The 57,671-nt window shown below is 36.0% G+C and carries 48 protein-coding genes and 2 tRNA genes (2 of these 50 cut by a window edge); 30 read left to right on the top strand and 20 right to left on the bottom strand.

Annotated features, from left to right (window positions below; genetic code table 11):
• Both F6K27_RS02670 and F6K27_RS02665 read left to right on the top strand, forming a co-directional pair.
• Window positions 1-1,350: the 3' portion of a CRTAC1 family protein gene (locus F6K27_RS02670; RefSeq protein WP_287273257.1), read on the top strand. Its footprint begins 600 nt before the window's first position; only the last 1,350 of its 1,950 coding nucleotides appear in the window; the start codon falls outside the window, past its left edge; the stop codon is at window positions 1,348-1,350.
• Between the two features lie 419 nt (window positions 1,351-1,769).
• Window positions 1,770-3,377: a hypothetical protein gene (locus F6K27_RS02665; protein WP_287283976.1), complete on the top strand. Its 1,608-nt coding sequence runs from the start codon at window positions 1,770-1,772 to the stop codon at window positions 3,375-3,377.
• Between the two features lie 139 nt (window positions 3,378-3,516).
• Here F6K27_RS02665 and F6K27_RS02660 read toward each other — a convergent pair whose 3' ends face one another.
• Together F6K27_RS02660 and F6K27_RS02655 are read right to left on the bottom strand one after the other, a co-directional pair.
• Window positions 3,517-4,431, bottom strand: a complete 915-nt coding sequence (locus tag F6K27_RS02660; protein WP_287273255.1) for a sulfotransferase — start codon at window positions 4,429-4,431, stop codon at window positions 3,517-3,519.
• A gap of 294 nt (window positions 4,432-4,725) precedes the next feature.
• Window positions 4,726-5,514 (bottom strand): sulfotransferase, encoded by a 789-nt coding sequence (locus F6K27_RS02655; RefSeq protein WP_287273254.1) that lies wholly within the window; start codon window positions 5,512-5,514, stop codon window positions 4,726-4,728.
• 284 nt (window positions 5,515-5,798) lie between these two features.
• Between F6K27_RS02655 and F6K27_RS02650 the strand changes: the two genes are divergently transcribed.
• The 7 genes from F6K27_RS02650 to F6K27_RS02620 all read left to right on the top strand — a co-directional run bounded on the left by F6K27_RS02650 (window position 5,799) and on the right by F6K27_RS02620 (window position 13,937).
• Window positions 5,799-7,301: a bifunctional orotidine-5'-phosphate decarboxylase/orotate phosphoribosyltransferase gene (locus tag F6K27_RS02650; protein ID WP_287273253.1), complete on the top strand. Its 1,503-nt coding sequence runs from the start codon at window positions 5,799-5,801 to the stop codon at window positions 7,299-7,301.
• Window positions 7,302-7,477: 176 nt separating this feature from the next.
• The gene (locus tag F6K27_RS02645; protein WP_287273252.1) at window positions 7,478-8,413 is read left to right on the top strand and encodes a hypothetical protein; all 936 of its coding nucleotides are present in this window, start codon (window positions 7,478-7,480) and stop codon (window positions 8,411-8,413) included.
• A 348-nt stretch (window positions 8,414-8,761) separates the two neighbouring features.
• Window positions 8,762-9,553 carry a pantothenate kinase gene (locus tag F6K27_RS02640; protein ID WP_287273251.1) on the top strand — a complete coding sequence of 264 codons (792 nt, stop codon included), beginning with the start codon at window positions 8,762-8,764 and terminating at the stop codon, window positions 9,551-9,553.
• Between the two features lie 522 nt (window positions 9,554-10,075).
• Complete coding sequence (locus F6K27_RS02635) at window positions 10,076-10,945, top strand: DUF4231 domain-containing protein (protein WP_287273250.1); 870 nt, start codon at window positions 10,076-10,078, stop codon at window positions 10,943-10,945.
• A gap of 76 nt (window positions 10,946-11,021) precedes the next feature.
• Window positions 11,022-12,461, top strand: a complete 1,440-nt coding sequence (locus tag F6K27_RS02630) for an S-layer homology domain-containing protein (protein WP_287300833.1) — start codon at window positions 11,022-11,024, stop codon at window positions 12,459-12,461.
• A 99-nt stretch (window positions 12,462-12,560) separates the two neighbouring features.
• Window positions 12,561-12,633, top strand: a tRNA-Glu gene (locus F6K27_RS02625).
• 617 nt (window positions 12,634-13,250) lie between these two features.
• Complete coding sequence (locus tag F6K27_RS02620) at window positions 13,251-13,937, top strand: hypothetical protein (RefSeq protein WP_287273246.1); 687 nt, start codon at window positions 13,251-13,253, stop codon at window positions 13,935-13,937.
• Window positions 13,938-14,316: 379 nt separating this feature from the next.
• Here the strand turns inward: F6K27_RS02620 and F6K27_RS02615 are convergent, their stop codons facing one another.
• The 4 genes from F6K27_RS02615 to F6K27_RS02600 form a co-directional block, all read right to left on the bottom strand.
• The gene (locus F6K27_RS02615; protein WP_124146549.1) at window positions 14,317-14,787 is read right to left on the bottom strand and encodes a phosphate-starvation-inducible PsiE family protein; all 471 of its coding nucleotides are present in this window, start codon (window positions 14,785-14,787) and stop codon (window positions 14,317-14,319) included.
• Between the two features lie 171 nt (window positions 14,788-14,958).
• Complete coding sequence (locus tag F6K27_RS02610; protein WP_124146548.1) at window positions 14,959-15,150, bottom strand: hypothetical protein; 192 nt, start codon at window positions 15,148-15,150, stop codon at window positions 14,959-14,961.
• Between the two features lie 964 nt (window positions 15,151-16,114).
• Window positions 16,115-18,154: a sensor histidine kinase gene (locus F6K27_RS02605; protein WP_287273245.1), complete on the bottom strand. Its 2,040-nt coding sequence runs from the start codon at window positions 18,152-18,154 to the stop codon at window positions 16,115-16,117.
• A gap of 68 nt (window positions 18,155-18,222) precedes the next feature.
• Window positions 18,223-21,654 carry a response regulator gene (locus F6K27_RS02600; protein WP_287273244.1) on the bottom strand — a complete coding sequence of 1,144 codons (3,432 nt, stop codon included), beginning with the start codon at window positions 21,652-21,654 and terminating at the stop codon, window positions 18,223-18,225.
• A 542-nt stretch (window positions 21,655-22,196) separates the two neighbouring features.
• Between F6K27_RS02600 and F6K27_RS02595 the strand changes: the two genes are divergently transcribed.
• Together F6K27_RS02595 and F6K27_RS02590 are read left to right on the top strand one after the other, a co-directional pair.
• Entirely contained in the window at window positions 22,197-23,129 is a 933-nt protein-coding gene (locus F6K27_RS02595) for an NAD-dependent epimerase/dehydratase family protein (protein WP_124146544.1), read from the top strand.
• A gap of 941 nt (window positions 23,130-24,070) precedes the next feature.
• Window positions 24,071-24,715 (top strand): pentapeptide repeat-containing protein, encoded by a 645-nt coding sequence (locus F6K27_RS02590; protein WP_124146542.1) that lies wholly within the window; start codon window positions 24,071-24,073, stop codon window positions 24,713-24,715.
• A gap of 75 nt (window positions 24,716-24,790) precedes the next feature.
• Here F6K27_RS02590 and F6K27_RS02585 read toward each other — a convergent pair whose 3' ends face one another.
• Together F6K27_RS02585 and F6K27_RS02580 are read right to left on the bottom strand one after the other, a co-directional pair.
• Window positions 24,791-25,165, bottom strand: a complete 375-nt coding sequence (locus F6K27_RS02585; RefSeq protein WP_161564656.1) for a hypothetical protein — start codon at window positions 25,163-25,165, stop codon at window positions 24,791-24,793.
• Between the two features lie 47 nt (window positions 25,166-25,212).
• A complete protein-coding gene (locus tag F6K27_RS02580) occupies window positions 25,213-25,341 on the bottom strand; it encodes a hypothetical protein (RefSeq protein WP_287273243.1) in 129 nt (42 codons plus the stop codon).
• Between the two features lie 158 nt (window positions 25,342-25,499).
• Between F6K27_RS02580 and F6K27_RS02575 the strand changes: the two genes are divergently transcribed.
• Window positions 25,500-26,279 carry a transposase gene (locus F6K27_RS02575; protein ID WP_287273242.1) on the top strand — a complete coding sequence of 260 codons (780 nt, stop codon included), beginning with the start codon at window positions 25,500-25,502 and terminating at the stop codon, window positions 26,277-26,279.
• Between the two features lie 52 nt (window positions 26,280-26,331).
• Here F6K27_RS02575 and F6K27_RS02570 read toward each other — a convergent pair whose 3' ends face one another.
• From F6K27_RS02570 to F6K27_RS02540, 7 genes are all read right to left on the bottom strand, one after another.
• Window positions 26,332-26,682 (bottom strand): hypothetical protein, encoded by a 351-nt coding sequence (locus F6K27_RS02570; RefSeq protein WP_287273241.1) that lies wholly within the window; start codon window positions 26,680-26,682, stop codon window positions 26,332-26,334.
• 111 nt (window positions 26,683-26,793) lie between these two features.
• Window positions 26,794-26,970, bottom strand: a complete 177-nt coding sequence (locus F6K27_RS02565) for a hypothetical protein (protein ID WP_287273239.1) — start codon at window positions 26,968-26,970, stop codon at window positions 26,794-26,796.
• A 192-nt stretch (window positions 26,971-27,162) separates the two neighbouring features.
• Window positions 27,163-29,973 carry a preprotein translocase subunit SecA gene (secA, locus tag F6K27_RS02560; protein ID WP_287273237.1) on the bottom strand — a complete coding sequence of 937 codons (2,811 nt, stop codon included), beginning with the start codon at window positions 29,971-29,973 and terminating at the stop codon, window positions 27,163-27,165.
• A gap of 521 nt (window positions 29,974-30,494) precedes the next feature.
• Window positions 30,495-31,910 carry an MAC/perforin domain-containing protein gene (locus F6K27_RS02555; RefSeq protein ID WP_287273236.1) on the bottom strand — a complete coding sequence of 472 codons (1,416 nt, stop codon included), beginning with the start codon at window positions 31,908-31,910 and terminating at the stop codon, window positions 30,495-30,497.
• Window positions 31,911-32,074: 164 nt separating this feature from the next.
• Window positions 32,075-32,752: a hypothetical protein gene (locus F6K27_RS02550; protein ID WP_287273234.1), complete on the bottom strand. Its 678-nt coding sequence runs from the start codon at window positions 32,750-32,752 to the stop codon at window positions 32,075-32,077.
• Between the two features lie 618 nt (window positions 32,753-33,370).
• Window positions 33,371-33,916 (bottom strand): diheme cytochrome C, encoded by a 546-nt coding sequence (locus F6K27_RS02545; protein WP_287273233.1) that lies wholly within the window; start codon window positions 33,914-33,916, stop codon window positions 33,371-33,373.
• A 189-nt stretch (window positions 33,917-34,105) separates the two neighbouring features.
• Complete coding sequence (locus tag F6K27_RS02540; protein WP_287273231.1) at window positions 34,106-35,011, bottom strand: MBL fold metallo-hydrolase; 906 nt, start codon at window positions 35,009-35,011, stop codon at window positions 34,106-34,108.
• Between the two features lie 1,164 nt (window positions 35,012-36,175).
• On the opposite strand from F6K27_RS02540, the gene yqeK reads away from it, so the two are divergent.
• The 4 genes from yqeK to F6K27_RS02520 all read left to right on the top strand — a co-directional run bounded on the left by yqeK (window position 36,176) and on the right by F6K27_RS02520 (window position 39,085).
• Window positions 36,176-36,508: a bis(5'-nucleosyl)-tetraphosphatase (symmetrical) YqeK gene (gene yqeK / locus F6K27_RS33465; RefSeq protein ID WP_353735921.1), complete on the top strand. Its 333-nt coding sequence runs from the start codon at window positions 36,176-36,178 to the stop codon at window positions 36,506-36,508.
• Window positions 36,509-36,601: 93 nt separating this feature from the next.
• Window positions 36,602-37,021 carry a ribosome silencing factor gene (rsfS, locus tag F6K27_RS02530; RefSeq protein ID WP_287273229.1) on the top strand — a complete coding sequence of 140 codons (420 nt, stop codon included), beginning with the start codon at window positions 36,602-36,604 and terminating at the stop codon, window positions 37,019-37,021.
• 65 nt (window positions 37,022-37,086) lie between these two features.
• Window positions 37,087-37,587, top strand: a complete 501-nt coding sequence (locus F6K27_RS02525) for a CGLD27 family protein (protein ID WP_287273228.1) — start codon at window positions 37,087-37,089, stop codon at window positions 37,585-37,587.
• 544 nt (window positions 37,588-38,131) lie between these two features.
• On the top strand, window positions 38,132-39,085 hold the full coding sequence (locus F6K27_RS02520) for an asparaginase (RefSeq protein ID WP_287273227.1): 954 nt from the start codon (window positions 38,132-38,134) through the stop codon (window positions 39,083-39,085).
• A gap of 1,403 nt (window positions 39,086-40,488) precedes the next feature.
• Here the strand turns inward: F6K27_RS02520 and F6K27_RS02515 are convergent.
• Window positions 40,489-40,572: transfer RNA gene (locus F6K27_RS02515), tRNA-Leu, on the bottom strand.
• A gap of 542 nt (window positions 40,573-41,114) precedes the next feature.
• On the opposite strand from F6K27_RS02515, the gene ndhL reads away from it, so the two are divergent.
• The 12 genes from ndhL to F6K27_RS02455 all read left to right on the top strand — a co-directional run bounded on the left by ndhL (window position 41,115) and on the right by F6K27_RS02455 (window position 47,722).
• The gene (gene ndhL / locus F6K27_RS02510) at window positions 41,115-41,351 is read left to right on the top strand and encodes an NAD(P)H-quinone oxidoreductase subunit L (protein ID WP_287273225.1); all 237 of its coding nucleotides are present in this window, start codon (window positions 41,115-41,117) and stop codon (window positions 41,349-41,351) included.
• Window positions 41,351-41,671 carry a DUF3007 family protein gene (locus F6K27_RS02505; protein ID WP_287273223.1) on the top strand — a complete coding sequence of 107 codons (321 nt, stop codon included), beginning with the start codon at window positions 41,351-41,353 and terminating at the stop codon, window positions 41,669-41,671. Before ndhL ends, F6K27_RS02505 begins: the two co-directional genes overlap by 1 nt.
• A gap of 424 nt (window positions 41,672-42,095) precedes the next feature.
• A complete protein-coding gene (trpA, locus tag F6K27_RS02500) occupies window positions 42,096-42,899 on the top strand; it encodes a tryptophan synthase subunit alpha (RefSeq protein WP_287273222.1) in 804 nt (267 codons plus the stop codon).
• Window positions 42,900-43,359: 460 nt separating this feature from the next.
• The gene (locus tag F6K27_RS02495) at window positions 43,360-44,295 is read left to right on the top strand and encodes a phosphoribulokinase (protein ID WP_124147582.1); all 936 of its coding nucleotides are present in this window, start codon (window positions 43,360-43,362) and stop codon (window positions 44,293-44,295) included.
• 98 nt (window positions 44,296-44,393) lie between these two features.
• Window positions 44,394-44,519: a hypothetical protein gene (locus F6K27_RS02490; RefSeq protein WP_287283973.1), complete on the top strand. Its 126-nt coding sequence runs from the start codon at window positions 44,394-44,396 to the stop codon at window positions 44,517-44,519.
• Window positions 44,520-44,944: 425 nt separating this feature from the next.
• Entirely contained in the window at window positions 44,945-45,532 is a 588-nt protein-coding gene (locus F6K27_RS02485) for a class I SAM-dependent methyltransferase (protein WP_287273220.1), read from the top strand.
• 92 nt (window positions 45,533-45,624) lie between these two features.
• The gene (locus tag F6K27_RS02480) at window positions 45,625-46,212 is read left to right on the top strand and encodes a class I SAM-dependent methyltransferase (protein WP_287273219.1); all 588 of its coding nucleotides are present in this window, start codon (window positions 45,625-45,627) and stop codon (window positions 46,210-46,212) included.
• Window positions 46,213-46,287: 75 nt separating this feature from the next.
• Window positions 46,288-46,434 (top strand): hypothetical protein, encoded by a 147-nt coding sequence (locus F6K27_RS02475; RefSeq protein ID WP_192901307.1) that lies wholly within the window; start codon window positions 46,288-46,290, stop codon window positions 46,432-46,434.
• Window positions 46,435-46,457: 23 nt separating this feature from the next.
• Entirely contained in the window at window positions 46,458-46,871 is a 414-nt protein-coding gene (locus F6K27_RS02470) for a class I SAM-dependent methyltransferase (protein WP_287273217.1), read from the top strand.
• Between the two features lie 105 nt (window positions 46,872-46,976).
• Window positions 46,977-47,162, top strand: a complete 186-nt coding sequence (locus F6K27_RS02465) for a hypothetical protein (RefSeq protein ID WP_287273216.1) — start codon at window positions 46,977-46,979, stop codon at window positions 47,160-47,162.
• A gap of 48 nt (window positions 47,163-47,210) precedes the next feature.
• On the top strand, window positions 47,211-47,363 hold the full coding sequence (locus F6K27_RS02460) for a hypothetical protein (protein WP_287300831.1): 153 nt from the start codon (window positions 47,211-47,213) through the stop codon (window positions 47,361-47,363).
• 152 nt (window positions 47,364-47,515) lie between these two features.
• A complete protein-coding gene (locus F6K27_RS02455) occupies window positions 47,516-47,722 on the top strand; it encodes a hypothetical protein (RefSeq protein ID WP_287273215.1) in 207 nt (68 codons plus the stop codon).
• A 99-nt stretch (window positions 47,723-47,821) separates the two neighbouring features.
• On the opposite strand, the gene F6K27_RS02450 is transcribed toward F6K27_RS02455, so the two are convergent.
• Both F6K27_RS02450 and F6K27_RS02445 read right to left on the bottom strand, forming a co-directional pair.
• The gene (locus F6K27_RS02450) at window positions 47,822-47,968 is read right to left on the bottom strand and encodes a hypothetical protein (protein WP_287273213.1); all 147 of its coding nucleotides are present in this window, start codon (window positions 47,966-47,968) and stop codon (window positions 47,822-47,824) included.
• A 229-nt stretch (window positions 47,969-48,197) separates the two neighbouring features.
• Window positions 48,198-49,154, bottom strand: coding sequence for an RluA family pseudouridine synthase (locus F6K27_RS02445; protein WP_287273212.1), 957 nt, complete (start codon window positions 49,152-49,154; stop codon window positions 48,198-48,200).
• A gap of 397 nt (window positions 49,155-49,551) precedes the next feature.
• On the opposite strand from F6K27_RS02445, the gene ilvN reads away from it, so the two are divergent.
• Together ilvN and F6K27_RS02435 are read left to right on the top strand one after the other, a co-directional pair.
• Window positions 49,552-50,076 carry an acetolactate synthase small subunit gene (gene ilvN / locus F6K27_RS02440; RefSeq protein WP_124147476.1) on the top strand — a complete coding sequence of 175 codons (525 nt, stop codon included), beginning with the start codon at window positions 49,552-49,554 and terminating at the stop codon, window positions 50,074-50,076.
• A gap of 622 nt (window positions 50,077-50,698) precedes the next feature.
• Complete coding sequence (locus tag F6K27_RS02435) at window positions 50,699-52,426, top strand: CAP domain-containing protein (RefSeq protein ID WP_287273210.1); 1,728 nt, start codon at window positions 50,699-50,701, stop codon at window positions 52,424-52,426.
• 199 nt (window positions 52,427-52,625) lie between these two features.
• On the opposite strand, the gene F6K27_RS02430 is transcribed toward F6K27_RS02435, so the two are convergent.
• Together F6K27_RS02430 and F6K27_RS02425 are read right to left on the bottom strand one after the other, a co-directional pair.
• Window positions 52,626-56,324, bottom strand: coding sequence for an adenylate/guanylate cyclase domain-containing protein (locus tag F6K27_RS02430; RefSeq protein ID WP_287273208.1), 3,699 nt, complete (start codon window positions 56,322-56,324; stop codon window positions 52,626-52,628).
• Between the two features lie 1,325 nt (window positions 56,325-57,649).
• Window positions 57,650-57,671, bottom strand: the 3' end of a protein-coding gene (locus F6K27_RS02425) for a RidA family protein (RefSeq protein WP_287273206.1). The gene runs 371 nt beyond the window's last position; 22 of the gene's 393 nt are visible here — the last part of the coding sequence; its start codon lies beyond the right edge, outside the window; it ends in the stop codon at window positions 57,650-57,652.

The following is a 57,671-nucleotide window of genomic DNA, read 5'->3' as shown; positions in this document are numbered from 1 at the left end:
CCCCTATTTAGGTTAAATCCCAGAGCAGATATCAAAAATATTTACCTGGGTTCTCGTTTTCAACCTGCTACTTCTATTGATTTTGCTCTACCACCTATTAATGCCTTACCTCACATGGATCGACATGGTATGGCTTGGAATGATTATAACAATGATGGAAATATTGATATAGCTATTGTTCGAGGAGGAATGCAAGGCAAAATGTCGGAACTATCTCCTAATGCTAAAGATGAATTAATGTTGCAACAAAGTTCTGGTTTTGAAGATATTGGAGAGAAAGTAGGTTTAGCCAAAGCGGGATGTGCTGCACGACAAGTGGCTTGGGTTGATTTTGACCGCGATAATCTTTTAGACCTTTATACTATGTGTGGACGGAAGTTGCCACCTAATTCTAGATATCCTAATCAACTCTATCGCCAAACCCCTGAAGGTCGTTTTATTAATGTTGCTGATGAAAAAAATTTAGGGTTCAAAGATATGGGTTGGTTTACTTGGTTAGATATAGATAACGATCTGGATATGGATTTATTTTGGGCTGATGAAACAACTTTTTGGCTCTACAGAAATGAATCAGGAAATTTTGTTGCAGAAAATTTAGGGGAACAGAAGGGTGTAGTAAATCAATTGGCGATCGCTGATTATGATGGAGATGGAGATTTAGACCTATTCTCAGCTTCCAGAAGAGAAAGTATATTATTTACCAATGTGGATGGTAAATATCAAGCTACAGATCCAGAATCAGTTGGACTACCAAAGAAAGCATTTGCAGCTAACTGGGTTGATTATGATAATGATGGGTTGATAGACTTACATACCTTACGCTACGGAATTTACCGCCAACAACCAGATCGCACATTTAAAAAAATCAACTTACTAGAGGTTAGTTCACCAAAAACATTTGGGGGATATGCTTACTGTACTTGGTTTGATGTAGACAATGACGGTGATCGCGATTTATTAATGGGTAAATCAACAAAAATGCCTGATTGGGAAAAGCGACAAAGAAAAGACAAGGATATTACGGAATTAGCTAAATATAGTAAGTCTAGGGTTTTGCTGTATCGTAATCCAGGAAATGATAACCATTGGTTAGAAATAGAATTAAAGGGCGCACCAGGAAATTCAGTTGCTATCGGTGCTAAAGTTAAAGTGATTACAGCAAATGGAACACAATTTCAAGAAGTTGGACAGTCAGAAGGATCGTGGCGATCGCAAGGACATTACCGTCTTTATTTTGGTTTAGGAAAACAAGATAAGATTAATTCGATCCAAGTTATTTGGCCTGATGGTCAAAATCAGGAAATCCTAAATCCTGACCCAGATCGATTGTTGGTTATTGAGAAAGCTTAAGAACTAATTCATAATAGACAGTTACGCATAACCACCACATCTAGCAGGAGTAATACAGGTATTACCCCTACATATAGCGTATAATTCGACATTTTACGTCAGTCCTGATAGAGAATCTATAAGGAGAATTAAGGAATAGCTCAGTAGTCTTTACCTGGAGTTTAGACTATTTGAATCCCTGTATCCATTACCCCTTGTCTCAGTTGGCGGATTTACAATTATTAGCATATCTGATTGAGATTGATGACGGGAGTGGGTAAAAACTTTAACAACGTAAAATGTCAATTTATACAGGCTAAACAAACAATATGTCTTCAGATAAGTATGGGCGTTTATACAATTTTTTTCGTCGCAATTTCTCCTGGGAGTTATGGGTGATTTTGCTATTGATTGGAGTGACCATACTTCTGAACTCTAGAATGATTTTCGACGGCTTAAATGGTAAGAATGACGTTGTTATTCATACAATCTGGCTTCAGCATTTTTCTCACCAACTTGCAGAGGGTATTTGGTATCCTAGATGGCTTGATGGAACTAATTATGGTTATGGGAGCCCAACATTTGTATTTTATCCACCTCTGGTTTACTACATCGGCTCAGTATTTAAGTTGAGTGGTCTAAATATTGAGCAAACAATGGGCATTTTATACTCACTAGGTATTTTCCTATCAGGTGTTAGCTTCTATCTTTACGCTCGTTTTCATTGGGGAAAGATTGCTGCTTTAAGCGGAGCACTAATTTATATGAGTGTTCCACATATAACATTTATGATTTATTGGGTAGGCAGCATTTCCTCACTTTTTGGAATTGCATTACTTCCCTTAGGTTGGCTAATAACAGAAAGAAGCCTTTCTCAAAAGCGTTGGCTGATTTTACTATCTTTATTTTGGATGCTCTTGGCACTAATTCATGTGCCTAGTTTCTTTCTTTTCTTCCTGGTTTGGCTAATGTGCACATCATGCTTCTTACTCAAGCAACCTTGGAAAAACGTTTTGTCAGTCTTCTTTTTCGCTGGAATTGGGATTGGAATATCATCCTTCTTTCTACTTCCAGCATTTCTAGAAAAACGATTTGTTGATATTAATGCAATGAAGGAACTGGCAGGAGATTTTCAGGGAAATATGTTGGGTGGAGCTACTTTACCCTTTCTTCCGTTAAACTTTAACGGAGAATATATGCACGTTTTTCTTCATCAATCCTTGATTGCTATTATTGCATTTGGTTTAGCTTTTTTTATCTTCAAAGATCATAAAGAAATTATCAAACAGATTTCTATTTGGGGTGTCTTTTTAATAGCAATTGCATATTTAATGAGTTATTGGTCTTGGCCAATTTGGAGGCTTAGTCAAACACTACAGAGAGTTCAGACACCTATGAGATTACTGCCTCTGTTTTCTTTTGGAGTAGCCTCATTGTCTTGTTTTCTAATTTATAAAATTTTGCAACTCCGCCACAAAGTTTTCAAGATTGTTGCATTATCATTATTGACGGCAGTTTTGCTGGCAAATTTTAGTTTTAACTACAAAACATCTCGGATGTCCCCAGCAATTCATAATCCTGGAAAAGCTAACTTGGATTATTTGCAAGAGTTCAAGACAGCACTCTATGAACCATTTACAGGGAAGTTAAAAGATGTCCGCGAGTATCGTCCTCTACTTGAGGGCGATCGCTCACCTCCCGATCCTAAAATTGGAGAAGCACCACTGTCTGTTATTGAAGGAGATGCCAAGATACGATTACTAGATTGGGAAAGTTACAAAAGGATTTTTTCGGTAGATACAAATGAAAATTCTGTTGTCCGAATTCGCACATATATCTATCCAGCTTGGAATTTATACGTCAATCAGGAAAATTACCCCATAGAAGTTTTAAGTGATGGAACGATAGGGATATCCTTAGAACCAGGTTCTTATATGGTAGAACTAAAATACGAGCGGACTTGGGCTTTCACCTTAGGACTCATATTAAGTACCTTTAGTGTTTTGACTTTATTGGTCTTATATTATCTGATACAGCGTTTCGTATGATGGTTTTTTAAAAGATAGTACTGACTTAATCAATTAAGCCAGATGCCCAAGTGCTGATTTGAAAAGATAATCTAAAGGAGACTCAGTAACTCGCCGACTAGCTTCTTAAACTTTTGTTTACAAATCAGCTATTAGGTTATTAGTCTAACCAGGATAACTCTCTGTTTACTATTTCTTGAAGTTCAGTAATATCTTCTCGAAAAACCTCATTGAGAGACTTTCTTAAGGTAAGAGGTAAAGATGGAATTGCCCCACTATTCCATTTCTTCAAAGTTTTAATCAGTTTCTGATACACAGAGTTAGGTAATACTTTCTTTAAAAAAGACTTCAGTGGATTAGATGTAGATAAAAATTGATGAATTAACTTATTTTTTGGCAAATATCCTTGATTCTTTTGCCGTTCAATATTAGGGACAAAAGAATCATCTACCCCTAGATATTGATAGACTTCTTTGATAACTTCTAGGGGGTTTTGGCGAAAATCATCATAAAAAAGAATTTTGAGTTGCTCGGGTTCAAAATAATTTAAGTATCGTTTAATCTGTTGCGAATACATTCCTACTTTGGTATAGTGCCAATCCCAACCCCAGTTATTACTTATTCTTTCTGCTTCTCGTTCAAGAGCTTCTTCTAAAGATAAAGGTTCCAATAAATGTCGAATATTCATCACATAATGTGAATAAAGACGATCTACAGGATGACGCAACATAACTATCATTTTAACATCAGGAATATACTTTTTGATATTTTCTGGTGCTTGAGGAAAATAGAGATAGCGTACAGATGCTTCTCCGATCGCCATCTCATTAGAAACTTTATCAAATAGAGTTTGATAGCTTTCCCAATCTGTAATTGTATTTTGGTACAAACGTTTCAGCAAAACTTCAGGAGATTCTGGCCCTGAATAGGGAGGTAATTTTGCTCCTTCAAACACAAAAAAATTAGGTTCTTTAGGATTGGACATAAACACCTGGGGATGCTGCTTCAGATAATTCCATAGAGAGCTAGTCCCTGATTTTGCAGCACCTAGAAGGATAAAGTTGGGAAGTGTCATTAAACTTAACCTACACAATTGAACTCTTGATTATTAAACCTTTTAATTGGTCTTAATGTCTATAATTACTCTGCTCGAGCTACAAACACCCTTTTAAATAATACTATTTAATCATTAAGTTTAGCCTAAGTTTTATACCCCAAATCAGCGAGAGTATCTCCTGCAAATTATTCCCACAGGGCAACGTCTTCTGCTGAAAGTCGAGTCTGCCATTCTCTAATAGAACCTTGGCGAATATGTTTACCTTCTCCTTTATTTTCTACTTTACTAATATCTTTTGCATCAATAATATTATCAATTAAAGCTCGATCGTAGTCTAAACCAATAAAATAAAAAATTTTGCTCAGTTCTTCTTGCAGATTCGGTGCGGAGGTTTTCATAACGAACTGAGTAGATGCGATCGCTTATTTCTAGGTCTGCTTTAGCTTTTTCTCTTGTCTCAATTGCTTTTTTCCATATTTTAGCGACAGTTATTGTACTTTGTTTTGCCCAACGTTTAGTTTTTGCTCTTGCTTGGTAAGAAACACAAACATCGCGTCCATCTCGAATAATTTCTATGCTTTTAGCTTCTGGAAACTGGCGTAAAATTACATCGATATAGCGCAAATGTTGCGGTGTTTTTTCTAGAAGAATATCCTTTTGAGTTCCTCCATTTTTTTCAAAAAAGCGATCGAACATTAATTGGTTTAAAGTTCTAACTTTTATTAAGTCATCTTCTGAACCAGAGGAAACTTTTGCTATTAATTCTTTTAGCTCTGTATAACTTACTAAATTATGAAGCCCAAGTTTCTCGTTGCTCTTTTGAAAAATCTTATATTGCTTGAAAATTCCTTGCCATAAATATTCTGATTCAATGCCGAACAATAAAGGCTTCAAACCATAAGACATCCATATCCACTTTGCCGATCTAAGTCTTTTTTTCAACTCCTGATTTTTTAAATAAGTAAAGTTGTTGTAAGTTATAGAATAAGCATGACTTTCATTTGGAACTGTTAGAACATCAGAATGACTACCAATCATTCTCTTCAACCAACTTGTACCAGAACGAGGACAACCTACTACAAATAATTTACGGTATACCATAGTAACTTAGTTATGATTACTAATGTTTAGGAATTACATCTTAATAATTATACTACACAAATTATAAATCAGATATGAGAATTTGACCATTTCTTAAAAGTCTAGAATATAGTGCTGATCATATTATATTGATAATATATTTTTTTCTTTCTTCCTTCCCTGTTCCCTATTCTCTAAAATCAGACAATATTTCGCAATTAAAATAAGATTGCTATATCTATTTAAAATGACTATAATAATTATCAATAATTACAAAAATTATCAACGGATATAAAGAAACTATTATGAATTTTTTTGATAAATTAATAACCAGTATAGAACATAATCAAACTTTACTTTATCTGGAGTTAGACCCAGACTTAGAAAGTTTGCCTAAGGAGACAGATCGTCAAAATATTCCCAACAAATATTTATTTGATAATCCTCCAGAAAAAGACAATCAAGAATTAATTCAATATTGGTGGGAGTGGCTCCATTTTTTAATAACTCAAACAGAAAAATATGTATGTGCTTATAAACTTTCTCTAGGTTATTATCAATCTTTTGGGATACCAGGTTTAGAACTACTTCAGCAAACCATAAAAACTATTCATGCTGAAATTCCAATTATCTTAGATGCGAAACACGGCGACCTCAATACAAGTACAGTATTTGCTAGAACTATTTTTCAAGATTTACAAGTAGATGCTTGTACAATTTCACCTTACACTGGTCTTGACTTAGTTGCACCTTTTTTACTTTATCCAGGCAAAACAGTGTTCCTACTTTGTGCTACAGCAAATTCTTCTGCAGCAGTGTTACAAGAATACCCAAATCAAGGGCAACCTCTTTATCTCAAATTAGTAGAAGAAGCTCAAAGATGGGCAACTCCCGAACAGCTAGGTTTAGAAGTAGGAGTAATGCCAGATATTCTAGCTAGAATCAGAAAAATTGCTCCCGAAAGATTAATACTAATTCAGGGAGATATAGCGGAAGAAAATGATATTGCTAATCCTGAAGAATTAGCTCAACTTTTAGCTGCTGGTTTGAATATTAATGGTGAAGGATTATTATTACCAATCCCACCAAAATTATTTGGTACAGCAAATCCTAATCAAGAAATTGAAACCTTAAGAAATAGGATTAATGAACAACGTCTACAGGTAGTTGAAGGTAGTCCTACCTGTGAATTGTGGTTGCCAGATGTTTGTTTTTTAAAGCATGAACCACACCGGGATTTAATCTTACAACTTTACGATATTGGATGTATTATTTTTGGCGACCATGTACAAGCATCGGGGGCGACTTTTCCTTATTATATAGACTTACGAAAAATCATTTCTATTCCTCAAATATTCCATAAAATTGTCACTGCTTATGCAGAAATTCTCAAAGATTTAGAATTTGATAGAATTGCAGGTATTCCTTATGGTTCATTGCCCACTGCCACAGGTTTAGCTTTGCGTCTAGAACGTCCGATGATATTTCCTCGCAAAGAGGTGAAAGCTCATGGCACTGGTCGATTAATTGAAGGGCATTTTCAGTCTGGGGAAAAAATTGTAGTTGTGGATGATATTATGATTAGTGGCAATAGTGTCATGAAGGGAGCAGATAAACTTAAATCAGTGGGATTGCAAGTAGAAGATATTGTTGTTTTTATTGACCATGAACGGGGAGTAAAAGATAAGTTACAAGAAAATGGATATAGGAGTTATTCAGTATTGACTTTGACAGAAATTGCTCAAACTTTATATGAGTCTAGTAAGATTAATTATGAGCAATTTTATATTCTGAAAAATCATCATTAAAATGAAGGAAGGCAGAAGGCAGAAGGCAGAAGGCAGAAGGGAAGAAAAGGCTAGAAGAAAGAAAGTTTTTTTGATCACTGATTATCCGGACATGATATTAATAACTAATAGCTGATAGCTGATAGTTGACCGCTCAATACTTACATTAAAATATAGCAAAATTTCAGACAATTACGATGAAAAAGTTTTTCTTGGCGACATTTTTTAGTGGTTTTCTCTCTATTTTTAATATACAATTTCAACCTGCTCTAGCTAATCGAATTACCAGAACTGATTATAACAATTTAAAAATTGGTATGACCTATCAAGAAGTTAAGCAAATATTGGGAAGAGAAGGTAAGGTTTATACAGAATATAATAGTCCGACAATTGAAGAATTTGGTGTAGCATATCGCTGGCTAAATAATGATAATACAGGTATAGTTGCCATATTTAATTCAGAGAATAAACTGATTAAATTATCTGCTCAAAATTTGAACGCGACTAACTTTGGAGTTAATCGAGAACCTCCTGTAGTTACCAGTACAGATTTTGAAAATATAAAAGTTGGGATGACTTATGATGAAGTGAGAGAAATTATTGGTAGTGAAGGAATAAAACAACCAACAAGAGATAATCCTTTAACTAATTCTAATACTGTTACATATAATTGGGTGAATCCTGATGGTACAAGCATGAGTATAATTTTTGATTCTAATCAGAAAGTGGTTACTATTCGGACTAAAAATATGAATACTTATAATTTTGGTAATCCTTTCTGGAATCAACCCAAACCAGTTTATTCAATTACGCGACAAAAATATGAAAAATTGCAGCTAGGAATGACATACCGAGAAATAAGAAATATTCTTGGAGCAGAGGGAGAAATAGACCCCGAATTTGACTCAGAAGCTTTTGTACAATCAAGAGAAGCAAGAGAAATGCAAATTAATAATACTCTTGGTAGACAACAAGAAGTTACATCAGATGAATCACAAGCAGAAAATCAAATTAAGGGTGCTTATGAATGGAAAAATCCTGATGATACAGGCATAAAAATAGTCTTTAATATGCAAGACCAAGCAGTTGCTATATATACTTCTGGTTTAGATGTAGGACTTCCTTACAAATAGACACGGGGACGCGGAGACACGGAGACACCGGGATGGAGGCTTTTAATTTATTATTAAAAGTGGACTTTTCACCGAAAAATTATTGTGGTTTAAAGCCTCCCCTTTTAAGGGAATAATAAAGAAAAATTTTCCTTTGAGTCAATTCTCTTCTTTTAAAGGAGAGGTAATTATTAATTATTAATTTTTGAACAGATTTATATAGCGTTTTCAAATGAGATGTCAAACAATAGTTAGTTATTTACTAACAGTAAAAAGTTCGGCAAACCTTCTTGCCTGTTGCCTGTTGCCTGTTGCCTGTTGCCTAAAAGCAACCATGTTTTTTACGCAACTCAAATGAAATTACTATATATGTCTGAAAATCAAGAATGGCTCGGTTTAATGATTGGAAATACCCGGTTACACTGGGGGTATTTTGTGGGTGCAATACTTCAGAAAACCTGGGATATAGACCGGATTCACAAATGGGAAATTGAGGAAAATATTAATGTGGAAATAGTAGTCAGAAAACTACTAAAAAATACATTAGAAACTCAGAATATAAAGTTAAATCATCAGATGCCTTTATTAATAGCATCAGTAGTTCCTCAACAAACAGTACTTTGGGAAACTTATCCTTGGTCTGATATGATTACCTTAGAAAAACTCCCACTACAAGGACTTTATCCTACCTTGGGAATAGATAGAGCTTTAGCAGTTTTGGGTGCAGGCACAAAGTTAGGTTGGCCTGTGCTAGTCATAGATGCTGGTACTGCAATTACTTTTACTGGTGCTGATGTCCAAAAAAAAATAGTGGGGGGGTCTATTTTACCAGGGTTAAGGTTGCAATTATCATCTTTGATAGCAGGAACAGCTATGTTACCTTTGGTCGATATACCGATAGAGTTACCTCCACGGTGGGCAAAAGAAACAGCAACAGCCATTCAAAGTGGGATAATATATACAGTATTAGCAGGTATAAAAGATTATATCGTCGCCTGGCGAGAAGAATTTCCTGAAGGACAAATAGTGCTGACAGGAGGCGATCGCATCTTATTATTAACTCATTTCACAAAACTTTTTCCTGAGTTAGGTGCATCAATGATAGTTGCACCGGAAGTAATTTTTTGGGGTATAGCAAAAATTTGGCATCAAATATACTAACTTAAGATCTGAATAAGATCTGAAAATGTGGCGTTGCTGAAGAGCGTGTATGATATTAATCTTAATTACTTAGGAGTCAACCCACCCCTAACCTCTTCCAGGAGGGGAAGTTACCGAGTCAGGAGGGAACAAAGAAGAAGAAACAGGAGTAGAAGGAGAAAGTTTTTTGCTCGCCCTCTTATCCGGAGATGATATCTATCATACCTCAAATCAGCAACGCCGAAAATGTAAAAATAAATATAAGTAATTTGCTGAATAATACTATGTCTGAATAATTAAGTATAATAAAAATGTTCTATTGAAGCGATGTTGAAGGAATATCCCAAATTTCTGCTACGTTTCCAGTGTTCGACCTTGAACTTACACCTACGACTTACCACCTAAGAAATTTATTATAACTAATTATTCAGACATAATATAACAGCTTATTGTAAAATAATTTATCAGGTAATATTGCCCTTACTTTCTCAATAGCAGGAGAATATTTTAGTCCACTTATCAAATCAAAGGAATAAACAAAAGATGACAAGTTCGGAAACCCTTGATTCTCAGTTAAACATCAAAGCCGATAATTATAAATCTCCACCATCGATCCCTGGTATCTTATCATTTTTGAGAATACTTGAATATCTATCTTTTGCAACTACTATTGGCTCAGGAATTAGTGTTTATTTCTTTCGAGAGCTGATTCAATTGCCGATAGTTTTAGTAGTTTCTATTGCTCTGTTTATTTTTTTGTATCTCCTAAATCGGCAATTACAAATCAACTACACTAAAACAATCAAGGATTCTGATTTACTAAAAAAAGCAACCTTATACGGTAATGTTTTACAACTAGAAAATTCTCCAGAAAATATTCAGATAACTCAAGAAGTAGAAAAAGCTTTACGTTATACTCAAGAGTTAATAGACGATTACAAAAAGACCAGGCAAAAAGCTAGAAATATCTACTATATTTTGCAGTTAGGCACAATAGTTTTTTCGGGAGTTACCCCCATTTTAGTCCTTGTTGATAAATTAGAAACTGGTCAGGCTTGGTTAAAATGGTTGCCTGTAATTTGTCCAGCGATCGCTTCTATAGTTGCTAGTGTTGTAACTTCATTTCCTTTCCAAGAAAATTGGATTTCTGCTAATCGAGTTGTGGAACTCTTAGAAGCAGAACAGGAGAAATTTATCTTAGGTGCAAATGTATCTTATAGAATTTATGATGTAGAAGATACAACTGAACGTGGCAAAAAAGCTAGAAATTCTATAGCTAATTTTATTACCAAGGTAAATACTATTCATCTCAAACAAGTAGAAGGACAGGAATCACCACAACAAGAAGATAAAAAGGAAGAAAAAAACAACTTATCTGCTGAACAGCCAAAATCCTTGTTAAAGAATACCTAAAAAATATAGTTTTGAGAATCAAGGGAGGAAAAAAAAACCTCCCTGAAAAATAGCAACTAAATTTATATTAATGAATATGTTATTAAATAGACATTCTATATTTACCAGTTTAACTATTTGTTTATTAATGTCAGTCAGTGCTTGTGCAAATAATCCCTCAAGTAAAGAGCTAGAAAAAGTTTTTGCAGCAGACCCCCAGTTGAAAAATAACCCTCCTTTTAGCCAATTAATTCAAACCCCCACTCAAAACAACCAGCAACCCGAACAACCAACACAAATTCCGGCTGATTTTCCCTCAGAAATCTCTCCATATCCTAACTCCGAATTAATTGAAAAATCCGAACAAGAGCAAAAAACAGTTTGGAGTAGTTCAGACCCTACTAATGTAGTCCAAAATTTCTATCAAAAAGAATTTCGAGACAAGAATTGGGAAATTATTAGCGAACCTACCGAAGAGGGTAGTGGATCTCTGGTGGCAGAAAAAAATGATTTGCAGGTAGAGGTATCCCTCAAACCAAGCCAAACTCCAGGAATAGCAACAGAATATGAGATAGACTATCAATTCAAGAATGAAGAAACTACTAATATACCCTCGCCTCCACCCGTCCCAGTTTCTCAATCAACTATCCAGCTAGAAACTCAGCCATCTCCCAATTTCATAGCATCACCCCAAGCATTACCTATTCCTGAGCCATCTCCAACTGCATCATTACCGACACCTTTGCCCACTCCTGGAGTAGCCGCGTTACCGACTCCTACAACATTTCCTCCCAATAGCATCCCTCCAGTGCCGCTCCCCACTTCTACAGAGTCCCCTGTCTTAAAAAAAGCTCTCAGAGATGTGCCTTCAGGATTACGTCAATATGTCGCAGATTTGTCCAAACTGGGAGTATTTCAGCAGCCACAACCCCAAAATCAAGATAATCCAGATACTACTACTCTTTTAGTCGATCCTCAGAATATTGTCACTAGGCGGGAATATGTTCGGTGGTTGGTAAATACTAATAATAAGATTTTTACTAATAATTCTGCTAAACAAATCCGATTAGCACTGCTCAATGAAACACCAATTTTTGAAGATGTCCCGAAAACTGACCCAGACTTTGCGGTAATTCAAGGTTTGGCAGAAGCTGGTTTAATTCCTAGTCCTTTGTCTGGAGATACTAATGTCGTTAAATTTCGTCCAAATGATTTTTTAACCCGTGAGGATTTGATTCTTTGGAAAGTACCTCTAGATTTTCGCAAGGCATTGCCAGAGGCAACAATAGAAAAAGTTAAAGAAGCTTGGGATTTTCAAGATGCTTCTAGGATTGACCCTGCTGCTTTGAGAGCTGTATTGGCAGATGCTCAGAATGATTTTTCTAATATTAGGCGGGTTTTTGGTTATACGAAATTATTTAGGCCAGATAAAACAGTGAGTAGGGCTGAAGCTGCTGCTGTTTTATGGTATTTTGGAGATGCAAAAGAAGGGATATCGGCTCAGATGGCTTTACCACAAAGCCACAATCTTCAGTAGTCAAGATGGCCAAAGGGTTGAGCGAAATTTTTTTTTTCGTACCCCTTGACATTTATTTAGGAATTCGCTAAGTTAGTAAGAGTGAAAAGAAACAAACAAGCCCCCATCGTCTAGAGGCCTAGGACACCTCCCTTTCACGGAGGCGACAGGGATTCGAATTCCCTTGGGGGTATAATAAATTAAGGATAGCAGAATTAATATTTCTGTTATTTTTTGTTTTTTTGGGGAAAATAGTCATAGTCAAGGTCAATATCAGGCGAAGAAGGAAGAAGAAGAAATCTGGCGTTCCCTGAGTTTTAAACTTTTGATATATCCTAACCTTTCCTTCGATTGCTATATCAGTTAGCGTTTTCTATCAGAAGCTATCAGTACCTCCTGCAATAGGGAGGCAAGAAGATGTATAATTTTCTTCTTTATCCCCTTATACCAAATTCAAAAAAGGTAGTTACATCTTAATCTATATTTTTGGCCTTAAATAGAAAATTTTCTCACTTTTATAATTCAAATAATCAGTTATTAAACAGTAAGGACTCGTGTAAAAATAACCATTACAGTTTTTTTGATGGAAGCTGTATTTCACAATTTATCCCAGATAAAATTTGTAGAACTTATTTTTACATGGCTCCTAAGTTAAATTGATAATAATTAAAAAATAAGTTATCATCTTCAATTAACTAAAAAAAATATGACATTTTGTCATAGATAAATATTATATAAAAGTAGTTGTAATGTCTAAAATGTAATGCTATTATCTCCTCGTTAATTTACTGAAATTTAGGCATTAATAATATGATGTTCAAAAAATTGAAAGCTATAGGAATTGGTTGTTGTGCGACTTTAGCTATACTATTTGTTGGTAATGAGCAAGCTAACGCAGCAACAATTACTTATGATTCTGAAATATATGATAATTCCAATCCCAACACTTGTACTTCTCCATTGAGTGCGGGTAAATGTTTCATGGAAAATGGATTTAATGTAGCAGCATTTTCAGCACAGGAAATAGGCAGTCCATCAGCTTATTTTAGTGATACTTCACATTTTCATGCTCGCCAGAATTATGAAGCTCAACATTTTACTAATGAATTCGGACTTTTAGGTTCATTTATAACTTTAAAAAATGGTGGCATCTTCTCTTTAGAAAGTTTAGATTATCAATTGCGGAAGAATGAAAATGCAATTACTGGTTATACAACAGATGATACTAAAATCTTAATTTCCACAACATTTGACCCAACAATGCAAGTTGCCGGTCAATTTACAGAATATTCCATTGGTAACGATATATCCTTGCCTTTTGAAACTCTATCAATAGATGGTTTTGAAAATATTACTCAAATTTATATTGCTAGTTCTGGTGATGTAAATTTTGATAATATAATGTTAACTCCTGTTCCCGAACCTACTTCAATATTAGGTTTATTAGCTTTCGCGGCATTCGGTGCTACTTCTATGTTTAAGCACCAAGATAATTAAAGAAGTTTGTAGGTTGTAGGTTGTAGGTTCAATCTTAAATTGGAGTTGATATAAAATCCGGTATCATCGGCATTATTAAGTATTCAAGAATGGTTTTCCGACCGTTTCCCCCTACTAACGATGCTGATAGTAAAGGAAATTATATCATTCCAGTTAAATATTAATCTCTCTTTACTCTTTCCTCTTCCCTGCTGTCCAGAATAGGTTTTGTGCCTCATTAAGTTGGAAATTGCTGTAATATGATACCTCAATAAACTTGTCTTCACCGCAGATGAGGTGTAGGGTTTTCAACAAGAGTTGTTCCACAATAGTGCTATGGAAAAATCTACTTCCTAATACTTAAAATTAAAAACGCCAGGGCAGGGTAGCGACGATAATATTAATGATTAGATGGTCTATTTTTTTGCGATCGAATAATCCAGAAACTAATGGATAGAGCAATAATAGCAAATCCTAATCCGATTAAATCTTCTCCTGTTTTTTTATCAAGATCAAAGATAATAATTTTCCTAGCTACAGCAATTAAAGAAGTAGCAATTACTAACTCTACTTGAAAGACGTGCTTGCGGAGATAAGCTGTAACATTTTCTAAAATTTCTAGGGCAATTAAAATATTTAAAAATAGTCCAAATATTTCAAATAATGTATCTTTAAACAAAGGATAAGATGTAAAAAAAAGTTGTTTAGAGATAACAACTATTACGTCAAAGACAGCAAAAATAATTACAGCTATCAATGCTAAAGATAGAATTTTAGATACTATGACCTCTATACTTTCAACTAATCCTAGAAAAATATCATCTTTTTCAGGAAGAAAAATATTCTTGAGAGTTTTAAGGAAATTCTTCATTTTTATATTTAGTTATACTATTTGAATCAATATTCTACTCTCTATTCCCTATGCCTGATAATTACAGTTTTGTAACATTCTTTAATCTAATTGGTATTAGGGACTTGAGTTCGGATTCGGAAACTGAGAGAATGTTATTTTTTGTTTTTAACTTTTTGAGTGTGCAACAGTCTATTTTCCTTCTGTTGTTTCAATGTCATTAACATTGTTTTGACTAGCAGCAATAATCAAAGAACTTACTCCAACAAAAGCTATTATTCCCACCAAGGTAGCGATTGATAAATTTTTGATTAAAGGAGATAATTCGGAGGTATTAGGTACTCCTGAATCTTGTTCTGGTAAACGATCGGAATTGGATAGCATATTTTAACTCTAGATTTTAGTTTTGCCTAATTAGAATAAGATTATATCAAGTTGGTAATTAGTTATAGCAATCTTATTTGAGTTGTGAGATATTGTAGATTTTTAGGGAACAGGGAACAGGGAACAGGGAACAGGGAATGGGAAACACAGAAGCAATAAAATTCTCACATCTGATATCAAATCCGTTTAATTGGACATAAAAAAATTCTTCAACCGTCATAACTACGCTCATCTTTGTGATTCTCTCTCCTCCTGACTCGGTCTTTCTGACTCCTGACTCCTCCTTATATCATGTCCGGTAGCATCGGTATTGTATAGCAAAGGTAGGCAACAGCTCATCTGGCAACAGGCAACAAGCAGGAAGGCAATTGAGCAAGAAAAAAACTTAAATTTCCTGTAGATATCCACGCTAACTTTTACACAAACGATACCAACGGACATGATATTACTTAACTAATCTATAACTGTTTAACCGGATTTGATATGATTTCTGATTGCTATACATAGCAGTCGAAGGAAAGGGTACGGACAGATCAAAAGCTTAAAACTCAGACAATGCCAGATTACTCCTTCTTTCTTCTGCTATAAAAAAATCGGCATTGCTAAGGGGCGGTATGAATATAAGTGGGGTGGGTATCCTGCCAAGGAGTGAAAATATCAGGAACGGAAAAATATCAGGAACGGGAAAATATCAGGAACAGGCAAGATGCCCATTCTACAAAACTATTAAAATCCCAAGCGCATTTATGCAACGCCAAAAAACTATATCTTCCTCTCCTAGAAAAATTGAGCTACTATAGCACTACGGATTTAGGTTAGGACACTACTAAACCCTAAAACTTAGTCCGAGATTACTTTTGTACGGGTGAACGGCCTAAAGCTTGCGCATAACTATCGTTAACGCCCCTACTGACTTTTGACTTCTAACTTGCGCGTAGCGCTATATCGCCACTTTCGCTATCCCCTATTCCGTAGTTTTGAGAGTAATGGGTAAAGAGATAGAAACTGCAGTACCTTGATTTTTTCCAGCACTTTCTAGAGTAATATTACCTCCCATCAATTCCATCAAACTACGAGAAATTGATAATCCCAAACCACAACCACTATATGCACGAGTAGTCGAACCATCTACCATTGCAAAAGATTGAAATAGTTTATACTGTTCGCTTGGTTCTACCCCAATTCCTGTATCTTTAATAGTTACTACAACAATGGGTACTTGATCTATATCATAAGTATTAATACTTGGTTTAATCTGAACATCAATAGTAATACTACCAGTTTCAGTAAATTTAATTGCATTATCAAGAATATTTAAGAATACTTGCTTTAGCTTTTTGGGGTCAGCTTCTACAAATATGGATTTAGAGATATTAGATTTATAGAGTTGCAGATTTTTTTGTTGAATTATAGATTGCTGAGAATCAATTATTTCATTTAAACAATCATACAAATTTACTAAATTTTTATTTACCGGAAGTTTGCCTTCCTTAATTTGCACCAAATCTAAAAGTTCATTAATTAAATTCAGTAAATGAATAGCAGATTTATCAGCTTGATGTAATAATTCAGTTTCTTCTTCTTGGCTATCACAAAAGCCATCAAGGATTAATTTTATAGAACAAATAATGCTATTAAGTGGAGTCCTCAGTTCATGGGAAATATTTTTCATAAATTCATCCTTGAACTGGTCTGCCTCTTGTAAAGCTGTATTTTTGTTCTCTAATTCAACAAATGATTTTTTTAACTGTTCCGTCATTTGATTAAATCCTTGAGCTAATATTGCTAGTTCTTCAATGGGGACTTCTTTTACTCTTTGTTCCCATTTTCCAATAGATATAGAAGTTGCTGCTTGCTTTAAATTTTTGACTGGTTTAATAATCAATTCACAACTGAATAAACCAAAAATAATTGCTATTATTAATGCGATGAAACATAGAGCAATAGTAATTCGAGTATTGCCATGAATACGTTCTGTAAAATCTGCTTCGGGAATTACTACCAAAATCAACCAATCTAAACCATATTGATCGTTAAAAGGTACGACTTGTAAAAATTGTTGTTGACCATCAATATCAAAGTTAAGTAATAAATTACTTTGGATTTGATTGAGATCCTCAAACCTGTCTTTCAGGTGTTTACTTGCAGAATTAACTAAAAGATCGTTACTGTTGGAAGCATCTATTAATTTTAAATCCCCATTGTCTTGAATAAAAGGTTCAGAAGTGGCGGAACTAGCGATTAATTGACCATAACGATTTAAAATGAAAGCTTCCCCAGATTTACTAATCTTCAACCGTTTGAGAAAGTCATGCAGTTGAGAGAAGGTGAGAGTAGCAGTGACCAAGGCGATCGCATTATCATCATTATTAACGACAGGTTGAGTCGCCATAATTTCTACTCTTTGATCAATGAGCGATCTAAACATCTCACCCCAATCTGCTTTACCTGTAGCGATACCATCTTGATACCATGGTCGTATATGGGGGTCGTACTCCGGAACTACTTTTGTGAGATTAGTCCGCACCCCTTGAGCGTTGGTAGCATATTCCTGAAGTTCTCCTTCTGTCGATTCGTCTGTAATGATGATATTAAATCTATTATTATCTTGGCGACTTACTGCGATCATTGTTCCTGATGTAGATGTAATACCAATGACACCAATGGAATCAAAAGACTGAATTTGTTGCCATAAATGACGCTCCACATCATTAATTTCTTGAATATTAAGTTGATTAAGACGAATAGCATTTACATTTAGTTGATTAACCAAATGGGGAGTCTCTAAAAAAATATTCAGTTTCTGCTGAATACGAGCTGTAATTTCGTTTTGTAACTGATTAGCTAGGTCGTTGATAGCGCGCTTACCATTGGTAAATGAAAGATATCCCACTAATCCTACTGTTGCTATAATTTGCAGCACAAATGGGACAATGACTACGACTCGTAGGGGGAGTTTTGGTGGGGATTGATAAAACAGAGGGTTTAATGGTAACTTTGGCATGGTAGCGATCGCTAATTTTTTCCTACTTACATTTCAATTATACAGATATAATTTGCTCAAGTTTTTGATTATTTTTGATTCCAGATTGTAATTCCTTGCCAGTTCGTAGGTGTGCCCTCTGATAAAAAATTATTCACTCGTTGTAAATAAATTTCTGTGACTTTATCATTTGGATTTACTGTTAATACTTTCTGGAAATATTTCTTTGCCATGGTAAATTCTTGTTGTTGATAATGTAAAACTCCTTGAGCAAAATTTGACTTAACCTGTCTTTTTAAGTTTAGCAAAGATTCGGTTTCTCCATCCATAACTTCATAAATTTTAATGGGATGATTCCGCCCTTTCACCTGGACTCGATCTAAAAATCTAATTTGATATTGATTTGCATCTACTAAATTATTAAATACTGCTTCACTAATAATGATAGAAACGCCATAAAATTTTGTTAATCCTTCTAAACGAGCAGCTAAGTTTACATTATCTGAAAAAGCATCACCTTGGATTCTTGCTTGTTCTCCCACCATACCTACCATCATTTGTCCAAAGTGAATGCCGATACCAATTGAAATAGGTTTATAACTCTGATTTTTCCTAATAATATTGTATTCTACAACTTCTTTTATTTTGGCAATACCTGCCTTGACAGCATCATCTGCTCCATTAGGAAATACAGCCATCATTCCATCTCCTAAATATTTTACTATAAATCCATAATTATCTCTAACTTTTGGACTGACACGCCCTAAATATGAATTAACAAAGTTAAAGTTTTCTTGGGGTGTCATTGTTTCTGAAAGAGCGGTAAAAGACCGAATATCAGAAAACATTACTGCCATTTCTTTGCTTACATGATTGCCTAATTCTACATCAATTATAGAGTCTTTTTTGAGGAATTTCATAAACTCGTCAGGCACAAAACGACTATAAGAACTGTTGATTTGAGATAGTCTCAAATGAGTTTTAAGTCTGGCAATTAGTTCATTTTTAGAAATAGGTTTAGTCAGATAATCATTAGCACCTACATTCAATCCTTCTACTAAATCGTAAACTTGATTTTTAGCAGTCAACATCAGAATTGGTAACTCACTAGGTAAGAAATTTTTTCGCAATTTTTGTGTAACTTCATAGCCAGTCATTTTTGGCATCATTACATCTAATAAAATTAGATCTGGCTGACAACCTTGTTCAATTATTTTCAAAGCTTCTATACCATTCATTGCTTGAACTATGGCATAATTTTGGAGGGATAAAATATTGACGAGTACCTGTAAGTTTACTGGTTCATCATCGACAATCATAATTTGAAATCTTTGGACGGTTTCTAGTGGTTTGATTGCATCATCTTTTGACTCTTCTTGAATAACAATCTCTTCTTCTTTTTCTTCAGTTATAGCTATATTATTAGCATCTGTAAATCTTGATATATCGGAATTGTTACTAATAGCAAATTCTGTAGATATTGGCAGAGTGAAAGTAAATTGAGAACCTATTTCAATTTGAGATTTTACCCAAATTTTTCCTCCGTGCAATTCCACCAGTTTTTTAGTAACTGCTAAACCTAAACCAGTACCTCCATATTGACGAGCTGTGGAACCATCATCTTGTTCAAATGATTCAAATATTCTGTATAGTTTATCTTCTGCAATACCAATACCAGTATCAGAAATAGTAATTGCTAATTGTTGGTTTTTGAGAATTGGATGCTGACTATTGAACTGGGAATTTTCTTGTTGATTAATAATCTCTACCGATATCTCTACTTTCCCAGTATCTGTAAATTTAATCCCATTACCAATCAGGTTATATAAAATTTGATGCAGGCGATTTTCATCAGCATAAACTGGAGGTAAATCAACAGGAATAGAATTAACTAATTCTAAATTTTTAGTACCTATTAAAGATTGACAAAGAGTAACAACTACTTCTGTTATTTCTCTGATTCCTACAGGTTTTAACTGCAACTCCAGATTTTGATGTTTCAGTTTAGCAAAATCAAGAATATCATTGACTAAATCTGTAAGTCGATGACCACTTTGAGCAATCATTAATAAATTTTTTTGCTGTATTTCCGATAATTCTCCTGTTGCTCCATCTAACATTGATTCAGCAATTCCAATCATTCCATTCAGAGGAGTACGAAGTTCGTGAGAAGTATTTGCTAAAAATTCATCTTTAAGTTTATCTAATCTTTGTAAGTCATCATTTTTCGCTTGTAGAGTAGTAAATGATTCTTGTAATTGTACAGCCATTGTATTAAATGAATGGGCTAATTCTCCTAGTTCATCAGAGTGTTTAATATCTACTTTTTGTTGCCAATTTCCTTGAGTAAAATCCCTAGCTGCTTTATTTAAGCTGATAATTGGTTGAATCACCCATCTAGAAGTTAAAATTCCACCAAGTATTGCTAATCCTAAAGCTGCTAACCATAATAAAATTGTATTGCGTCTTTGAATATTAATTTCTTCCATAAAATCTGCTTCTGGAACTACTACTACAATAATCCAGTCAATACCTAAACCATATTTTACAGGTTTGATTTCTAGGAAGTGACGTTGATTATTAAACTTAAAACTTAGCTGTTGACTTTGATTGATTTTAGTCAGGCCAAAGAAGGTTTTCTGTAAGTATTGAGCTGAAGCTTGAATTACAGGTACATTGCTTTCTAAAGCTGGCAGTCGTTGTAAATTTTGTTCATTACCTGGAGTCATAAATAGCTCTTCTGAAATGGATGTAGCCACTATTAATCCAGAACGTTCGACAATAAATACTTTTCCGGATTTACCTATCTTTAGCTTAGTTAAAAATTGACTGATTTTATCAAGAGTTAAATCTACACTAAGTACACCTTTACGAATACCTTTTTCATCATAATAAGGTAATCCATTAGAAATGCCAAAATTATCTCCATCTATCCAAGGATAAATTTTAGTCCAGGTAGGATTTCCCGCTTCGATAACAGCTTGATACCAAGGTCTATTCCTCGGATCGTATGGAAAACTTTCAATTCGTGGTTGGATAATATTTCCCTGTCGATCAAGAGTATATTGTTCTAGATTTCCTGCTGTTAAATAATCGCTAATTCCTAATTGTAAACTTTGATCCTCTAATCTAATTAACCATACTACTTCTCCTTCGGTAGAGCCAAAACTAATACTACTAATATTTGGAAATAGTTGCATTTGTTTAAATAAATATTGTTGCCAATCCCAGAGTTTTTCTGCATCTAAATTATTGATACGAATAGCATCTCTATTAACTTGATTAATTAAAGGAGGAATTTTTAGATAGCTTTCTAAATGTTCATCAACACGGGTTGTCACTCCATTGAGTAACTGACTAGCAACATTATTGACCGCCTTTTGTCCATTGCGTAACGAGAGCCATCCGGTCAAACCTACAGCAAACATAATTTGCAGCACAATAGGTAATACAAAAACTTTACGTAGAGAAGCTTTTCGATATTTATTCTTATTTGAACTATCTAAATATTGAGTAGGCATAAGTAAATTAATTATGGTATTACTATGATTTTTAAATTGTCGAAAAAAAATTAAAATACTATACTTACCATAGCAAATTTTAAATTAATTTGATACATTTATGGATGATTTAATTGAATTGCCTTTAATCATTTTGAAGAAGGAAGAACCAAGAAGCAAGAAGCAAGAATAAAAAAGTAGATGGGGTGGGTTTGTAGACAGGAAGTGGCAGGTCGTTGACTATGCCCAACCAATTGTAGACACTGCAAGTGACGGTGGGGTATTAAACCCATAAAGAAAAAGATAAATATGAATTTATAACTCTAGTTATAGCTTCTTCCATTTTCCATCTTCCCTATTCCTTAAAGTTTAATATTTATCTTCAATTTCAGTATGATTGGCTTCCAGCAAGTAAGTACAGTTTTGAGAGATTTAATCAAGTTAAAAAATCAAAGATCAAGGTTGTTTATGCCCCTAAAACTAATCATGGAATTTAATTTTTGACTTTTGGCTTGGTAAATGGGTATGATGAAATTATTAGTTGTTGGTAAAAAAGAGGAAAAATGCGAATACTGATTATGGGTGGGACTCGATTTATTGGAGTCTATTTAACTAAAATTCTAGTTGAACAAGGACATGAAGTGGTGCTATTTAACCGTGGTAATAAACCAAGTCCAGTTCCAGAAGTTAAAGAAATTCATGGCGATCGCACGGATGCTACTCAACTCAAAGAAAAATTAGCGCCAGAAAAATTTGATGCTATTTTTGACAATAACGGACGAAAATTAACTGATACAAAACCTTTAGCTGAAATCTTCAAAGACCAGGTACAACATTTCATTTATATGAGTTCTGCGGGGGTTTATTTAAAGTCTGACCAAATGCCTCATATTGAGGGAGATGCTGTAGATCCAAAAAGCCGTCATTTAGGAAAATATGAAACAGAAACAGAATTAACAAATCAAGGTTTACCCTGGACTTCAATTCGTCCTACTTATATTTATGGACCACAAAACTATAACGATCTAGAAGCATGGTTTTTTGACAGAATTGTACGCGATCGCCCGATTCCTATTCCGGGAAATGGACTCCACATTACTCAATTAGGTCATGTCAAAGATTTGGCAATGGCAATGGCAAATGTATTAGGAAATAATCAAGCAATTGGTCAAATTTATAATGTTTCTGGAGAGCGTTATGTCACTTTTGATGGTTTAGCTCGCGCTTGTGCTGAAGCTGCTGGAAAATCTCCTGATTCTATTAAGTTAGTACATTACGACCCGAAGCAATTTGACTTTGGAAAAAAGAAAGCTTTTCCATTACGAGTTCAACATTTTTTTGCCAGTGTAAATAAGGTGATGCGGGAATTAAATTGGCAGCCAAAGTTTGATTTAGTTTCTGGGTTAAAAGATTCATTTGAAAATGATTTTATCGCCTCCGGTCGTGACAAAGTAGAGGTAGATTTTTCAGTTGATGATGAAATTTTGAAGGTGTAATATCATGTCCGGTTGAATAGTTATAAATAACAAGGTAGGAGTCAAGAGTCAGGAGAGAAGAGGGGAAAAAGAAAGTATAAAAAGGAAAAAGTTTTTTTATCACTAATTATCCGGACATAATATAATGTCAAATTTGGTAGTATCGGTATAAAAAAGTATAGAAACCGGGTTTATTAAATGCCCCACCATACTAACATCTACTTCCCATAAACCCGGTTTCTTATAATACTCTAAGCGCAAGTAGATTTTGATATAAGTTTGAGGTAGTCAGCAGTGGGAGATTTGTAGTAACAAAACAATTTTGTACGTTAAGACTAAAATTTTTACTCGGAAAGTATCTGAGAAATAAGATTTTGGATGTATAGTGCTACGTGCAAGTCAGAAATTAGAATTGAGAAGTTATCCATGACAACTGATAACTGAAATGACTGAGTTACGGAAAAATTAAGGTATAAAGCTTCTTCATTCATGGAGAAAAAGCGGTCGTTAGCGTAGCTTCCCGTAGGGTGGGATGGCGAGGTTTCCCGCTCTTACAGATCCGCTACCTCTTGCAGAGGAGCTTTCCTATCGGAATGCTGCGCAAACGCTAGCGCTAACGCCATATCCAATCGACCAAGAGAAGAACAAAATCCTTTGAGTCAATCCTCTTCTTAGAAAGAAGAGGTAATTATTAATTATTAATTGTTGAAGGAGCAGCTAACATTTTAAGAAAAATAGTGACACAGCTAGGTCTGGACTTAGCCAAGGTGGATAGGAAAGTGTTGAAACTGCCATTCTTTAACTAAAAAATATTGGTGCGACTCGTTAGCTTAAAAGCTAGCTTTTTATAATCCAAGGTGTTTTAACCCCTGGAGAATTCAATTGCATAACCTTATCTCAGTCTAGAAGTATTTTTGTTAAGATAGCAAAACAAGATCTAAATTGATTTTGTCTATTGAATTATGTCCCAAGACTTTTCTTTTCAAAGTCTGTGCGGTTATTCCTTTAAAGGTCTTGACCTCGCAGGTGCAGACTTTTCACACTCAGATATTCAAGGAACGGATTTCAGCAACGCCCTTTTGTGTGATGCCAACTTTAGTCATGCTAACGCTGGAGTGCAACTTCATTATCGCCTAGGTTTAGTTATCATATCGCTACTTTTATCTGCAATTTCTGGATTGACTGCTGTACTAACGGCTGTCTTTACTGGTTATTTACTCTTTCCTTACTCTATTAGCTCAGACAATTTTTTAGCTTCTGTAATTGTCCTATTGATATTTGTCCTTTTTTTAATTATCGCTATCCGTAAAGGATTACAGGCAGCTTTTGGAACTGTATTGATAGCAGGATCTTTACTTGGGACAATAATGGGAACTATGACGGGGACTGTAGCAGGTGTGGCAGCAGGAGCAGTGACAGCGACTTTGACTGTCGCAATTGTAGCGGTAATGACTGCTGTTTTAACCACAGTTTTGGCTATGGCAGGAACTATAGCAGGTCTAGTAGCAGGAGTAGTGGCGATCGCTGTTAATCTAGCAGGGGCCAGAGTAGGGGCGACGATTGGTACCAATGCGGCTACCTTTGATGCGGATATCATCAGGCGCTAGGAAATTGAAATAGTCTTGGATTTGCATTATTGCTTATTAAAAAATTACGGCATAATCTCAAAAAATTGACAATGCTTAGGTCGAAATAGCTGAAAGTCTCTTTGAACCAAAGTCAAGACTTTCGTGATTTCCAAACATTCTGCTGCAAGGTACTGATAACTGATAACTGATAACTGAATAAAACCATCCTGATTTTTCCCTAATTTCTCCTTGTAAAATTTCCTCAGAATTAGTTGCTAAATCTGGGGAAGCAGCAAATAAACCAATTAAAGGTTCGGTTTCTAAGTTCTTATTTTGATTGCTAAATTCTAGATCGGGTTGGGATTGATAATTAGCAGATTTTGTTTGCTCTTTCATTTGAGCTATGATTTTTTCCATTAGCCATATTTTCTCATCTAAGGATAAGTTATTAATGGCATTTTCTAGCTGAAGCAATTTAGATGAAACCATTATGATTTTTGTGATTATAGAAAATAAATTACATCATACGGTTATAATTATAACACAATACGCTTTCCTTTCTCTGCAAAAGAATAGCGATCGCCTGAATATCTTCCGAACAAGCGATCGCTGATTTCTGATTTTTTCGGACTTATAGCAGATTCCACCAATCTCAGTGCGAGCATCTTGCTCGCGCGCAATTTAATTATTAAATTTTCCAGTGCGAGCATCTTGCTCGCGTGCGGGTGCATCTTGCTCGCGGGTGTACCTCAAAATGAGAGAATAAGTTAACGCCCGCACTTTTTACCAAAAAATAAGGTCTCACTGATAACTGATAACTGATATGCCTCGTCTACCTAGAAATCTACCCTCAAATTGTACCTTCCACATTACGGTGCGCTGCAACAATAAAGAATTTAACTTGGCCAAACGTGCCACCCGAGAACTTTTATTAGAGGTCATTGCCAAGGCGAAGAATAAATTTGAGTTTAAGCTGTATGGTCTCTGCATTATGCGTAACCATATTCATTACTTATTAGGGCCAGAAAATCCAGAGGAGTTACCTAAGTTGATGCACTGGCTAAACTGGTATAGCGCTATGGTATTGAACCAATTTTTGCATCGCACTGGACATTTTTGGGAGCAACGGTATTTCAGTCAGGCAATTTCTAATAGTGACTCGGACCGAATCCTCAAAACTCTGCGCTATATCCATGCCAACCCCAAAGCAGCAGGGTTACGTCTGGGGTTTACTTATGCTTTTAGCAATTATGGTAGCTATGCACAATTGACTGATGATGGTTTGACCGAATGGCATCCGGCTTTTCTGGAATTGGCCACAACTTTAGAGGAATGTGCCAAACGGTATCGGGAGTTTTGTAAGCGGTACACTCCTAAAAAGAAAAAAACAACTCCACGCCGTAATTGGGGGAATTGCTTTTTGGACAAAATGACTAAGGGTTTTCAGGCCAAACCAAAGGGTAGGGAAGGGGTTCCTGGACAGTTAAACTTAGACCTAGAGGGGTATCAGGAGGTGTACCAGGTAGACCCGTTGGGAAGTTGGTTTGGCTCAAAGGCTGCTCATACATTCATTACAGCAAATGGGGCTGCGATGATGGTTTAACGAGTTGGGTGATGCTAACATCAGCATGTGCTATCCTTATCCTTTGATCAGATCAATCATTTTTATTTTTTAATTTCAATTTCAATTTATCGTCTTTAATTTTCCACTTCCATTCATATTTACTACTAACATCATCCTCTATACTCTCCCAACATTGATCCACTATCCTCCCCAACCAATAAAGACCTTTTCGTTGATCTCCTCCTAACCACCCATCTGTCTCAATTTCGATTGTGTCCTCCTTTTGGTCTATCTCTAATCTCTCATAACATGCAGTTAGTTGCGATTCAACTATACATTTTTCCCAATGGATAGCCACTTCTTCCCGATCAGCATAAGCTGGGAGAGCAGTAGTCAACAGTAACAAACAAGTAGCCAAAACAGTAACAACTAACTTTTTCATCTTCAATAAATCTTCTACCACACTACCGAATCATAGCTTATTTTTTTAATTTGTCAATGGCAAAACTGTACCAATGAGTAAGTCTCAATCTAAGTCCAAGTCAAAAAAAGTCTAAGTCCAAATCTCAGTACCGGGATCTAATGGATTTGGTAAAACCCATTGTTCAGCAGTATTCAGCTCCAGAATATAGTCCTGGGATTCTGGTTGGGCAGGTTCTCCATTAATATAATAATGCTTTAAACCTCCTCCCGATGCTCTGGAAAAACTAACCTTTCGTGGTACATTCAAAGAACCTTCCCCAGAACTCTTAATCTCGCGATCGCTAACAAATTGGTTCTCTCAACAAATTGATAATGGATAATGATGAAAATTTTAAACTTTGATTAACAAGCAAACTTTTTGAATGCAAAAAGTCTTCAATTTAGTACAAAAGTTAGCAGCAATAATAATTATCAATTATCCATTATCCATTAATCAAAACTAAACTGTCTCTGCCGCCGTAGTCTGCACTGCAGGTTGCGGCTGGAACTGGAACATAGAATAAACCACATTCCGACGAATATCCGTCATCATATCCAAAAACAACTCATAACCCTCACTCTTATACTCAATCAACGGATCTTTCTGACCATAACCCCGCAAACCAACAGACTCCCGCAACGCATCCATCTGCTGCAAATGCTCCCGCCATAAAGTATCAATTTGCTGCAAAATAAAGAACCTTTCCGCATCCCGCATCAAACCACCACGAATCTGATTTACCTGCGCTTCCTTAATATCATAAGCATTCCTTACCTGCTCATGCATAAAAGTCTTAATATCATCCATCGACAAATCAAATAACTGTTCCGGTGTTAAATCTGCCAACAGATACACAAACTCCTTCACCTTACTTACCAACTTATCCAACTCCCACTCTTCCGAAGGCAACTCAGGATTAATATACGCCTCCACAATATCATCCATAGTTTGCTCCGCATACTTAATCACCTGTTCCTTCAAATCCCTACCTTCCAATACCCGTCGGCGTTCCGCATAAATTGCCCGACGTTGATTATTCATCACCTCATCATACTCAAACACCTGCTTCCGCATATCATAATAATAAGTTTCCACCTTCTTCTGCGCACCTTCCAACGAACGAGTCAACAACCCAGATTCAATTGGCATATCTTCCTCAACCCCAAACGCTTGCATCATTCCAGCAACACGATCGCCACCAAAAATCCGTAATAAATTATCGTCCAAACTCAAGAAAAATCTTGTCGAACCAGGGTCTCCTTGTCGTCCCGCTCTACCTCGCAACTGATTATCAATACGCCTTGACTCGTGACGCTCAGTACCAATAACGTGCAACCCACCCAGACTTATTACATTATCATGTTCCTTCTCCGTATAACCTTCATATTCTTTGCGAATCAAATTGTACACTTCCCGTAACTTTTGAATTACCGGGTCTTGAGTAGGAGCTTTTTCCGCAGCGATCGCCACCTTATCTTCCACCACCAACTCAGGTAACGCTCTCTCTCCCCACTCTTGCACGGCAAAACTTACCGTATCCTTCAACATCTTTTCAGTTTGTGGCGACAACTTTACTGGAAAAATTTCTGGCGACACTTTCCAGGTTTTCACCTTCTTCTGTTCGCCAAAACCTTTAGCTGAATTTTGCTTTTTAGCTCCTGGTACCCGCATCATACCCATACCATCATCTTCTTCCGGTTTAACAACCCTCGGCATTAGATACTCCCGTACTTTCAACCTTGCCATATACTCAGCATTTCCGCCCAAAATAATATCAGTACCTCGACCTGCCATATTAGTAGCAATAGTAACTGTACCCTTACCCCCTGCTTGCGCCACAATTTCTGACTCTCGCTCCACATTTTCTGGTTTAGCATTCAGCAACTGGTGGGGAATTTTCAGTTGAGCAAGTAACCTAGATAGTAACTCTGATTTTTCCACACTGGTTGTACCCACCAAAACTGGGCGACCTGCCGTATGCATTTCCGCACATTCATTAGCGATCGCTTGCCATTTCCCTTTTTCTGTTTTATAAACCACATCTGATAAATCAGCTCTACCAGTTGGTCTATTAGTGGGTACAATTGTCACTTGCAGATTATAAATCTTCTCAAATTCCGTTTCCTCTGTTTTTGCCGTTCCCGTCATCCCCGATAATTTCGGATAAAGTAAGAAGAAATTTTGATAAGTAATAGTTGCTAATGTTTGAGTTTCTGGCTGAATATCCACCCTTTCTTTAGCCTCGATCGCCTGATGCAAACCATCACTCCAACGTCGTCCAGGCATTACTCTTCCTGTAAATTCATCAACAATAACTACTTCCTCATCACGAACAATATAGTTAACATCCTTAATAAATAATTCTTTTGCCTTCAAAGCATTAAATATAAAATGTGCCCAAGGATCTTCCGGGTTATATAAATCTTGTACTCCTAATAACTGTTCTGCTTGAGCAAAACCCTCATCACTTAACAACACATTACGAGCTTTTTCATCTATTTCATAATGTTCTTTTTCTTTATCCAAAGCTGCTGCAATTTCTGCTGCTCTAATATACTTTTCACTAGGTCTTTCTACCTGCCCAGAAATAATCAGAGGAGTCCGTGCTTCATCTACTAATACAGAGTCAACTTCGTCAATAGTGCAAAAATTAAATGGACGTTGTACAACTTCATCCATGCTAGTCGCCATATTATCCCGCAAGTAGTCAAATCCAACTTCACTGTTAGTAGCATAAGTAATGTCGCAGGCATAATTTTTTTTCCGTTCTTCTGGAGTCATTCCCTGTTGAATTAACCCCACAGTTAAACCCAGAAACCGATGCACTTGTCCCATCCATTCCGCATCTCGTCTGGCTAAGTAGTCGTTAACCGTAATTACATGGACGCCTTTACCTGCTAGGCCATTTAAATATGCTGGTAGAGTCGCTACAAGGGTTTTACCCTCCCCTGTTTTCATTTCTGCTATTTGGCCTTGATGCAAAATAATGCCCCCCAACAGTTGGACATCAAAGTGTCGCATACCTAGCACTCGCTTTCCTGCTTCTCGGACTACAGCAAAAGCTTCTGGTAGAATTTCTTCTAATATTTCTTTTTCTTCATCCTTCGATGTTGCTTTTTCTAGAGCTTGTCTAAATTCTCCTGTTTTGGCCCTTAGTTCTTCATCTGAAAGTTGTTGAATATCTTCTTCAAGAATATTAATCTCTGTCACCCAAGGTTGAAATTTCTTGAGTTTGCGTGCGTTGGGGTCTCCGAGAAGTTTTTTGAACATAGTTGTTATTTAAGTTAAATTCCAATTATTAACTATCAAAATGGTTTTTTTGCATACCATTTTTTATTAATTTTGTCAATATACCTCTTGTCTGAGTTTAGTCAGTTTAGAACTATTTGGTTGTTAAAAAATGGGTATCAATTATTTTATCAAAAATTCACTGGTCTAAAACCACGGCCAATTGGGGATAGGTGTTACGATCAGAAAAATTAGGGGTGTCAGTGAACGAAGCTCACCGACACCCCAACATTACTTAAGGCGATAATTAGCAGGAAAATGAGTATTTAGACTCAAAACATTCAGGTAATTTCCCCGCCACTTGTCTATTCTCAGTGTATTATATTAGAAGTACAGGATGTAGGTTCTGAGGCATAGTCATGGCACAAGACAATTCTACTGGAATCAAGCTTTGAGGAGTTTGGGAATACAGGAAAACTTAAAGGTCCAGTACACCCCCTTTAAGACAAACCGAACTAGCAGACTGTATTGATTGTTTAGAGGAATGTGTGTTCTCCAAATTGTTAAGACTTAATCTTACTAAATGAAAATAATCGCTTAAATTTCTTGCTCCGTCCTATTACAGTAACTTTCTTTCCTGATTCTTCTGATTCCTGTGATTCTTCTAAGAAGCTCCTTTGACTAATTAATTCTATAGCCAGACTAGCATAAGAAATGCCATTTAGTAACAACGGTTTATTAGTGTCTGGATAATATGAATAACGCATAAATGCACGAATCGCCTTATTTCTCAACTTTTCATCAAAAAAGCAGATGATAGGAACAAGCTCAGAATATTTAATGACTGTCCATGTCTTGTAAGAGTTCAAAGACATCATCCATCCAATAGGATTTGTTATTGCCGATCCGAGACCACCGTAGTATTCCAACTCCATATCCATTTCACCAGAGGCTTCTTGCTTAGCTTCCATCTTACCTTTTAATTCACCACTCGCTTCACTTTCAGAGCTGCCGAAGAGATTTATTTTAGATGCAAAGGAAGATTGAAAGGATGCAAATTGTTGGGAATTAGAATCAATCTTTGAATTCACCTCACTTTGCGCAGATATCTTACCCCCGATCGTAAATTTCAATGGGACAAAGTAACCATATTTGTTCAAAAGATAATTTAATTTTACAAAGCTAGACCACTCATCATCTATTAAAATTTTATCAACCTTTTTCTTGAAGTTAGGGTCCAGTTCAATATTTTCCCAGTCTAGAGATAGAATCAATTTTGGTATTGTATACTCTGCAAGCAGGTAGGTCTTACTTTTTGCACTTAGTTCGATCTCTCCAGAAAATTCACCTTCTAAATCTGAATCTAAACCACCAAATAAACTGAGTTCTTGATTACCACTTCCCTTGGAAACAAATTTTCCTACTTGATGAGCTACAAGACTTGTTTCGGCATCTACTGTGAAGAATCCATTTTTTCTGGGTACAATCCAATTAGGATGATAAGTATTTTCAGTATCATCAGAATCATCAAGCTTCCAATAAATAGCTTCCTTGAATGCTTTTGATATAACCCAATCTTCATCCTGAGACTGAATTTTGCTAACAGTAAGAGCCTTTTTTAATTGCAATCTTCTGTATAAATCTACCTTCTGATCGTCAATTAAATCTTGGAAAAAATGTTTAATTACTCCAGGTGTAATTTGTTCAACTGATTGAGCTGCTGCCAATTGAAATTGAGTTGCTGTAGGTTGAATAACTTCTTCAAGTACTTGTTTAAGAAATTTAATAATTTCTCCTGGTAGTGCAGCTGTTGCAGGTTGGATAAGTTCAAGTAATTTTTGAAGGAATTGAATAATTTGCTCTGGTGTAATTGGTCCTGGATCTTGTGTTGTATCTTTGTCTTGGTCTGTATTTGTTGCTAGTGCTGCCATAGAGTCAGATGGAGGTGAATTTAATTTAGTCTGATCGTCTTGTGTCATTTTAGATTTTTCTCCTTAATAATTCCGTTAATACAAATATGATGAATTTAGCTCAATCAATACTAATCATCAAATGAATTACGTCTCAAAAGTCAAATTTGCTGGTAACACGACCAGTTTATTTATATACGAAATGGGATAAACTTTTTCCTTCACGAAAAACCTTAAGCAGTTTTATCTTCAGATTCATCTACGATCTCACATATCTCTTCGATATTTTCCTCTTCTTTGAGTACGTAGAAAAACATATGGATAGAGCCATTGGTGATCAAATTTAATTTGTCCCTATCCTCTATTATGTTACTGATAATTGTAGATTTTTGCTGTGAATTAGAACTTCCGAGCCTGACCGGAGAAAGTCCTGGACGATATTTATAATTATCTTTTTCATAGCCATAAATAGGCCATGTGACAATATTAACCAAGTGGTTTCTTAAAACATTGCTATTTATCTGGTTATCCAAGTACTGAAAATCTTTAACTCTAATAGGATCTCCTTCATTGTTGTATTTATTGATTGGGACTGTTAATTCCTGCCCATTACCTTCATTACCAACATAGAGTCTATTGACTATCCTATTTTTTATTGTAAATATTTTAAAACCATATCCACAAGGACCTTTCGATGTAATAGTAAATGAGATATACGAACCTTCGTATAAGAAGACCACGTAATCAAAGTACCATGTATTTTCTCCTTCCTGGTCAAGTTTAACTAGAGTAGGCTGTTTGTGTTTACCATCTTCACTACTTAGCTCCTTATTCAAAGAAACTTTTACTTTTAAGTCGCGATCTTCAAAGACATGGCATCTAGTGCCTTTTAGTTTTTCTTCATCATTCATTGTGCTTCTTAATCCTTATTTTGAATTCCTTAAACGATAACTGATACCAATTACATAAATTGGGATCTCTTGTGCGACTAAGTATTACTTCAGCTTCACTAAAATTACCACCCATACCTGTATGAATAATTACACAAGAGTGGTCAAAAATATAGGTAAAAGCTTGTATTTATGTATATCTCAAACACATCATATTCTTTATTATTCTAGATGTCAATATCCTACATTCTTTACTGCAAAATGTAGTATCTAGGGACAGTTCAATAATTTAATAATTAATAGATAACTCTTCTATAATAGGAGAATTGTCTGTTTTTTTTCTCCATGAATGTAGAGGCTTTATAACTTAAATATTTCGGTAAAACTTTTGAATAATTATATTTATTAATCTTATAAAAAAAAGATATATAATGTTAGATGTATTTGCCTTGAGGTAGTTTTTTTTATTGTTTTTAAACTTATCTTCCTACTACTTCCATTAGTTTTAAATTTTGACTTAAATGTTATCAAAATAACTGGGTCTAAAACCATACCTTGATTGGCGAAATGTTTTTGGAGGGTTGCTCAAAATTCCTCTTACAAAAACAATTTCTAACTTCTAACTTTTGACTTTTGACTTTATTCAGGCCATTCTGCATTTAGAGTCCGAAAGTCAAATTTTGCAGCGCTAGGATGACAAGAAACACAACCCTTGATATTCAAATTTTGAGGAAGTTCTACTCTTGGATGAAGCGCTTTGAAATAACGAGAACTAGAAATTCTGTAAGGTATTCTTTCCTCTTGCTGTGATTTGATACGAGAAGATACTTGTAGGTAATTCCAAATAAGTTGACGAGGTGGATCTACAAGAGTAGGGAGTTGTATACCGTAGTGTTGATAATCCTCTATAATTATTTTCCAACTTTCTGTGGGAAGGACTTGAGGTGGTACTGGAATATGACAAGTAGTACAATTCTCTAAATATAATGACAGTCCTAATTGGTGACGTTTGGGAACCACATCAACATTACTCATTAGTTGAGGCTCAATTTGTGAAATATCTGTTGCAGTAGAAATTTTTGCCATAACCAAACCACAACTTGCACTGCATAAAAATATGAGTAGTAAGAGTAAAAAAATAGATGGTCGTCGTCTACCTTTATTTCTGAGATTAGATATTGGCATTAATATAATCTCTGTGCTAAATACTTCATTATTTTTTGTTACTTTAACTAGCTATCAGCTATCAGGCTAAAAAGGTAGTATATAGATAATGGTATCTCAAAGCTTGGGTTATTCATTCCCTTCCCCTTCCGGAATGCTCCGCTTTCCGCGCCAAGCGAACCGCTGAACTGCTGAGGTGCTAAACGCTTTTCACAGAATCGGAATAGTCATACCTTCTTTTGCTACTAACCCATTGGGAAATACTGACTGGAGAGCAACTTGAACTTCATCCAATAAATTATCATGATGAGAAGGGTCATGTTGAAACATAACTATTTGTTTGACTCCTGCTTTTTTTGCTATTTCCACACCTACTTCCCAAGTAGAATGTCCCCAACCAATTTTAGGAGATTCAGGATTATAGTATTCTTCATTTGTGTAGGTAGCATCATAAATCAGCAAATCAGCTTTACGAGCTAGATGAAGCACATTTTCATCAAAACGATCTTCATAATGTTCTGTATCTGGACAATAAACTACAGTTTTACCCTGCCAACAAACTCTATATCCAATGGCAAAATTTGGATGATTTAGAGGAGCTGTTTCAATCTCAATATCATCAACCTTAATTACATCTCCAGTGCTAAAGTCATAAAACTTCATCTCAGAACCCATTACCTGTAAAGGAATAGGAAAGTTAGGATTGACCATTTGATCGGCTAAACATTCCTTAATTGTAGTCCCATCAGGTGCGATTGCTCCATGTATGTGAAACTTATTGACAGGCATAAATGCAGGGATAAAAAATGGGAATCCTTGAATATGGTCCCAGTGAGTATGACTAAAGAATATATGAGCTTCCACTGGCATTTGCTTCATTAGGTTTAAACCCAGTACTCTTAAACCTGTACCTCCATCAAAAATTAAACGTTTTTCCCCTACGCGCATTTCTACACAGGAGGTATTACCACCATAGCGAACTGTACTACTACCAGGGGTAGGTATACTACCTCGTACACCCCAGAATTCAACTACAAACTTGGTTTGCAAGGAGGCTGAGTGAATATCTATCTCCTCAGATTGTGATATTGGGGCTGACGGCTCTGAAGACTGCATATTTCTGTGTTTCAGACTTGCGGTTAATACGAATCTGTTAAGAATTTCTTAACTGTCAATTGAGATTATTCTAGCAAAATCAGGTACTAATAATTGCTAGTATATCTTTAAAAAGATAATTTAGTTTAGTATAGAAAGCTATACTTTAAATCTAAAAATTTTTATTGTTTAGTTTGAAAGAGGTTATAGTTAAGTCTTGATATATCTTAGGCTTTAGTAAAACCTCTGTATAACTAAACTATTTTAAATAGCGAGTTAGTAAATAAATATTTATTCAAAAAATTATAACTTTTCAATTTGGAGAACTAGGGGTTTATAAGTCAGTTAATTTTGATAATTTAACCAAAAACAAATATAAGCATTCAGCGGTCAGCTATGAGCTATTGATTTTGAGTCCCCGTAAAAGCAACCTTTGAAATTGAGAAATAATAAAATTTACTGTCAAACTCTCCTGACTAAACCTTAGAACTAATTATTCATTACTAATTGCTGTTAACGTAGTCCTGACCCAGGGAATAACTGACTGCTAATAGCTGTTTACGCAGCATTCCGCAGGAAATGCTTACAAACAAATACTAAAAACCTGTCGAAACGTTATAATTGTTTTTCCCTGTTGTTGTCTCTTAGGTAAAAATCTGATAAATTTATACTTTAAGAAAATCACAAACTCTTATCAAAATCATCAGTGTGAAGTCAAAATAATTGTTATGAAATATGAGGAATTGTCAATTCCAAAATAGGAAAAATTAGATTTGGTTCAACTTAAAGACAAAGTATTAACATCAGGGTCATTTCATTCTAGATTTTGACAATGAATTTATTGATTTTCAGACAGCGAAGATACATTTCCTAAACCTGTAACGTGGTTTCGTCAATACATAAAATGGCACAGTGTTAGAATGAAACAGCGCTGGTATTAACATGGCTTTCCGTTCATGTTTCAGTCTCTAGGCTCAAACATATTCTTAGAGTATAAAAAATGGCACAGTATATAGCAAACTATTATACTATAAACTAGGAGAAAGATCAACTAGCAACATTGATGCACGATCTTGCTAAATATTTTTCTCCCCTATTATTACAAATTTCTAAGTCAGAGGGTTTAGAAATAGATTTAGTATCAGAAGTCTCTTCTCATTTGCTTCATGCTAATGTAAGTGAATTGTGGCCAAAAAAGAGTTTGGTATCAAGGATCAGGAGATTTTAGCAGCGATAACTAATCATACATTAGGAGAGCGAGCTATGAATCAGCTAAGTTACATAATTTTCCTCGCAGATACTTTAGAACCAGGTAGAGGTGAAAATCCAGAGTTACAGCATTTGAGGCAACTTAGTAAGGAAAATCTCTACCAAGCAGTTTGGTTAACCTGCGATTATACTATAAAGCACTTGCTAGCTACTAATTGTTTGATTCACCCAAAAATTATATTAACTAGAAATTGGCTCTTAAAAAAGGCCCAAAAACCCGAGAATGAACAAAAAATTAAGCAGCAATAAAATTAATCAGATTATGACTAATATAAAGGCTAAAAATTAGTCAACAGAAATATCCAAAACAGAACATATAAAAAAAAGGAAACAGATAATTTAATGTCGAATTACCCCCATATTCAGTCCTTGTCAACCGAATTAAGTCAGGCAAATTCAGAATCCGATGGAACCTTAGAATTGACATCGACAATAGTTAACGCAGCATTACACCGTAAAGGAGATAACATTGTTGTGATTAAAGTATCAGAAGTATCTTATTTAGCAGACTACTTTGTAATTATCACAGGTTACTCTAATGTTCAAGTCAGAGCTATATCTCAGGCGATCGCCCAAAAGGTAGAACAAGATATAGAACTTTATCCTCTAGGAGTAGAAGGCCAAAACGAAAGTTCTTGGATATTAATGGATTATGGTGATGTCATAGTCCACATATTGAAGCCCGAAGAACGAGAATTCTACAATTTAGAAGCATTTTGGAGTCATGCAGAAAGAGTAGATACTTTATCATTGCTCAATTAGGAGCAAGCTGTCAATATGAACTACCTCTTTACTGGCATAAAATATAAGTGAGGAAAAATTGATTTATGACTAGACAGATAATATCTAGCTCTCCAGTTCCCCTAGAACAACAACCAGTCAACGAATATGAAGAACTCAAAAATTCCTGGTTGTTTTGTTGGGTAACATTAGAAAGACTTCAGTATATAAAGAAGTTAGTCTGGGTTTGGCTCTGGAGTTGGTTAGTATCAGGCCCAGTAGCAGCAGCAAGTTTTCCCCCAGAGAAATATTTGATGAAGTTTTTTCTGAGTGGGTCAGCAGGTGCAAGCTTAATTCTAATTTTGGTATTATTGCGACTTTATTTAGGTTGGAATTATATACGATCGCGTCTTGCTAGTACTACTGTTTTTTATGAAGAGTCTGGTTGGTATGATGGGCAAACATGGCTGAAAACACAAGAAGAAATTACAAAAGATAAGTTAATAGTTAACTATCAAGTTCAGCCACTTATCAAAAGATTACACAAAACTTTTTATAGTTTGCTATTAATAATTTGTCTCGGTGGAATAATCTGGGTTTCGATCTAAAATTAACCCAAAATAGTTACAAAAAATCATAGTAATTTTGATTTAGGTAGTCAAGTAATTACAGTTATTTTTACCTGACTCATTCTCAGATTATATGCTTAACTATTTTTCTAAAATATCTGCTACATTACACTATTCTATACAATAATCTCATACGGAATTGTACTTAAATAGTTTATATTTAGAAACTATTTGTAAACAAAAGATTAAGTAGGGTATGTGACGGCACGCTTACCACTGATGGAATAATGCTCGGTTTTACACCTCACACACCGGGTGCTGTGGGATGGTGCGTTAGTTTCACGTAACGCACCCTACGTGATTTAATATTCATTTAACAAAGACTCTCTTAAGACGATTATCTTAGCTGACATGACTAAAAATACTCGTACTTTTAAGGAAGAAATATTGATGAGCATAACTTAGTTTAGTATAAGAGAATCAGTTGAGACTTATTAAGATTAAATTGATAGATAGTCTTCAAAAATACAGTTAAATTAATGTACTTGATGAATACTCAACTTGCCCAAAACAATAAATAAAAATGACAAGGGGAAAAAGAACACAAACTTCGCAACTAGAAGTCAGACTACTCCGAGAAGGTATCCTTGAATCAATTCACCAAGTTCAGGCCACTGTGTGCGACCATAGAGGTCGGGTTTTGTCCGTGGCCGGAGGTGCAGATACTGCCACATTTGTCCGTTCAGCTCTCAAACCATTTCAAGCTTTAGCAGTTACTACTACAGGCACCCTAGAACGTTATGACTTAACTGACTTAGACTTGGCCATTATCTGTAGTTCCCATCAAGGTACAATAGAGCAAGCAAGACAGGTATTTAACGTTTTATGGCGTTGTGATATTGACTCATCAAAACTCCAATGTCCAACTCCTGCCAATAAAAATAGTCCTTTGCAATATAACTGTTCTGGTAAGCACGCAGGTATGCTGGCTGTTTGTCAGCAAAGAAATTGGCCTATGGAATCTTACCTACAAATGAAGCATCCAGTTCAACAGTTGATTATTAGCAAAGTCGCTGAGTTGCTGGCAATGCCCGCAGCAGAATTTATTGGCGCTCGTGATGACTGTGGTGCTCCAACTTATCTCCTGCAACTGAGTCAAATGGCAACTTTGTACGCCAAACTGGCTTCAGGTGATAGTTTGGATCTAGAACGAATTGTCAGGGCGATGACCTATCATCCAGAAATGGTAGGGGGAGAAGGAAGTTTTGATACAGAGTTGATGCGCTTGACGGCAGGAGAAATTGTTAGTAAGTCTGGGGCCGAAGGAGTGCAATGTATTGGTCGGGTAGGTGAAGGGATGGGTTTGGCCATTAAAGTTAATGATGGTGCTAAACGAGCGAAATATGCAGTGGCTATTCACTTGTTAACTCAGATGGGTTGGATAAGTCCAACTATTGCTGAGACTCTAGGGGAAAACTATATGTCTCTCAGTAATGTCAAGCGTTTGGAAGTAATTGGAGAAATGTGTATGGTATAGTTCAACAATTAATAATTAATAATTAATAATTACCTCTCCTTGAAAACGGATAGGATTGACTAATAATGAAAATTTTTTCTTGTTTCTCCTTTATGAGGAGAGGCTTTAAACCTTAATTATTCGGTGATTGGACAGCCCTGAAAAAAATTTTGAAAATATTTTGAGTAAGGGGTTGCAATTTTTATGAGGTTATGGTTATATTAATAAAAGACGACGCGGGATAGAGCAGTCTGGTAGCTCGTCGGGCTCAAGTTATAAGGTAAGACAAACAAAACAAGCACAGATAGACGCCGCTAGTCACTAAGCTTGAAGTTATACCTTGTAAGGGGCGGCATACGAAGAAATTTGTATGTGATTACTTGTCAAATTCGGGGAAACCGTTAGCGGGGTAATCCCGAGCCAAGCTCCGAATTAAAGGAGAAGGTGTAGAGACTGGTTGGCAAGTACCCTAGCAGTTCTAGTTTGATAGAAGCTGAGGGTAAAGGGACAGTCCAGACTACAAACTAATTCTGATAGTTTCAGAATTAAGGCAGTGAAAGCTGTGGTGGTAAGCATAACCCGAAGGTCGGTGGTTCAAATCCGCCTCCCGCCATAAAAATAAATAATCTAAAAGAAAGTCTGGTAAATCTTAAAATTTATCAGGCTTTTTTGATTTTCGGTCTCAATACTTTTCCTCAGGAGTCAGGAGTTAGGAGTTATATCATGTCCGGTAGCATCGTTTGTGTATAATAGAGGAGGAAGAAAAATAATTGCCCGGAGCGATATTGCTACGCAACGCTACCGCGATCGCTACTCTTCAAGCACTTGACAAATCATCAGTAGGCCACCATTGGTCGTCACGCAAACCATAACGTCTAGTCATTTAGAGCAGTCCTTAGCATATTATTCCTGTAGTTATTCTTCATAAGCATACTATACTTTTAATGTCAACCTCTTTAATTGATGACACGCCCTAGGACAGAAGGAAAAGTCTTATGTTGTCTGAGTTTTAAACTTGGTGGTGCTGCATTGTAATGGTCGTACATTCGTTGCATAAATGCGCTTGGGATTTTAATAGTTTTGTGGAAGTGGAAGTGGAATGGGCATCTTGCCCATTCCTGATATTTTCCCGTTCCTGATATTTTCAATCCTTGGCAGGATACCCACCCCACTTATATTCATTCCACCCCTCAGCAATGCCCTTTTTCCTGTATACCATGACTATGCAGGACTACCTTAAACTTTTGAACAGTCCTAACCTTTCCTTCGACTGCTGCATATATACATAATAAAGGTGAAGGGTAAATCTCAGGCATTTCATTTTGTTAAGCACATAGGCACAATAAACTTAGAATTTGCCTTTGATTTGCTTGGTTTTAGGTTGGATTTTTTTTTGATGGCCAAGTTTGATTGACATTTGCAGATGGGGGTGGTGGGACTTGAACCCACACGACTGTTAAGGTCAACGGATTTTAAGTCCGTAGCGTCTACCATTCCGCCACACCCCCGTTTTTATGTCGAGTGTTGAACTCACTGCATTTGCATAAAAAGCTCATTCCTTTATTTAAACATTATGATTAAATTTTTGGCAAGTCTTTTGAAAAAAAAAATTGAGACTTCTTGTTGAAGTTGGGAATAGAAGCTGCTCAACAAGGGAGAACAAAGGTATTTAAGGCAGGCCGAATCAATGTTAAGCCTGGACTAAAGTTAAGGTTTGGTATACTCTCCCACATCTGGGCTAAGGTTTTCTATATACTAGGACAGCATTCTTGAGGAAAAGAAGTTAAAGAGGCCGGGGCAGATATTCTCCTGAAATTCCTGAAATTATAGATAGGATTTCTGGTTCACCGAATTAAATACCTGACAATATCTAAATCTACAGATGTTTTCTATTTAGAGATTTACTCAACTTCAGAATTTTTTTCTCAAAAAACTTAGTCCTGCCAAAATATGCAATAATTTGGAGGGTTGAGGGAAAAATAGCTATTCAACCAATAATATATTAAACAGAATACGATTAACTATTGCAATTTCTAAATAAATATTGTTTATGAACTTAGAACTAGACGGGAATCTGGTAATCCTAATTATTTATGCAGTCCTAGCAGGAACTTACCTTCTGGTAATGCCAGCTATAGTCTATGCTTACTTGAATATGCGTTGGTATGTTGTTAGTTCCTTTGAACGAGGCTTTATGTATTTCTTGATGTTCTTCTTCTTCCCTGGTATGTTAGTTTTGTCCCCATTTTTGAACTTTCGCCCCAGACGGCGACAAATTGAAGGTTAATGCGACGAATTGAGGCTATTGGAATAAGTGTCGGTATTTTTGCTGCTGGTGGTATCCTTTACTTAATATTGCAGGTAGTAGGAGTCAGTGGTGTAAATGCTGGTATCTGGACACAAGCTGTATTGGTCGGTGGCTTGGTTGGCTGGCTACTGACCTATTTGTTTCGGGTTAGTAATAGCAATATGACCTATAACCAACAGTTAAAGGATTATGAGGAAGCAGTGATCCAAAAGCGTCTGGAAGAAATGACTCCAGAGGAGTTGGCTCAGTTGCAGGCAGAAGTTGAGCAAGAAAGGGCAGCTCAGAATAAGCAGGAATAATTGAAGAAGGCAGAAGGCAGAAGGCAGAAGGCAGAAGGCAGAAGGAAAAATTGCTCATGGATAGTCAACGACCGACCATTTCGTGTCTTACCAAATAACTAAGGTTTAAAGCTTCTCCTTTAAAAGGGAAAAAAGAAAAAATTTTCCTTAAGCTTCAATCCTCTTCTTTTCAAGGAGAGGTAATTATTAATTATTAATTATTAATTGTTGAAAACCCCAAGCAATTTGAAGTACCCCCGACGGTAGGGTATTAAACCCGCAACAGATTAACGAAGTCAGAAGTTAACCCACCCCTCGCCCCTCCCCCTCCCAGGAGGGGAAGTAGGGGATTTGAGCAAACCTCCAAAAATATTTGGCCTTAAAAGGCGGGGTTGCGCGACCCAATTATTTTGACAAATTATTTATCCAATATTGAAAATTAAAAATGATTTCAGTTTCTCATCGCTTTGAATCTCTACGCAATTCGGAAAATGGTCGCCAGTGTGCTTTTATTCCTTTTATTACGGCAGGCGATCCAGATTTGGAAACTACGGCCAAAGCTTTGGAGGTATTGGATAATAGTGGGGCCGATATGATTGAGTTGGGTGTGCCCTATTCTGATCCTTTGGCTGATGGTCCAGTAATTCAGGCTGCTGCTACTCGTTCTTTGGAACGGGGGACTACTTTGGAGTCGGTGTTGGAGGTGGTGCAGACGACGAGCAAGAAGTTGCGATCGCCAATTATTTTGTTTACTTACTATAATCCGATTTTGTCTCGAGGGGTGGAGAGCTTCCTGAAAAAAGTTTATGATGCTGGTGCTAGGGGTTTGGTTGTGCCGGATCTACCGTTGGAGGAGGCGGATATTTTGTTGAAACCTGCTGCGGATATTGGGGTTGAGTTGACTTTGTTGGTGGCTCCTACTAGCCCAAAAGAGAGAATAGAGGCGATCGCTCGTCAGTCTCAAGGGTTTATTTATCTGGTGAGTGTGACTGGGGTGACGGGAATGCGTAATCAAGTACAGACCCGGGTTGAAGATTTGTTGGTAGAAATGCGAGGGGTGACGGATAAACCTATTGGTGTTGGTTTTGGCATTTCTCAACCGGAACACGCTGTGCAAGTAAAAAATTGGGGGAGTGATGCGGTTATTGTTGGTAGTGCGGTGGTGAAGCGTTTGGCAGAGGGGACACCGGATGAGGGTTTGGAGGCGATAGGGCAGTTTTGTCGAAGTTTGAAGGCTGCTATTAGTTGATAGTATGGAAGAAGGAAGAAGAAAGAAGGAAGAAGGAAAAATCTTACATTGTTTGAGTTTTAAGCTGTCGATCTATCCTAACCTTTCCTTAGACTACTATATTATTGTTTGAAGAAGTATTTAGTAGAAGTCTGTTTATTGCCTGAAGAATTAAGAAAGATTTTAATTGGAATTTTGGGCATTGCTGATTCTAGGTATGATTTGAGAATTTTGTATTTGGGATTCTGTGTTTTGGATGGCTTGAGTTACTTGTTAATATTAACTGTTCCCTATTCCCTGTTATTTAGTATTTCTAAAAATTGGTCGGATAGTTGTTGAGAAATTTTCTAGATAAAGATTTTTTCCTATCACTTCAGTAGAGCGATCGCTAGTGTCAAATAGATCGTAAAATTGAGAAATAATTAGAAATTTCCAGTTGTTTTATGTAAGCCGTTGTCCGGTAGTAGGGAGAAGTGAAATTATGAATTATCGTCCAATCATTCTAGGAATTGTCGGTGATAGCGCTGCGGGTAAAACTACTTTGACTAGAGGAATTGCTCAAGTCTTAGGGCCAGAAAATGTGACTGTGATTTGTACAGATGACTACCATCGCTATGACCGCAAACAAAGGGCGGAAATAGGTATTACAGCTCTACACCCAGATTGTAACCATCTTGATATAATGCAGCAACATTTGACTCTGCTGCGTACTGGACAAGCAATTCTTAAGCCCATTTATAATCACTCCACGGGAAAATTTGACCCGCCAGAATATATTAAGCCTAGCAAGTTTGTGATTGTTGAAGGACTATTGGGTTATTCGACTAGGGGGGCGAGAGATTGTTACGATGTGAAGGTGTACCTTGCACCACCAGAGGATTTAAGGGCGAAGTGGAAAGTAAAACGGGATACTATGAAGAGGGGATATAGTGAAGAACAGGTTCTTAAAGAGATGGAAAAACGGGAACCAGATTCGGAGGCTTTTATTCGTCCCCAACGCAAGTGGGCAGATGTCGTTGTGACTTTTTATCCTCCTTCAAATGATGAAAATAGCTCTCAACTTCATGTACGCTTGGTGCTTAGGCCAACTATTCCTCACCCAGATTTTCTAGAGATTATTGGCCAAGGTAGCCCTAGTTTTCAGCCAGCAGTGCGCTTGGGGTTAGACCGGGATATGGGTAAACCAGTGGATGTTTTGGAAATTGATAGTCATGCGACTAAGGAACAGGTAAATGAGTTAGAGATGATTTTATGTCAGGATACCCCTTACTTAAGGGATTTTTGTTCGCCGAAAGGAGATCCAGATCTTGGTAAGTTAGTTGGTACAACTGGGGAACTGCTTCAGAGTTATCCTTTGGCTTTGACTCAGTTACTTGTTGCTTATCATATGATTAAGGCAACTAATATTTATCAGTAATATTTAGTTTTTAACTGTCGTATTCTTGTCATATTTTTTCTCACTAAAGTTGGGTTGGATCGGTAGATTAAGTATCAGTAAATATTGAAATAGAAACTATGCTGAACAAAATTTCCGCCGAAGAATTTTATGACAATTATGCTATCAAATATTATGATGATGTTGTGTTTAAGGGTAAGTGTAATGCACAGCATTTGAATGAAGCTTTCAAAATATTCCATTGACACAATTATCATCAAGACAGGATTTTAGATATAGGTTGTGGAACAGGGTTTCTAAGTGGATGATTGCAGGGAAATTTTGAATATATAGGGATTGATATTTCAGCTAATATGCTAGATTATGCAGCCCAAAAAGGAGGCTACAAAAATACGGAATTCTCTTTTCTCTTGCTCCATTGGATATGACTCTGAGACCTTCCCATTGCACCTTACAGGAAGCTCCGAAGAGAGAACTCCGTTCCGCTGTCGCGTTTCGCGTCAGCGTTGCGAAGCAAACGACAGCTTTTTATCCCCTTAAAAGAGGAGGGTTTAGACCAAAATTTTTCGGTAAAAAATACAAGTCTTGTGGAGAAGTTCTATGGAAGGTTTATATTGTGGTCTAAGAATTAAAACTTTTGTAAGTCTAGTTATATTTTGAAATAGAAATTATGCTGAACAAAATTTCCGCCGAAGAATTTTATGATAAATTTGCTGATAACTATGATGATGCGATCGAAGACTCTAAGTCTAAAGTACAGTATGTAAATGAAGCGCTTAAAATGTTCCAACAACGCAATTACCATCAAGGCAGTGTTTTAGATATAGGTTGTGGCACAGGTTTTCTAAGTGAATTATTGCAGGGAGATTTTGAATATACAAGGATTGATATTTCAGCTAAGATGCTAGAATATGCAGCTAAAAGAGGTTATAAAACTATTCATAAACCGATAGAAACTGCTTTAGCTGAAATTGATTCTCAGTCGTATGATTTTGTTTTTTGTTTGGGTTCATTGTATTTTGTTGAAGATGCTGCAACAGCAATTAAGCATATTTATCGCATTGCTCGTAAAAATATTATAATCAGCTTAGATGAGGCAACTGAGGAATTTATTAAAAACGTTGTTGTGCCAGTTTACGACCATTCAAAAATAGTAATTGAAAATGCGATTGAAGATTATTTTATATTAGGTTGGACTTCTCCAACTACAGGTATTCCTATCCGAACTCGGATGATTTATATTGAGCAAAAAAACTAAGGTAATGGTTTAATTAAGGTTTGACATTTAATATAGCCTATTTATCATACTATATAGGATGGTAAATATAAATAAATTTTGAACTATAAATTATGGTAAATAAAATTTCTGCTGAAGAATTTTACGATGAACTTGCTGCTAACTATGACGATGTGCTAAAAGACCCTAAGTGTAATGTACAACACATTCATGAGGCAGCTAAAATATTCCATCAATATAATTACCATCAAGGTAGTATTTTAGATATTGGTTGTGGCACAGGTTTTCTAAGTGAATTATTACAGGGAAATTTTGAATATACAGGTATTGATATTTCTAGTAAAATTCTAGATTATGCAGCTAAAAGAGGTTATAAAACTATCCACAAATCAATTGAAAAAGCTTTACCTGAAATTGATACAAATTCCTACGATTTTGTTTTTTGTCTGGGTTCATTATTATTTGTTGAAGATTCTCAAACAGCAATCGAGCATATTACTCGAATAGCTCGTCAAGCTATTTTGATTAGTATTGATGAGACAACGGAGGAATTTATTAAAAACGTTGTTGTGCCAGTTTACGACCATTCAAAAATTACAATTGAAAATGCTATTGAAGATTATTTTATATTAGGTTGGACTTCTCCAACTACAGGTATTCCTATCAGAACTCGGATGATTTATATTGAACAAAAAAACTAAAGTAATTTCAGTTATCAGTTAGCCTCCTAACGGAGTGCGGGATAGTAAAAATAAATCAATTTTGAACTATAAATTATGGTAAATAAAATTTCTGCTGAAGAATTTTATGATGATTTTGCTGCCAACTATGATGATGTAGTCAAAGACCCCAAATGTAATGCACAACACATGAGGCAGCTAAAATATTCCATCAATATAATTACCATCAAGGTAGTATTTTAGATATTGGTTGTGGTACAGGTTTTTTGAGTCAATTATTGCAGGGAAATTTTGAATATACAGGTATTGATATTTTGGCTAAGATGCTGGAATATGCAACTAAAAGAGGTTATCAAACTATTCATAAACCAATAGAAACGGCTTTACCTGAAATTGAGACAAATTCCTATGATTTTGTTTTTTGTTTAAGTTCATTGCATTGTGTCGAAGATGCTCAAACAACAATTGAACATCTTTATCGAATTGCTCGTCAAGCTATTTTAATTAGTATTGATGAAGCGACAGAGCAATATATTAAAAATTTTGTTGTGCCAGTTTACGAGCATTCAAAAATTACAATTGACAATGCTATGGAAGATTATTTTATATTAGGTTGGACTTCTCCAACTACAGGTATTCCTATCCGAACTCGGATGATTTATATTGAACAAAAAAGCTAAAGTAATAGTTGAATATTTAATAATATTTAAGGTTCAACGCTCGCCTATTTATTATACTATTACTATGCTGGATGATAGAGCTAAGTCAATTTTGGATTGTAAGTTATGGTAAACAAAATTTATGCTACAGAATTTTATGACGATTTGGCGGCAAAGTATGATGATGATTGGCTCAATAATAGTCAGTATAATGTACAACATGTAAATGAAGCAGTTAAAATATTCCAACTACACGATTATCGTCAAGGGAGTATTTTAGATATTGCTTGTGGAACAGGAGCTATTAGTTAATTATTACAGGGAAATTTTGAATATACAGGTATCGATATTTCTACTCAGATGCTGGAATATGCAGCTAAAAGGGGCTTTGAAGAAGGAGACAGGAGACAGGAGACAGGAGACAGGAGACAGGAGGAAAATTACATGGGGATAGTCAACGAAGGGCCGCTCCGCGTCTACGCTCCCCCAAGTAATTTTGAACACCCCCGTTGACGGTGGGGTATTAAACCCACAAAGAAAATGATAAAACTATCAACAAGTGAATTGAAACAGCTTTACCGGAAATTGAGACAAATTCCTACGATTTTGTTTTTTGCCTCAGTGCATTACTGCTAATTGAAGATGCTAAAACGGCGATCAAGCAGATGGAGCGCATTGCTCGTCAAGCTATTTTAGTTAGTATTGATGAGACAAAAGAGGAATTTATTAAAAATTTTGCTGTGCCAGTTTATGACCATTCAAAAATTACAATTGAAAATGCAACTGAAGATTATTTTATAGCAGGTTGGATTTCTAAAACTACAGGAATTCCTATCCGTACTCGCATGATTTTTATTGAAAAAAACAATTAAATTTAATTATAGATTAAGTAGTGATTTTTTAGTTTACCTCCTGACAATTAAAAGGATGTACTGAACTAATATCACTACTTCTAAAAGACTATATTTTTTTTAAAATACGAAAGGTAATATTGAAGTGGGAGCAGGTATCATTTCACTACCTCTAAAATCTAGTAGTTGTACAATAATTAAATAGGCGATCGCCAAAGCGATAGAAATAGCTCCAGTAATAATAGCGACAATTTTTCCACGATCCATAATTTTCTACTCCTGAACTTATTTCATAATTAAAAAAATTAGCTTTTTGTTGGTTGGGTGGAGGAACGTTCTTCGTAGCTTATCTGCAGGATAAACTCAACAAACTCGTTTTGTCTGTTGGGTTGCGCTACCGCTTAACCCAACCTACAGTATTATAACTGACTCCTGAGTTCTAACTTCTAACTTCTAACTTCTAACTTCTAACTTTTGACTTTTGACTTTTGATTTCTCATCCAGAACGTCTACGCAAAACCTCAACCAAGGTGAGAAAATCTTCTGGTAAAGGAGCGATCGCTGAAATTAACTCTCCAGAAATAGGATGTTGTAACTCTAGTCGCCAAGCATGAAGCGCTTGACCATTTAAATTCACTCCTACCGAACGACCTTTTCCATAAATAGTATCCCCCACAATAGGATACCCTATTTTAGCACTGTGAACCCGAATTTGATGAGTCCTGCCAGTCTCTAACCGAAACAACATCATAGAAAAATTTCCCAAACGTTCCTTAACTTCCCAATGAGTAACGGCGACTTTTCCGCCTCTTTCCACTGGTGTCACTGCCATCTTTTTGCGGTCTACCCGATGACGACCAATAGGTAAATCTATTTTACCACTATCTGTTTTCGGACTACCATAAACTACTCCTAAATATTCCCTTCTAGCAGTTTTCGCCTGTAATTGTGCCTGCAAATGTTGATACGCTTGGTCTGTTTTCGCGACCATTATTGCACCGGTCGTATCCTTATCTAAGCGATGTACAATACCCGGTCGTTGCACTCCACCAATACCCGCCAAAGAATCACAATGAGCTAAAAGTGCATTCACCAAAGTACCATCAGAATGTCCGGGAGCTGGATGTACGACTAAACCTGCTGGTTTGTTGATAATTAATAAAGCATCATCTTCGTAGAGAATATCCAGAGGAATATCATTAGCTTCTATTTCTAAAGGTACTGGTGGGGGAATAGTTAAAATAATCCGATCGTCATGCTGTACTATTACTTTTTTAGAGGTGCAGAGTTGGTCATTTATTTTCACATTACCTTGGGATATTAACTTTTGAATATGCGATCGCGATAGGTCAGGTATTTGCTCAGATATCCAGATATCCAAACGCTGATTTATTTGCTTGACAAATTCACCCTTACTCTTTACCTCTAAAATTATTGAACTTTCATCAGCCATAAGTTGTACAAATTGTTAGTGGGATAAAAACCCGATTAAACCTAAACTTAAGTATAAAATAACAAAATATCAAATATAGCACTACGCAAATAGGGAGCGGACATTTTTAACGAAGTCAGAAGTCAAAAGTCAGAAGCGAGTGTGTAATTCTGAGGTCCCCTCAGAATGTAAGACACACTCAAGACAGTCAGAAGTTATTTTTGTAACGGGAATTTAAGTCCCGCTCCAAAAATATTTCGCCTTAAAAGGCGGGGTTGAGCGACCCATATTATTTTGATAAATGATCAAAGTTAGTCAGGGATTACTTCTGACTTCTGTACGTCGCCAATCCGACGGCTCCCCTATCTGACTTACGCGTAGCGCTATAGGTTGGCCAAGATAGCTACTGAATTAGAGAATGAAACATACTCTTTCTGTTTTAGTTGAAGACGAAGCGGGAGTTTTGACCCGCATTGCTGGTTTATTTGCCCGTCGTGGTTTTAATATTGAAAGTCTGGCGGTTGGCCCAGCAGAACAATCTGGTGTTTCTCGAATTACAATGGTGGTGCCTGGGGACGACCATGTGATCGAACAGTTGACCAAACAACTATATAAGTTGATTAATGTTTTGAAAGTACAAGATATTACTGCTATTCCCTGTGTGGAACGAGAGTTAATGTTACTCAAGATTAATGCTACTACAAATATGCGATCGGAAGTGGTTGAAATTGCAAATATTTTTCGGGCGCGGGTAGTAGACTTAGGTGACGACTCATTAACTATTGAAGTAGTAGGAGACCCAGGAAAAATGGTTGCCATTGTCCAAATGCTTGCTAAATATGGTATCCGTGAAATTGCTAGGACAGGCAAAATAGCTTTAACTCGTGAGTCTGGAGTTAATACTGAGTTCCTAAAATTGAGAGCTTTGGAAGTAAAAATGTAAGTATTTTCTAGGATGTTAATTAGGAAAGGGTTAATCCTATAGGAGAGGGAATGGTGATTTAAGCTTTTATCTGATTTATAAAACTACTATTTTTTCTCTTTTTCAACTTGACTTTCCTTGAAATTTTACTGATTTAATTTTTATCCTAATCCTAGTTATTTTCAATTAAATATCCTACCTTAAGTAATTACTCCTTTTTTGAGTGCAACCTCATTAGAAGTAATTACTTTTTTTTATTAATATTTTTTTTGTGTTCATTAAATAGAAAGACTAACAATATCCTTAAGGATATCCGACGGTAATATCGCTAAAAATACGATTTTTAGCTTAAAAAAAATTAAGGGAAGTGTTTTGACTTAAGACAAATATACTAACTTTTTGATATTGCAAAATTGCTCCCGTAACTCTACAAAGTTCCATGTAGATCTAGATAGAAAATTAAATAATTTATTGTTCTTAAGACACAAAACAAGTAGTTAAATTATTTCAATTAATTATGAATTTAAACTACATGATTTGGCTGATTTTTCGAGCAATATTTAATTACTAAAAACCTGAATTTACAAGGGAAATCATCCCTATTTTTCAACTACTGTCCTTTAAATTTACAACACAACAAACTATGGCTACTACACTTCCTTCCGCCCAAGACCAATATATGCTCGAATTGATCAACAGAGGTCGCCAAGACCCTGCTGCAGAAGCAGATCACTATAATATTGATCTAAATGAAGGACTCGCACAAGATACAATCTCCACTGATGCCAAACAACCTCTAGCATTTAATCTCAACCTCAATACTGCTGCTAACGAACACAGTCAATGGATGCTAGATAACAACGAATTTAGCCACACAGGAGAAAATGGTACACAATTCTGGGAACGTATGACGAATGCGGGGTACCAATGGTTTGGTGCTGGGGAAAATATCAGTTTTGATTCACCACTAGCTTCCGGTATTTCCGACTTCACCGGTCTTGTGGAGGAAAACCACAAAGATCTATTCATAAGTCCAGGTCATCGTGAAAATCTTATGAATGCTAGCTTTGAGGCAATCGGAATTTCTTCATTACAAGCAACGACGTATACTTGGAACGGGACAACTTACACTGATGTAGTGATGACTACCCAAAAGTTTGGCCGTAATAACGATGGTCCATTTATCACAGGTGTTGCTTACACTGATGCAGTCATTGATGACGATTTCTATACAGTTGGTGAAGGAATAGGCGGCATAACAGTTACAGCAGTTGATACTGCCAATAGTGCTAATACTTTCACAACTACTACTTGGGATGCAGGTGGTTATAGTTTAGATGTAAGTCCAAATGCGACTTACGATGTTACCTTCTCTGGGGATCTCGATGGGGATGGTCAGGCAGATGATACAGCTACTTATCAAGTTACTGTTGGTTCCGAAAACGTCAAACAAGATGTAGTGAGCGACAACTTACCTCCATCTACTCCCACCAATAGCGCCCCCACCGCAGTAGAAATAGATAACAATACCATTGCTGAAAATAGTGGCAATAATACAGTGGTAGGTAACTTAACTACTTCTGACCCTGATGCTGGGGATACTCACACCTATGAATTGTTAGATGATGCTAATGGTCGTTTTGGTTTAGATGGAGACCAAATAGTCGTTGCTGATGGTTCTGGGTTGGATTTTGAAAGTGATGCGAATCATAATATTACTGTGCGAACTACTGATGCTGGGGGTGAAAGTTTCGAGCAACAGTTAACTATTAATGTAAGTAATGTGGATGAGACTCCCACTGAACCAGATAACTTCAATACTATCTATGGAAGTGACAACAACGATAATCTACGTGGCACAGTAGATAATGATGCGATCTACGGTGAAGGTGGCAATGATTTAATTATTGGACGGAAAGGTGACGATCTGCTCAATGGCGACAGTGGAAATGACGAAATTAATGGTGGTTCTGGTAACGATATCCTCAATGGTGGTTCTGGTAACGATATCCTCAATGGTGGAAGAGGTATGGATACTCTTACAGGAGTAGACATAACTTCTGCTCAACCTGGTTATAATGAGATAGATATTTTGCGGGGCAATGCTGATGCCGATCTATTTATCTTAGGCGATAGTAGTCAAGTTTACTACACTGGAAATGGTGTCAACGATTATGCTCGGATTGATACTTTCAATAGTGGTCAAGGCGATCGAATTCAACTATCTGGAAGTAGTGGTGACTATACATTAGAAGAAAATGTTCCTGGATTGCCAAAAGGAACTGCTATTTACAATAATGATGATTTGATTGGTATTGTCAATAATGTTGTAGATATGGATTTGAATAGCAGTGATTTTTCTTTTGTATAAATCTCTAGTTTGGTCTAAATTGATTTGGTTGGTAGTGGTGCATTTCATGATTTTGGTAAAGGTATGGTGAGCATTTTAGCCACCATCCACCACTACTATAGCAAGGAATACCAAAACGTTCTTTGCTCTAAATACCAGGTAAGTCTACCAGTTCTTCTAATTTGCCACTTCATTTGTCAGTATTCAACTGGACATGATATTAGTCTACTCGACCCTCAAGCAAATGATTTTTGTGCGAAAAGAGCAAATTTTTTTCACTATTTTCCCTTCTACCTTGAAGCCAATAAGTAATCATTTCTCCTCTACCTCTAACTGAAATATTTCCCCGTGGTTCTAATAAATATTTATCTTTTAAAACTTGATAAGTAGCTTCAGTAACTTGAATTTTTCCAGGTATTCCACTTGCTTCCATTCGAGATGCCACATTAACTGTATCACCCCACAAATCATAAATAAACTTTTTAGTACCAATTACTCCTGCTACAACAGTTCCAGTATTAACACCAATCCGAATTTGGAAAGGTTTTCCCAAGTCATTTAAAAATTTAGTAATGGCCTGCTGCATATCTATTGCCATTTCAGCGATCGCTTCTGCATGATCGTCTCTAGCTGCGGGTAGACCACCAACGACCATATAAGAATCCCCAATAGTTTTAATTTTTTCTAAATCATGTTGTTCAGTCAATTGATCGAAAGCTGAGAAAATTCGATTGAGCAGATCAACTAATTGATTAGGAGATATCCGAGCTGAAAAACCAGTAAAATCGACAATATCAGCAAACAAAATAGTTACATTTTCAAACCGTTTAGCAATTGGATGTTGATTTTGTTTTAATTTTTCAGCAATCTTCGCAGGCAAAATATTCAACAATAAACGGTCAGATTTTTCTTGTTCTAATCGTAGTGCACTCTCTACATGCTTACGTTTTGTAATATCTTGAATTGTACCTTCATAATAAAGTATTTCTCCCTCAAAATTACGAACTACACGAGCATTTTCAGAAATCCAGATTATAGTACCATCAACACGATAAGCTTCTGATTCAAAGGATGATATAGAACCATCTTTGTCAAGGGCAGCAATAAACTCAGAGCGACGATTTGGATTAACATACAGTTGTTGGGCAATGTCAGTCATTTGATTTTTCAACTCTGCTTCCGAGGAACAACCATACATCTTCGCTAAAGCTGGATTTGCACTAATGAAATATCCTTCTGGGGAAGTTTGAAATATACCTTCTGCAGTATTTTCAAAAATGCTACGATATTTTTCTTCAGCTCGCTGTAGTGCATCTAGCACCCGTTTGCGTTCTGTAATATTACGCGCTACCCAAATCACACAGTTATCTGGTAATGGTGAAATGTTAGCAGTAAACCAAATTTCATTAGGATTAGGAAGAGGAGAATAGGGATAGGGAGGCAAATCAGAAGATTTGTAATTAGGAACTTTGCATGAAATTCCCCATAGAGAGTTAGGCTTTTGAATATTGCCGTTCTGTGGATTTACAAGCAGACTATATTCTAAATTAACAGTTTCATGTGTATTCAGCACCCGCTGAATATTAATCATAAATAGGTTTGCTTGTTGAGGAGGCAAAACTTCATAAACACTTTTACCAATCAATTCATTGATGGGACTATATAACACTTCTGAATTAGTAGATAAGATTTTGACATATCTACCTTTAGCATCGAAGACAGTAATTACATCAGTCATTGCCTCAAACAAAACCCGCAGTTCCGCTTCTGATTTTCGTAAGGCGGTTTCTACTCGTTGACGCTCTGTAACTTCCATCATTAACAAACGATTTGATTCTTTGAGAGCAGCAGTACGTTCCTCCACTTTTGTTTCTAACTGCTGATTAGCTCTTTGCAATGCTTCTTGTGCTTGTTTACGTGCTGTAATATCTTCAACAGTTCCTTCGTAACGAATTAAATTACCATCTCGGTCTCGTACAGCTCTGGCATTTTCAGAAGTCCAGATCAGACTACTATCTCGGCGATAAACTTGTGACTGAAAGTTAACTACAACATCATGCTCCCGTAGTATTTGCATAAGTTGATAGCGGCTTTCTTGATTACCGTAAAGTCGATGTTGTAAGGAAGTAAGGTTAGTAATCATCTCTTCAGGAGATTCATAGCCATAAATTCTAGCTAATGCGGGGTTAACACTTATGAAGTAACCATCGGGAGTTGCTTGGAAAATTCCCTCGACGGCATTTTCAAAGATGGTACGATATTTCTCTTCTGCTTGTTTGAGTGCTGCTTCTGCATCTTTGCGTTCGGTAATATCAATACCTACAGCAAAAGCAGCTTTACCTTCAGCATATTTTTGGGAAACAATTAAATAATTCCGAGCAACACCATTCGCATAAGCAGATACTTCTCGACAGTCATCCCGAGCGTGACTGGCAAAAAATTGGCGCATAAATTCACTAAATTCTTCGCTGGCTTTCAGAAAGCCAATATTTTGGCCAATAAAAGCTTCTTTTGGTAAATTGTAAGTTTGTGCTAAGTGTTTATTAACTCCCAAGTAATGTAAATCTGAGCTGATCCAAGAGACAATTCCTGGAACTGCTTCTAAAACAGCTCCTAACTGTTCTTTAGTTGCTCCAAGGTCTGATTCAGCTTGTCTGCGTTCGGTAATATCAATACCTACCACAAAAGCAGCTTGATTTCGATCATATTTGCGAGCAACAATTAAGTGATTTTTGGTTTGATTTTGGTAATTTGAAATAATCTCAGAAGTTATTTCCTGCTGAGAACTTGCAAAAAATTCTTTAATTAAGGTATTAAATTCAGAGCTTTTATCTATAAAACCAATATCTTTACCGACAAAATCTGTTCTCGATCGTTTAAAGATATCAGCTAATTGTTGATTTACTTCAATATAGGTTAAGTCTGAATTAATCCATGAAACCATTCCTGGAACTGCTTCTAATACTGTTTCTAGTTTTTCTTTAGCTGCTAAAAGATTTTGTTCTGCTTGTTTGCGTTCGGTAATATCAATACCTACCACAAATGCAGCTTGATTTTGATTGTATTTTTCTGCTACAATCAAATAATTTCGAGGTTCTCCATGAATTTGTGATACTATTTCACCTGTGATTTCAGACTCAGAACTAGCAAAAAATTTATCAACAAATTTATTGAATTCAGAACTTATGCCTAAAAAACCAATGTTTTTACCCATAAATTCTTTTCTGGGCATACTAAAAATATCAGCTAACTTTTGATTAACTTCTATATAACATAAATCCGAACTAATCCAAGATACTGTACCTGGTACTGCTGCTAATACTGTTTGTAACTGTTCTTTAGCATTTATTAGGTCATTTTCTGCTTGTTTGCGTTCTGTAATATCAATACCTACCACAAAAGCAGCTTGGTTTTTGTTGTACTTTTCTGCGACAACCAAATAGTTGCGAGGTTGTCCATGAACTATTGATGTAATTTCACGACTTGTTTCTAAATTTGAACTTTCAAAAAATTCTTGTAGAAAGTCATTAAACTCAGAACTTGCGCCTAAAAAACCAATATTTTTACCCGCAAATTCTTCTCTGGGCATACCAAACATCTCAGCTAACTGCTGATTGACTTCTATGTAGTGTAAATCCGAACTCACCCAAGATACTGTACCAGGTACTGCTGCCAAAACTGTTTGTAATTGCTCTTGAGCTGCTTTCAGAGCTGTTTCTGCTTGCTGGTGTTTAACAATTTCTTGCACTAACCGATCGTTTGATTCTTTGAGTGCTGCAGTGCGGTCTTCAATGATCATATTTAACTCTTGCTCATTTAAAATGCAACTTGAATTTGCTGTTTTTAGTTCACTAACACTTTGGCGCAGAGCAATCAATTCCTGAATCAATTCCTTTTTAGTTTTATCTTGGTCATTCATAATTTTCAAAGTTTATGATGATCTGGGAGGATATTAATTTGTATTTAATCGTGTACTTATTTATACAAAGTTCTCTTGATTCCTATTTAATTTGTGGGCAATAAATATAATCATTTTGCTATTCAAAATGTTATACATTATTATCAATTAATACTAACTGTTGATAACAAATATTAATTATTCTCTCTCTCCTACCATAATAGTAGTTTTAATTTGGGTCGGGTGGACTTGAAGAATTTGAGAATATTAAAAATTTTTTCCTTTAAATCCTCCTATTTTCTGCTTTCAAAGCATCTATTCTAAAAATTAATTAAATTGAGAAAGGCGACAATTTAACAATTGTTTATATTTAGATGAATAGATTGGTAGATACCAGAGGGCTATCTACCAATCTATTCATCGATCTAGTAGACATTTCCTGATATAATTTGTATCAATTATGATATTTTTTCCCTGGTTTGATATCTCTGTATTCCTTATTTTGAGAAGGTTACAGATGGAGATGCTCTATGATAGCCAAAAAGCTGGTGATATTGTAACACTCTCATATCTTAATGTCAAAATTTGGCCATGGATCTGAAATAAATTGTTACTTTATCAAATAACCAATTAATTAAATTTGATATCTAGTAATCTTAGATGTAGTTATATAGACAATATTCTGGGAATAAGCAAAAACTCTATAAGAGATAAAAATATCAGAATTATTTTTAGGTATCTACTACTACTTAGATTAGTAGAAATCTACTTCATATTGGGATTATCGGCGAGTTAAAACCTTGTAGTCAACAACACCAATTATTGTAAAATTTCTCATAGTAGTGAGATGTAATTTTATTCAATTTCCTACTTTTTCAGCAATTTCACTTTCAAAAATATTTAACACAACCACCTTGAGGAAATATTAGGGGAGATGGGGAGTGTGGAGAGTGTGGGAACCCACCCCTAACCCCTCCCAGGAGGGGAATGTGGGAAGATCAAGAAAGATTTGGCAATGGCGCTCAGATAGAACATTTTTTTATACCGAACCCGAGCAGATTTGATATTAGCGGAGAAGTTTTGGATATATGCACTCTAGAGAAAATCTTCTTTTGATATCAAGTCTGCCTCAGTACTTAATTAGGACTTATACCATGTCCGGTTGATTACTTATAAATAAACTACGGAGGAGTTAGGAGGGAACAAAGAAGAATAAACAGGAGTAGAAGCAGAAAGTTTTTTGTTTGCTGGCGCACAACGCACGTTAACGCGGAGCGCGGAACAGAGTTCTATCGCGCTCTTATCCGGACATGATATCATACCTCTTTTCACCAACGCCAAACTTTTTATAGTACTGCAATACAGTCA

This window comes from Okeania sp. SIO2F5, from assembly GCF_010692685.1.
Classification (GTDB): Bacteria; Cyanobacteriota; Cyanobacteriia; order Cyanobacteriales; family Microcoleaceae; genus Okeania; species Okeania hirsuta.
Note: the sequence above shows the minus strand (reverse complement) of the source record. Positions and strands in the feature narration are given on the sequence as shown.

Bases quoted from the DNA above. Each gene is read 5' to 3' on its own strand.
- F6K27_RS02665 (WP_287283976.1), top strand. From the start codon at position 1,770: ATGATTTTCGACGGCTTAAATGGTAAGAATGACGTTGTTATTCATACA.
- F6K27_RS02660 (WP_287273255.1), bottom strand. From the start codon at position 4,431: ATGACACTTCCCAACTTTATCCTTCTAGGTGCTGCAAAATCAGGGACT.
- F6K27_RS02655 (WP_287273254.1), bottom strand. From the start codon at position 5,514: ATGGTATACCGTAAATTATTTGTAGTAGGTTGTCCTCGTTCTGGTACA.
- F6K27_RS02650 (WP_287273253.1), top strand. From the start codon at position 5,799: ATGAATTTTTTTGATAAATTAATAACCAGTATAGAACATAATCAAACT.
- F6K27_RS02645 (WP_287273252.1), top strand. From the start codon at position 7,478: ATGAAAAAGTTTTTCTTGGCGACATTTTTTAGTGGTTTTCTCTCTATT.
- F6K27_RS02640 (WP_287273251.1), top strand. From the start codon at position 8,762: ATGTCTGAAAATCAAGAATGGCTCGGTTTAATGATTGGAAATACCCGG.
- F6K27_RS02635 (WP_287273250.1), top strand. From the start codon at position 10,076: ATGACAAGTTCGGAAACCCTTGATTCTCAGTTAAACATCAAAGCCGAT.
- F6K27_RS02630 (WP_287300833.1), top strand. From the start codon at position 11,022: ATGTTATTAAATAGACATTCTATATTTACCAGTTTAACTATTTGTTTA.
- F6K27_RS02620 (WP_287273246.1), top strand. From the start codon at position 13,251: ATGATGTTCAAAAAATTGAAAGCTATAGGAATTGGTTGTTGTGCGACT.
- F6K27_RS02615 (WP_124146549.1), bottom strand. From the start codon at position 14,787: ATGAAGAATTTCCTTAAAACTCTCAAGAATATTTTTCTTCCTGAAAAA.
- F6K27_RS02610 (WP_124146548.1), bottom strand. From the start codon at position 15,150: ATGCTATCCAATTCCGATCGTTTACCAGAACAAGATTCAGGAGTACCT.
- F6K27_RS02605 (WP_287273245.1), bottom strand. From the start codon at position 18,154: ATGCCAAAGTTACCATTAAACCCTCTGTTTTATCAATCCCCACCAAAA.
- F6K27_RS02600 (WP_287273244.1), bottom strand. From the start codon at position 21,654: ATGCCTACTCAATATTTAGATAGTTCAAATAAGAATAAATATCGAAAA.
- F6K27_RS02595 (WP_124146544.1), top strand. From the start codon at position 22,197: ATGCGAATACTGATTATGGGTGGGACTCGATTTATTGGAGTCTATTTA.
- F6K27_RS02590 (WP_124146542.1), top strand. From the start codon at position 24,071: ATGTCCCAAGACTTTTCTTTTCAAAGTCTGTGCGGTTATTCCTTTAAA.
- F6K27_RS02585 (WP_161564656.1), bottom strand. From the start codon at position 25,165: ATGGTTTCATCTAAATTGCTTCAGCTAGAAAATGCCATTAATAACTTA.
- F6K27_RS02580 (WP_287273243.1), bottom strand. From the start codon at position 25,341: ATGCTCGCACTGAGATTGGTGGAATCTGCTATAAGTCCGAAAAAATCA.
- F6K27_RS02575 (WP_287273242.1), top strand. From the start codon at position 25,500: ATGCCTCGTCTACCTAGAAATCTACCCTCAAATTGTACCTTCCACATT.
- F6K27_RS02570 (WP_287273241.1), bottom strand. From the start codon at position 26,682: ATGAAAAAGTTAGTTGTTACTGTTTTGGCTACTTGTTTGTTACTGTTG.
- secA (WP_287273237.1), bottom strand. From the start codon at position 29,973: ATGTTCAAAAAACTTCTCGGAGACCCCAACGCACGCAAACTCAAGAAA.
- F6K27_RS02555 (WP_287273236.1), bottom strand. From the start codon at position 31,910: ATGACACAAGACGATCAGACTAAATTAAATTCACCTCCATCTGACTCT.
- F6K27_RS02550 (WP_287273234.1), bottom strand. From the start codon at position 32,752: ATGAATGATGAAGAAAAACTAAAAGGCACTAGATGCCATGTCTTTGAA.
- F6K27_RS02545 (WP_287273233.1), bottom strand. From the start codon at position 33,916: ATGCCAATATCTAATCTCAGAAATAAAGGTAGACGACGACCATCTATT.
- F6K27_RS02540 (WP_287273231.1), bottom strand. From the start codon at position 35,011: ATGCAGTCTTCAGAGCCGTCAGCCCCAATATCACAATCTGAGGAGATA.
- rsfS (WP_287273229.1), top strand. From the start codon at position 36,602: ATGTCGAATTACCCCCATATTCAGTCCTTGTCAACCGAATTAAGTCAG.
- F6K27_RS02525 (WP_287273228.1), top strand. From the start codon at position 37,087: ATGACTAGACAGATAATATCTAGCTCTCCAGTTCCCCTAGAACAACAA.
- F6K27_RS02520 (WP_287273227.1), top strand. From the start codon at position 38,132: ATGACAAGGGGAAAAAGAACACAAACTTCGCAACTAGAAGTCAGACTA.
- ndhL (WP_287273225.1), top strand. From the start codon at position 41,115: ATGAACTTAGAACTAGACGGGAATCTGGTAATCCTAATTATTTATGCA.
- F6K27_RS02505 (WP_287273223.1), top strand. From the start codon at position 41,351: ATGCGACGAATTGAGGCTATTGGAATAAGTGTCGGTATTTTTGCTGCT.
- trpA (WP_287273222.1), top strand. From the start codon at position 42,096: ATGATTTCAGTTTCTCATCGCTTTGAATCTCTACGCAATTCGGAAAAT.
- F6K27_RS02495 (WP_124147582.1), top strand. From the start codon at position 43,360: ATGAATTATCGTCCAATCATTCTAGGAATTGTCGGTGATAGCGCTGCG.
- F6K27_RS02490 (WP_287283973.1), top strand. From the start codon at position 44,394: ATGCTGAACAAAATTTCCGCCGAAGAATTTTATGACAATTATGCTATC.
- F6K27_RS02485 (WP_287273220.1), top strand. From the start codon at position 44,945: ATGCTGAACAAAATTTCCGCCGAAGAATTTTATGATAAATTTGCTGAT.
- F6K27_RS02480 (WP_287273219.1), top strand. From the start codon at position 45,625: ATGGTAAATAAAATTTCTGCTGAAGAATTTTACGATGAACTTGCTGCT.
- F6K27_RS02475 (WP_192901307.1), top strand. From the start codon at position 46,288: ATGGTAAATAAAATTTCTGCTGAAGAATTTTATGATGATTTTGCTGCC.
- F6K27_RS02465 (WP_287273216.1), top strand. From the start codon at position 46,977: ATGGTAAACAAAATTTATGCTACAGAATTTTATGACGATTTGGCGGCA.
- F6K27_RS02460 (WP_287300831.1), top strand. From the start codon at position 47,211: ATGCTGGAATATGCAGCTAAAAGGGGCTTTGAAGAAGGAGACAGGAGA.
- F6K27_RS02455 (WP_287273215.1), top strand. From the start codon at position 47,516: ATGGAGCGCATTGCTCGTCAAGCTATTTTAGTTAGTATTGATGAGACA.
- F6K27_RS02450 (WP_287273213.1), bottom strand. From the start codon at position 47,968: ATGGATCGTGGAAAAATTGTCGCTATTATTACTGGAGCTATTTCTATC.
- F6K27_RS02445 (WP_287273212.1), bottom strand. From the start codon at position 49,154: ATGGCTGATGAAAGTTCAATAATTTTAGAGGTAAAGAGTAAGGGTGAA.
- ilvN (WP_124147476.1), top strand. From the start codon at position 49,552: ATGAAACATACTCTTTCTGTTTTAGTTGAAGACGAAGCGGGAGTTTTG.
- F6K27_RS02435 (WP_287273210.1), top strand. From the start codon at position 50,699: ATGGCTACTACACTTCCTTCCGCCCAAGACCAATATATGCTCGAATTG.
- F6K27_RS02430 (WP_287273208.1), bottom strand. From the start codon at position 56,324: ATGAATGACCAAGATAAAACTAAAAAGGAATTGATTCAGGAATTGATT.